Source organism: Mesorhizobium sp. M0030, assembly GCF_040323695.1.
GTDB lineage: Bacteria > Pseudomonadota > Alphaproteobacteria > Rhizobiales > Rhizobiaceae > Mesorhizobium.
This window is the reverse complement of sequence record NZ_JAMYVE010000015.1, coordinates 57,672-114,330: the sequence shown is the minus strand read 5'-3', so window position 1 is coordinate 114,330 and position 56,659 is coordinate 57,672. Positions and strand designations below refer to the sequence as shown.

53 protein-coding genes, 2 tRNA genes and 2 pseudogenes (1 of these 57 running past the window's edge) are annotated in these 56,659 nt (G+C 61.9%); 37 read left to right on the top strand and 20 right to left on the bottom strand.

Annotation, left to right across the window (positions count from 1 at the left end; translation table 11 throughout):
• On the bottom strand, positions 1–2,662 hold the 5' portion of the coding sequence (locus NKJ80_RS26275; protein ID WP_352498585.1) for an HNH endonuclease. It extends 2,144 nt beyond the left edge of the window; 2,662 of the gene's 4,806 nt are visible here — the first part of the coding sequence; it begins with the start codon at positions 2,660–2,662; its stop codon lies beyond the left edge, outside the window.
• Positions 2,663–3,142: 480 nt separating this feature from the next.
• Between NKJ80_RS26275 and NKJ80_RS26270 the strand changes: the two genes are divergently transcribed.
• Together NKJ80_RS26270 and NKJ80_RS26265 are read left to right on the top strand one after the other, a co-directional pair.
• Positions 3,143–3,328: a hypothetical protein gene (locus tag NKJ80_RS26270; protein ID WP_198022478.1), complete on the top strand. Its 186-nt coding sequence runs from the start codon at positions 3,143–3,145 to the stop codon at positions 3,326–3,328.
• Positions 3,310–3,540: a hypothetical protein gene (locus tag NKJ80_RS26265; protein WP_023669253.1), complete on the top strand. Its 231-nt coding sequence runs from the start codon at positions 3,310–3,312 to the stop codon at positions 3,538–3,540. The genes NKJ80_RS26270 and NKJ80_RS26265 overlap by 19 nt, the downstream gene beginning before the upstream one ends.
• 2 nt (positions 3,541–3,542) lie before the next feature.
• On the opposite strand, the gene NKJ80_RS26260 is transcribed toward NKJ80_RS26265, so the two are convergent.
• Positions 3,543–4,496 carry a hypothetical protein gene (locus tag NKJ80_RS26260; protein ID WP_023669254.1) on the bottom strand — a complete coding sequence of 318 codons (954 nt, stop codon included), beginning with the start codon at positions 4,494–4,496 and terminating at the stop codon, positions 3,543–3,545.
• Positions 4,497–5,724: 1,228 nt separating this feature from the next.
• Here NKJ80_RS26260 and NKJ80_RS26255 point away from each other — a divergent pair.
• From NKJ80_RS26255 to NKJ80_RS26200, 12 genes are all read left to right on the top strand, one after another.
• A complete protein-coding gene (locus NKJ80_RS26255; protein WP_023669257.1) occupies positions 5,725–7,755 on the top strand; it encodes a conjugal transfer protein TraG in 2,031 nt (676 codons plus the stop codon).
• Positions 7,756–7,872: 117 nt separating this feature from the next.
• A complete protein-coding gene (locus NKJ80_RS26250) occupies positions 7,873–8,286 on the top strand; it encodes a CopG family transcriptional regulator (RefSeq protein WP_023669258.1) in 414 nt (137 codons plus the stop codon).
• On the top strand, positions 8,283–9,251 hold the full coding sequence (trbB, locus tag NKJ80_RS26245) for a P-type conjugative transfer ATPase TrbB (RefSeq protein WP_023669259.1): 969 nt from the start codon (positions 8,283–8,285) through the stop codon (positions 9,249–9,251). The genes NKJ80_RS26250 and trbB overlap by 4 nt, the downstream gene beginning before the upstream one ends.
• An 11-nt stretch (positions 9,252–9,262) precedes the next feature.
• Positions 9,263–9,571: a TrbC/VirB2 family type IV secretion system protein gene (locus tag NKJ80_RS26240; RefSeq protein WP_023669260.1), complete on the top strand. Its 309-nt coding sequence runs from the start codon at positions 9,263–9,265 to the stop codon at positions 9,569–9,571.
• Positions 9,571–9,843 (top strand): VirB3 family type IV secretion system protein, encoded by a 273-nt coding sequence (locus tag NKJ80_RS26235; RefSeq protein WP_023669261.1) that lies wholly within the window; start codon positions 9,571–9,573, stop codon positions 9,841–9,843. The genes NKJ80_RS26240 and NKJ80_RS26235 overlap by 1 nt, the downstream gene beginning before the upstream one ends.
• Positions 9,837–12,287: a conjugal transfer protein TrbE gene (gene trbE / locus NKJ80_RS26230; RefSeq protein ID WP_352498584.1), complete on the top strand. Its 2,451-nt coding sequence runs from the start codon at positions 9,837–9,839 to the stop codon at positions 12,285–12,287. The genes NKJ80_RS26235 and trbE overlap by 7 nt, the downstream gene beginning before the upstream one ends.
• On the top strand, positions 12,284–13,009 hold the full coding sequence (gene trbJ, locus NKJ80_RS26225) for a P-type conjugative transfer protein TrbJ (protein WP_023669263.1): 726 nt from the start codon (positions 12,284–12,286) through the stop codon (positions 13,007–13,009). Before trbE ends, trbJ begins: the two co-directional genes overlap by 4 nt.
• 36 nt (positions 13,010–13,045) lie before the next feature.
• A complete protein-coding gene (gene trbL, locus NKJ80_RS26220; RefSeq protein ID WP_023669264.1) occupies positions 13,046–14,368 on the top strand; it encodes a P-type conjugative transfer protein TrbL in 1,323 nt (440 codons plus the stop codon).
• The gene (trbF, locus tag NKJ80_RS26215; protein ID WP_023669265.1) at positions 14,369–15,100 is read left to right on the top strand and encodes a conjugal transfer protein TrbF; all 732 of its coding nucleotides are present in this window, start codon (positions 14,369–14,371) and stop codon (positions 15,098–15,100) included.
• On the top strand, positions 15,090–16,118 hold the full coding sequence (gene trbG, locus NKJ80_RS26210) for a P-type conjugative transfer protein TrbG (RefSeq protein WP_023669266.1): 1,029 nt from the start codon (positions 15,090–15,092) through the stop codon (positions 16,116–16,118). The genes trbF and trbG overlap by 11 nt, the downstream gene beginning before the upstream one ends.
• 10 nt (positions 16,119–16,128) lie before the next feature.
• Complete coding sequence (locus tag NKJ80_RS26205) at positions 16,129–17,346, top strand: TraB/TrbI/VirB10 family type IV secretion system protein (protein ID WP_023669267.1); 1,218 nt, start codon at positions 16,129–16,131, stop codon at positions 17,344–17,346.
• A 13-nt stretch (positions 17,347–17,359) separates the two neighbouring features.
• Entirely contained in the window at positions 17,360–17,638 is a 279-nt protein-coding gene (locus tag NKJ80_RS26200) for a DUF2274 domain-containing protein (protein WP_023669268.1), read from the top strand.
• Here NKJ80_RS26200 and NKJ80_RS26195 read toward each other — a convergent pair.
• The 3 genes from NKJ80_RS26195 to NKJ80_RS26185 form a co-directional block, all read right to left on the bottom strand.
• A complete protein-coding gene (locus NKJ80_RS26195; protein WP_352498603.1) occupies positions 17,612–17,947 on the bottom strand; it encodes a MucR family transcriptional regulator in 336 nt (111 codons plus the stop codon). The genes NKJ80_RS26200 and NKJ80_RS26195 overlap by 27 nt on opposite strands.
• 811 nt (positions 17,948–18,758) lie before the next feature.
• Positions 18,759–19,622 (bottom strand): ImmA/IrrE family metallo-endopeptidase, encoded by an 864-nt coding sequence (locus NKJ80_RS26190; protein WP_031214820.1) that lies wholly within the window; start codon positions 19,620–19,622, stop codon positions 18,759–18,761.
• Positions 19,615–19,995 (bottom strand): helix-turn-helix domain-containing protein, encoded by a 381-nt coding sequence (locus NKJ80_RS26185; protein WP_023669270.1) that lies wholly within the window; start codon positions 19,993–19,995, stop codon positions 19,615–19,617. The genes NKJ80_RS26190 and NKJ80_RS26185 overlap by 8 nt, the downstream gene beginning before the upstream one ends.
• Before the next feature lie 127 nt (positions 19,996–20,122).
• Between NKJ80_RS26185 and NKJ80_RS26180 the strand changes: the two genes are divergently transcribed.
• From NKJ80_RS26180 to NKJ80_RS26140, 9 genes and pseudogenes are all read left to right on the top strand, one after another.
• Positions 20,123–20,632 carry a multiubiquitin domain-containing protein gene (locus NKJ80_RS26180; protein WP_023746229.1) on the top strand — a complete coding sequence of 170 codons (510 nt, stop codon included), beginning with the start codon at positions 20,123–20,125 and terminating at the stop codon, positions 20,630–20,632.
• A complete protein-coding gene (locus tag NKJ80_RS26175; protein ID WP_352498583.1) occupies positions 20,607–21,794 on the top strand; it encodes a ThiF family adenylyltransferase in 1,188 nt (395 codons plus the stop codon). Before NKJ80_RS26180 ends, NKJ80_RS26175 begins: the two co-directional genes overlap by 26 nt.
• Positions 21,791–22,222: a ubiquitination-like system serine protease family protein gene (locus NKJ80_RS26170; protein WP_023669273.1), complete on the top strand. Its 432-nt coding sequence runs from the start codon at positions 21,791–21,793 to the stop codon at positions 22,220–22,222. Before NKJ80_RS26175 ends, NKJ80_RS26170 begins: the two co-directional genes overlap by 4 nt.
• Positions 22,223–22,509: 287 nt before the next feature.
• Positions 22,510–23,196, top strand: a complete 687-nt coding sequence (locus tag NKJ80_RS26165; RefSeq protein ID WP_198022479.1) for a phosphoribosyltransferase — start codon at positions 22,510–22,512, stop codon at positions 23,194–23,196.
• An 85-nt stretch (positions 23,197–23,281) separates the two neighbouring features.
• A complete protein-coding gene (locus NKJ80_RS26160) occupies positions 23,282–24,166 on the top strand; it encodes a DNA-processing protein DprA (protein ID WP_198022480.1) in 885 nt (294 codons plus the stop codon).
• Between the two features lies 1 nt (position 24,167).
• Positions 24,168–24,677 (top strand): HAD family hydrolase, encoded by a 510-nt coding sequence (locus tag NKJ80_RS26155; protein ID WP_023669276.1) that lies wholly within the window; start codon positions 24,168–24,170, stop codon positions 24,675–24,677.
• A gap of 30 nt (positions 24,678–24,707) precedes the next feature.
• Positions 24,708–25,011: pseudogene (locus NKJ80_RS31510) on the top strand (transposase); the annotation flags it as partial.
• Between the two features lie 351 nt (positions 25,012–25,362).
• Entirely contained in the window at positions 25,363–25,659 is a 297-nt protein-coding gene (locus NKJ80_RS26145) for a helix-turn-helix domain-containing protein (RefSeq protein ID WP_023669277.1), read from the top strand.
• Positions 25,660–25,671: 12 nt separating this feature from the next.
• Positions 25,672–26,991 (top strand): type II toxin-antitoxin system HipA family toxin, encoded by a 1,320-nt coding sequence (locus tag NKJ80_RS26140; RefSeq protein ID WP_023669278.1) that lies wholly within the window; start codon positions 25,672–25,674, stop codon positions 26,989–26,991.
• Positions 26,992–27,262: 271 nt separating this feature from the next.
• Here NKJ80_RS26140 and NKJ80_RS26135 read toward each other — a convergent pair whose 3' ends face one another.
• From NKJ80_RS26135 to NKJ80_RS26085, 11 genes are all read right to left on the bottom strand, one after another.
• Positions 27,263–28,573 (bottom strand): tyrosine-type recombinase/integrase, encoded by a 1,311-nt coding sequence (locus NKJ80_RS26135; RefSeq protein WP_023746231.1) that lies wholly within the window; start codon positions 28,571–28,573, stop codon positions 27,263–27,265.
• Between the two features lie 212 nt (positions 28,574–28,785).
• Positions 28,786–28,861 (bottom strand) — tRNA-Phe (locus NKJ80_RS26130).
• A 214-nt stretch (positions 28,862–29,075) separates the two neighbouring features.
• Positions 29,076–29,267: a DNA gyrase inhibitor YacG gene (yacG, locus tag NKJ80_RS26125; RefSeq protein ID WP_023669280.1), complete on the bottom strand. Its 192-nt coding sequence runs from the start codon at positions 29,265–29,267 to the stop codon at positions 29,076–29,078.
• Positions 29,264–29,890 carry a Maf-like protein gene (locus NKJ80_RS26120; protein ID WP_023681911.1) on the bottom strand — a complete coding sequence of 209 codons (627 nt, stop codon included), beginning with the start codon at positions 29,888–29,890 and terminating at the stop codon, positions 29,264–29,266. The genes yacG and NKJ80_RS26120 overlap by 4 nt, the downstream gene beginning before the upstream one ends.
• A 19-nt stretch (positions 29,891–29,909) precedes the next feature.
• Entirely contained in the window at positions 29,910–30,128 is a 219-nt protein-coding gene (gene infA / locus NKJ80_RS26115) for a translation initiation factor IF-1 (protein ID WP_006200926.1), read from the bottom strand.
• 185 nt (positions 30,129–30,313) lie between these two features.
• A complete protein-coding gene (locus NKJ80_RS26110) occupies positions 30,314–30,778 on the bottom strand; it encodes an arsenate-mycothiol transferase ArsC (protein WP_081725519.1) in 465 nt (154 codons plus the stop codon).
• A complete protein-coding gene (locus NKJ80_RS26105) occupies positions 30,766–31,251 on the bottom strand; it encodes a UPF0262 family protein (RefSeq protein ID WP_023669283.1) in 486 nt (161 codons plus the stop codon). Before NKJ80_RS26105 ends, NKJ80_RS26110 begins: the two co-directional genes overlap by 13 nt.
• Positions 31,252–31,257: 6 nt before the next feature.
• Positions 31,258–32,550 carry a histidinol dehydrogenase gene (hisD, locus tag NKJ80_RS26100; RefSeq protein ID WP_352498582.1) on the bottom strand — a complete coding sequence of 431 codons (1,293 nt, stop codon included), beginning with the start codon at positions 32,548–32,550 and terminating at the stop codon, positions 31,258–31,260.
• Positions 32,551–32,684: 134 nt separating this feature from the next.
• A complete protein-coding gene (locus NKJ80_RS26095) occupies positions 32,685–33,119 on the bottom strand; it encodes a DUF2948 family protein (RefSeq protein WP_023669285.1) in 435 nt (144 codons plus the stop codon).
• 166 nt (positions 33,120–33,285) lie between these two features.
• Positions 33,286–34,578, bottom strand: coding sequence for a UDP-N-acetylglucosamine 1-carboxyvinyltransferase (murA, locus tag NKJ80_RS26090; RefSeq protein WP_352498581.1), 1,293 nt, complete (start codon positions 34,576–34,578; stop codon positions 33,286–33,288).
• A 142-nt stretch (positions 34,579–34,720) separates the two neighbouring features.
• The gene (locus NKJ80_RS26085; RefSeq protein WP_023669287.1) at positions 34,721–34,915 is read right to left on the bottom strand and encodes a hypothetical protein; all 195 of its coding nucleotides are present in this window, start codon (positions 34,913–34,915) and stop codon (positions 34,721–34,723) included.
• Positions 34,916–35,065: 150 nt separating this feature from the next.
• Here NKJ80_RS26085 and NKJ80_RS26080 point away from each other — a divergent pair.
• The 8 genes from NKJ80_RS26080 to NKJ80_RS26045 all read left to right on the top strand — a co-directional run bounded on the left by NKJ80_RS26080 (position 35,066) and on the right by NKJ80_RS26045 (position 44,303).
• Positions 35,066–35,140: transfer RNA gene (locus NKJ80_RS26080), tRNA-Thr, on the top strand.
• Between the two features lie 399 nt (positions 35,141–35,539).
• Positions 35,540–39,373 carry a caspase family protein gene (locus NKJ80_RS26075; protein WP_352498580.1) on the top strand — a complete coding sequence of 1,278 codons (3,834 nt, stop codon included), beginning with the start codon at positions 35,540–35,542 and terminating at the stop codon, positions 39,371–39,373.
• Between the two features lie 182 nt (positions 39,374–39,555).
• Positions 39,556–40,950, top strand: a complete 1,395-nt coding sequence (locus tag NKJ80_RS26070; RefSeq protein WP_023747216.1) for a multicopper oxidase family protein — start codon at positions 39,556–39,558, stop codon at positions 40,948–40,950.
• A gap of 153 nt (positions 40,951–41,103) precedes the next feature.
• Positions 41,104–42,417, top strand: a complete 1,314-nt coding sequence (locus NKJ80_RS26065; RefSeq protein WP_352498579.1) for an NAD(P)H-dependent oxidoreductase — start codon at positions 41,104–41,106, stop codon at positions 42,415–42,417.
• A gap of 80 nt (positions 42,418–42,497) precedes the next feature.
• Entirely contained in the window at positions 42,498–42,743 is a 246-nt protein-coding gene (locus tag NKJ80_RS26060; RefSeq protein WP_352498578.1) for a type II toxin-antitoxin system VapB family antitoxin, read from the top strand.
• On the top strand, positions 42,743–42,922 hold the full coding sequence (locus tag NKJ80_RS26055; protein ID WP_245261319.1) for a type II toxin-antitoxin system VapC family toxin: 180 nt from the start codon (positions 42,743–42,745) through the stop codon (positions 42,920–42,922). The genes NKJ80_RS26060 and NKJ80_RS26055 overlap by 1 nt, the downstream gene beginning before the upstream one ends.
• A 29-nt stretch (positions 42,923–42,951) precedes the next feature.
• Positions 42,952–43,134, top strand: a complete 183-nt coding sequence (locus NKJ80_RS26050) for a type II toxin-antitoxin system VapC family toxin (protein WP_280792065.1) — start codon at positions 42,952–42,954, stop codon at positions 43,132–43,134.
• Positions 43,135–43,403: 269 nt separating this feature from the next.
• Positions 43,404–44,303 (top strand): MBL fold metallo-hydrolase, encoded by a 900-nt coding sequence (locus NKJ80_RS26045; protein WP_352498602.1) that lies wholly within the window; start codon positions 43,404–43,406, stop codon positions 44,301–44,303.
• A 22-nt stretch (positions 44,304–44,325) separates the two neighbouring features.
• Here NKJ80_RS26045 and proC read toward each other — a convergent pair whose 3' ends face one another.
• The 3 genes from proC to NKJ80_RS26030 all read right to left on the bottom strand — a co-directional run bounded on the left by proC (position 44,326) and on the right by NKJ80_RS26030 (position 47,511).
• Positions 44,326–45,141, bottom strand: a complete 816-nt coding sequence (proC, locus tag NKJ80_RS26040) for a pyrroline-5-carboxylate reductase (protein ID WP_023832763.1) — start codon at positions 45,139–45,141, stop codon at positions 44,326–44,328.
• Positions 45,142–45,224: 83 nt separating this feature from the next.
• On the bottom strand, positions 45,225–46,544 hold the full coding sequence (locus tag NKJ80_RS26035) for an O-antigen ligase family protein (protein ID WP_023746238.1): 1,320 nt from the start codon (positions 46,542–46,544) through the stop codon (positions 45,225–45,227).
• Entirely contained in the window at positions 46,513–47,511 is a 999-nt protein-coding gene (locus NKJ80_RS26030) for a glycosyltransferase family 2 protein (protein WP_023692395.1), read from the bottom strand. Before NKJ80_RS26030 ends, NKJ80_RS26035 begins: the two co-directional genes overlap by 32 nt.
• A 171-nt stretch (positions 47,512–47,682) precedes the next feature.
• On the opposite strand from NKJ80_RS26030, the gene NKJ80_RS26025 reads away from it, so the two are divergent.
• From NKJ80_RS26025 to NKJ80_RS26015, 3 genes and pseudogenes are all read left to right on the top strand, one after another.
• The gene (locus NKJ80_RS26025; protein ID WP_352498577.1) at positions 47,683–48,855 is read left to right on the top strand and encodes a glycosyltransferase; all 1,173 of its coding nucleotides are present in this window, start codon (positions 47,683–47,685) and stop codon (positions 48,853–48,855) included.
• Positions 48,852–49,613 (top strand): annotated as a pseudogene (locus NKJ80_RS26020) (WecB/TagA/CpsF family glycosyltransferase); the annotation flags it as partial. The gene NKJ80_RS26025 and the pseudogene NKJ80_RS26020, both read left to right, overlap by 4 nt.
• Positions 49,614–49,637: 24 nt before the next feature.
• Positions 49,638–50,561: a DUF6492 family protein gene (locus tag NKJ80_RS26015; RefSeq protein WP_352498601.1), complete on the top strand. Its 924-nt coding sequence runs from the start codon at positions 49,638–49,640 to the stop codon at positions 50,559–50,561.
• Here NKJ80_RS26015 and NKJ80_RS26010 read toward each other — a convergent pair.
• Complete coding sequence (locus tag NKJ80_RS26010; protein ID WP_023681896.1) at positions 50,558–51,853, bottom strand: lipopolysaccharide biosynthesis protein; 1,296 nt, start codon at positions 51,851–51,853, stop codon at positions 50,558–50,560. The two genes, NKJ80_RS26015 and NKJ80_RS26010, sit on opposite strands and share 4 nt — an antisense overlap.
• Before the next feature lie 198 nt (positions 51,854–52,051).
• Between NKJ80_RS26010 and NKJ80_RS26005 the strand changes: the two genes are divergently transcribed.
• From NKJ80_RS26005 to NKJ80_RS25995, 3 genes are all read left to right on the top strand, one after another.
• Positions 52,052–54,340: a GumC family protein gene (locus NKJ80_RS26005; RefSeq protein ID WP_352498576.1), complete on the top strand. Its 2,289-nt coding sequence runs from the start codon at positions 52,052–52,054 to the stop codon at positions 54,338–54,340.
• A 355-nt stretch (positions 54,341–54,695) separates the two neighbouring features.
• Positions 54,696–55,595, top strand: coding sequence for a bifunctional methylenetetrahydrofolate dehydrogenase/methenyltetrahydrofolate cyclohydrolase FolD (gene folD / locus NKJ80_RS26000; protein WP_023681888.1), 900 nt, complete (start codon positions 54,696–54,698; stop codon positions 55,593–55,595).
• A 17-nt stretch (positions 55,596–55,612) separates the two neighbouring features.
• The gene (locus NKJ80_RS25995) at positions 55,613–56,605 is read left to right on the top strand and encodes a GlxA family transcriptional regulator (RefSeq protein ID WP_032905230.1); all 993 of its coding nucleotides are present in this window, start codon (positions 55,613–55,615) and stop codon (positions 56,603–56,605) included.
• The last annotated feature ends 54 nt before the right edge of the window (positions 56,606–56,659 follow it).

Genomic DNA, 56,659 nt, shown 5'->3' with positions numbered 1-56,659 from the left:
CTTCGAATTTGAAATCGAGCGTGTGCTGCAGCGGATAGGAGAGGCTGTGTTCCTCGCTGTCAAGATCGCGAAGCGCGACCATCGCTTCGGTCAGCCAAGGCCACAGGGCTCCAAGGAACAGCGCGGGATTTTCCTTTCCAAGTGCCTCCAGGGTGTCCCAGGCTTTCGCCTGCTCGACGACACTTTTGATCGGCTCTCTGGGAGACGAGGATATGCGCGAAGTCCAGGAGCCGTCGCCGTCCTCTTTGGGAGCGGACGCTATCCTTCTGGCCGACTCCTGTTTTGCCGACTGAAGCTCCTGGTCGAGCTTTGCGAGCAGAAGCTGAACCGCAACCTCCGGCTGGCTTACGCCGATTGTGGAGATAATAAATTCGAGGCTATGCGCGTGCATTGCGGTACGCGCAATCAGCGCCCTCGCCATCTCGACCATGCCCGGCGTCCACACCCGCGCCTGACCCAGGGCAGCCCAGGTGAAGCCATCCCAGCCCGGCAACGCCGACCAGTTCTCGGCGATCAGCCTCTCGACCTCGCGGGCAGCAAATACCCAAGCGCGATTGAGAACGCCCAGAGCCAGGGTGGCTTCCTTGTCGTCGTTCATCGCACGGACAATCTCAGTGTGTTTGTACCGCTCAAACCATCCGTGACTTCCTGCCATTGCCATGAAAGCCGTTGGTCGCCTGTCCGACGCAAGCGCTTCGTCGAACAGGCGTGCCTCCACGCCGTCCGGCGTCGGCTGCTGACCGAGGAATTCAACGAGAAGTGTCCGGAGATGAAGCCGCAAATCCTGGGTATGGAAGAGCGATTGCATCTCCACGCCGTAGGCAGTCGGATCAACCTCCCTAAGATAGGTCAGGGCGGACCACAATTTCGGCCGCACGAACAGCGAAGTCTGCCGGGCGATTGTGAACTCCGATAGCCGTCCTTGGCTGCGGGTGAAGGATCGTGCGAGGGCATGTTCGAACATGGTCTGGTGGGAAAAGCCTATCTTGCTTCCGGCCTGGCCCAGGTCTGAGAGCATTCCCGCCCTCACGAGATAGGTTATGTCCTCCGAGTCCTGGTCAAATCGCGCGGCGGGGAGCCACAGGATTTCCTTCTCCGCCATCTGGTCTGCGATGTCGGTGACGAGCTTCGCAAGCCGCGACCCGCTGGGCTGCCTCGTTATCGTCTCCGCCCACATCTGGTCCAGCATGAGCTGGTACTTGCGGAAGGGCTCGCTGCTCCTCTCCTCCAGCTTCAGGAACGTTTTCAGCGCCTGGGGCGACCGTAGAACTTCCTGCGCGTCGGCAGGCCAGCCTGCGGGTTCGAATCCATGGCGCTCCAGCACAGGAACGACCTCGGACCAGGGCGGCAGGTCCAAGTGAATTGTTTCGGCCGTGATGGTCTTGAGACGGACGTCGTGCTCGTACTCGAACTCGCGAGCCGACAGGACAACGTGCACGTTTGTCAGGCCGCTGACGCGCCGGACCAGGCCCAGCAGTACACTCAGCCGCCCAGTCTTTATGTCCGTGTAGCCTGCGAGCGCATCGAGCTGGTCGATCATAAGAACGACCGGTCGCAACTGACTTATCCGCCAGAGCATCGCGCTGGGACGAATGGTAAGTCCAAGCCACTCGGCGAGATCGTCTTCGGTTTCGATTGCCGAGTCGAGCAGGTCGGCCTTGATGGCCAGAACCCTGATGCCATCCTTTATGAGCGCGTTGGCTACTTCGGCGAGCAGCGCTGACTTGCCGGAACCCGGAAGCCCAAGGACGGCCTGCGTCGTGGTCTCCTGCCCCGCGATAGTCTCGAGAATCTGGTCCTTCTCCGGGCGGCTGAAGTGGGTACCGTCCGGAAGTGTCTGCGACCACTCGAGCAGGTCGCGCGGGACACGGCCTAGTTCGTCGTCCCTCATCTGCACTTGCCGGAAGGACTGCTCGTCTACAACACTTGTTAGAACAGCGTTGTGCTCCTGGAGCAGCAACGCCTTTGTTTCGGGTGTGTCGATCTTTGCCTTGTCGTCGCTAGTCGCGCGAATGAGCATCAGGAAAGAACCGCGCTCGGTCGAGACAAGTTCGATCCCGGCATTGCCGGTTATGTGCCTGAGAGATTCGATGATCGCGTCCACCTTCTGAACGTGGAAGTCGTCCGCATCGCCTTCGAAATTCAGAACAATGACGCGCGTCTGAACCTTCTTCACCTTTGGAAGGGCGAGTGCTTCACCCGGCTCAGCGGTCGATACCTCGCTCTCGCGTTTTCGAATGGCGCGCTCGGCATTTCTTCTCTCAACCTCCGGCTCCCAGTTCGCCTTGTTGTACCTCAGCATCTCCGGCGTGATCGAAAGCGTGAGCTGTGTGGGCGAACGATGCGCTTGGTCGTGGCAGGTCGGGCAGAGGACAATCAGATTGTCGTAGCTGTTGTCCTGTGAGGTCGAATATTCCTCGATGTGATGAACGATGAAGGACTGACCTTTGTCGCCCTTGCAGCAGTTGCAGAGGTAGTTGCTGTTTTCGAGAAGCGAGAGCAGTAACGCCTCATCAATTGGCTGACGTACTACGGCGGCCTTGAGTGCCTTGGCTTCCTCCCCCGTGAAGCCTTTGTCTTTGATGTCCTTCTGACTGGCTGTCCTGACTTTCGTGATCGTAAGCCCAGCCGTCACCGCGCGTTGTCCCAGCTCCTGTGACACGCCGTATTGCAGAAACTTGACTAGATTCGTCTCAAGCCTTGGGGCCACAAAACCTCTCAGCGGGGTGCGCCAGATACGCTCTGCAAGTGGGCAAAAAACAGGGATTGCAGCTTATGTAACAGACCTAGGTGCGGGAATACGGTGAGAGCCAATGTATCGGAGTTATCCCGCGAATTGTGTAGTGCCGGGGAGTGCAGATCGGCAACGCTGCACCGCCCAATCGTTGATAGGCGCTATGCAGCGGGGCTAATCTCATAAGCTACTTGCATTTCTGATCGATCTGAGACCCGCCGCGAGCAAAACTTGAATGTCTGCTATTCGTTAAATCGTCGCCCGAACCTACCGGTCTGCAAGCGGCCCAAAGGCTGCCGGACCGCAATGCGCCTTCACTTCGGCCATTCGATCTCATCCGCCTGCGTCTTGAAAGCTGACCTCAGCTTCTTAAATGGTTGGGACTGGTGACGATTGGTAAGTCACTCTATGACAGGTGTGCGTTGGATGCATTGCCGAAAGTTGATCTACGAATACCAGTACTTCGACTTGCAGAAGGACGGCGGCGACAACTGCGTGCAGCAGATCGACGGGCTCCGGCGGCTCGACCTGCCCGAATTGCGCGCCATCTTCCCGCGGTTGAGGAGGACACGGGCATGGGCGCGAAGAACCTGACGACGGCGGAGATGCAGGCGATCCTGACATCACTGCTCGTCCATGAGCAGAAACTGAAGGAAACGGCAGGGCGAGCTGGCAGGAGCCAGGCCGACCCGAATGCCGTCTACGACGTGGTCGACAATCAAGCGGACCAACTTGAGGTGGTCCGAGCGCTCTACGACCGGATCGACGCCGCCGATGACCTGATTATCGTTGAGGGCGACGACTAGCCTCAGAAGAGCATCAGATCGTTCGCGGGCTGCAGATCCGCGTCCTGTGTGACGGTCGACCTGAAGGCTTCCTCGATCCGCATACGCTTCTGGTCCGGCCAGCCAGCAACGTGCGACGGTCGCACGAAGAAGTTCTCGGTCGCGTCCAAAATCATGGTCGAGAGGGCGAGGAGCTGGTTCTCACCGCACGATTGAAGGATCGGCTGGATACGCTCCCTGCAGGAATCGGCGTGGGTTCTGGGGTAACTGAAGATGACTGTCGTCTCCTCTTGGCTGGACGGGATCACGTTTAGGACGAGGCGGGGAAGGTCACGTTCCAGACGCCGGTCGTCGACGGCGAAGAATGATGACGAGGCGAGCACGGGCTGCCGCTCTTTAATTGGGACCACCGAATGCAGGATGTCGCCAAACCGCCCGGACGCGAACACTCGGTCATAGTATTCGGTCCGGTAGCAGTGGGTCACGTAGGCTCTCATCAAAGCGCGGGTCGCCCAGAGTAGCGGCGGCGAGTCCTCATCCGGCGAGACGCGTCCGTCCTCGACTGCGGTGCGCAGGGCATTCTGCAGATTATCGGCGCCTGCCATGGTGGCGTGGACTTCGCGCGTCACCGAGCGCCAGGCAATCAGGAACATCTGCGCTGGATTGTTGAAGTCCAGCGGTTGGGTGTCGATGCTGCGGAACACGGTGGCGTCGTGTTCGGCGCAAAGTCCCGTGAAGGTGGACGCCTGCCGCAATCCTCTACTCTCGAACCGGGACCGAAGCTGACCTTCGACTATCTTCGACCGCAATTCCATGACTTTCCGCTTCTCCGCGATGAGCGCAAGCGCCGTCGCCCGCTGCACGGAGTGCGCGTTGATCGCCTTGTTTGGGCACTTCATGGTTGGCCAGAGACATCTGCTGTAGCCGCGTTTGGCTCTGGCGTAGAACTGTTCGGTGAGCGCGTCGCCCTTGACCATCGATCTGTCCGCCGCTGTGGGGCGCGGCTTCTACAGCCTTCTACCTTCACTGTAAAGCCGTGCAGGCGCCGGCGTTGTGCGGCTGCATGCATCTACGCTGGCTCATCCGCAGCGCCCTGATTTTGCGCCTGAAAGAACGCGTGCCTGAGGTGCAGGAGTGCGTCTGCGTCCTGCTGATCCGCTCCGGCAAGGACGAGATCTGATCCGCCCCTTTCTCGTACCCCGCTCCGACTCCGATGACGTGTCGACTGACCGCTCGAATGGACTGCGAAATCGTGACTACCGCCTGTTCGTGATCATCGCCGCAGACGCGGTCGACGACCTGGAAGACGCGCTCGGGCGCCTTCCAGGAGTGCACCGCGTCCTATGACGACGAGGTGAGCGCCTACCTGCGGCAGCAAAGACAGGTCTTAAAGGGGAGCCGGCCACCTACGACGCGGGATCCGCACCGGCGATCCGGATCTCGTCGTCCTGGGTAAGGCGAACGATAGGCGGGCTGCTCCTGCTGGCACTCTTCGTCGGCTTCGCCATTGTCATGCCGAGAACAGGACCGCCCCCATCCGCTTGCTGGAACCGTCGTTCTGGACCAACCCAGTCACGTCCACTTCACAGCACAGAGCTACACGAACGAGACCGAGTCCTTGACCAGCGCTTGGTCAACGGAGCCGCTGTCTGACGCTAACCCCCGCCAAGTCGACGTCGAACGAGGATGCGAGTTCAGACCCCCGACGGCGCTCGGATGTGGCGGACGGTCGTCATCAGCCGCGGAACTCCGGTCGAGTACGCTCCGCTCACGAAGAGCATGTCGAAAAAGCTCCTGTTCAACATCTGATCTAGGTGGGGGGCTCATTCAAATGCAGGCGGTGACTGTGGAAACGAGTGCGAGTCTTCAGGTAACACCGGAAACCTGCTCAACGGCTGAATGGGGCGCGCGAAGCGGTCGTTCACGCAACGCCCTAGGAGCGACTGGAAAGGGTCACTTGCAGAAGTCTTGTCAGCCCACTGCAACGTCCGCTTTGCATTTTTGAGCATCGTAAGTTGTCAGTCCGCTTCCGGCCCAAAACAAGTCATTCGCTCGTCGCCTTCGCGATGACACTTCTTGGCGCCCAATCTTCCAAGCCTGCAACGTTCACTGCATCGCACGGGCGCGTATATTGGGTATCTTCGATTTTCTGAAACGTCACGTCATGCTGCTTCCATCTACTACCAAACAGTGGAGGCTGTGCCCGTGACACCGACGAAGCTCCTTGTCGGCCAGATCGTAGTTGTGTTCGCCATCGTCATCGTTGGCGTATGGGCGGCAACGCAATGGTGCGCCCACATGCTGGACTATCAGCCGCAGCTTGGCGCGCCATGGTTTGCCGCGGCGGCCCGGCCGATCTACAAGCCGTGGAAACTGTTCGAATGGTGGTTTCACTTCGACGCCTATGCGCCTGAGGTCTTCGACAAGGCCGGCATGCTTGCCGGAGCCAGCGGATTCTTGGGGTGTGCGGCCGCAATAGCTGGCTCCCTCTGGCGCGCGCGGCAGAGGGGGTTGGTCACCACCTACGGTTCCTCACGATGGGCCGCGGCTCGGGAAATCGAGAAGGCAGGCCTGTTTGAGCCGGCCGGCGTTTTCCTTGGCAAACTGAAGGATCACTATCTGCGACATGACGGGCCGGAACATGTCATGGCCTTTGCGCCGACACGTTCGGGCAAGGGCGTGGGATTGGTCGTTCCAACGCTTCTTTCCTGGACCGGCTCGGCCGTCATTCACGACATCAAAGGCGAGAACTGGCAGCTGACTTCCGGCTGGCGGTCGAAGTTCTCTTTCTGCCTCCTGTTCAATCCGACCGACTCGAGATCGGCGCGCTATAACCCGCTGCTGGAAGTGCGCAGGGGTTCAGATGAGGTCCGCGACGTTCAGAACATCGCGGACATTCTCGTCGATCCGGAAGGCGCGCTGGAGCGGCGGAATCATTGGGAGAAGACTAGTCATTCACTCTTGGTCGGGGCCATCTTGCACGTGCTCTACGCGGAAGAAGAAAAGACGCTCGCGCGCGTCGCCACTTTCCTGTCGGATCCGCAACGCTCGTTTGCCGCGACACTGCTGCGGATGATGACCACCAACCACCTCGGCACGGCGGACACACCTCGGGTCCATCCCGTCGTGGCCTCGGCGGCTCGCGAGGTGCTGAACAAGTCAGAGAACGAGCGTTCTGGCGTTCTCTCGACCGCAATGTCGTTTCTCGGGCTCTATCGTGATCCGACGGTTGCCTCGGCAACATCGGCCTGCGACTGGCGCATTGCCGACCTCATGGATGCGGAACGACCGATGTCGCTCTATCTAGTGGTGCCGCCATCGGATATTTCGCGCACCAAGCCACTGGTGCGACTGGTGCTCAATCAGATCGGCAGGCGACTGACGGAGCGGCTGGAAGGTGACCCGAAGAAAAGCCGCAAGTACCAACTGCTCATGATGCTGGACGAATTTCCGGCTCTTGGTCGCCTCGACTTCTTCGAGACCGCGCTCGCCTTCATGGCGGGTTACGGCATCCGCGCCTATCTGATCGCGCAATCCTTGAACCAGATCTCCAAAGCCTATGGCGAGAACAACGCCATTCTCGACAATTGCCATGTGCGCATTGCCTTTTCCTCCAACGACGAGCGCACGGCCAAACGCATATCGGATGCGCTCGGTACGGCGACGGAACTCAGGTCCATGCGCAACTACGCCGGCCACCGGCTGGCGCCCTGGCTTTCGCACGTCATGGTCAGTCGCCAGGAGACCGCTCGCCCGCTGCTGACGCCTGGCGAAGTGATGCAGTTGCCGCAAGCTGACGAATTAATCCTTGTTTCCGGGTTGCCGCCGATCCGCGCCCAGAAGTTGCGCTATTACCAGGATCCGAATTTCACCGAACGGGTGCTGCCGGCGCCGGTGTTGCGCGACGGTCTGTACGCGGACTGTCCTGCGTCGCGCCCCGACGATTGGAGCGGACAAGTCCGCAGTGTTGACCGCCGTCTCGCTGCCGATGACGAACACGCCGGCGCGGCAATCGAAGAAGGGAGCGGCGTGCAACAGCAGCGTCATCCCGGCCTGCCTGAAGACCACGTCGTCGTCTCTCGGGAGCCTGATCAGGATGACCTCTTCAATCTGTCGGACGATGACGCCGAGGCACTCGCAGACAAGCGCGTCATGGACCGGGTTTCTACCGCGGCGAGCGCCTACGGCCTCAACGAGGGAAGGGGCGACGACAAGGACATCATCCCCGGCTTCTGAACGCTTTCCGCAACTGAGGCGTATCTCGGCGTAGATAACGCCCATAAGCGATTTTGCGGATCTCGGCGATGTTCGTTCGCACCGGCGCATCAGCGCCGGCCAGTCGGAACGAGACGTATGAAGCCCCGTCGCATTCGCCACCAGTTTCTGCTCGAACCCGAATTGAGCGAGAAGCTGGAAACCCTCAGCCGCAACCCGTCGACCACGAAATCGGCAATCGTCGCGAAAGCGGTCGAGGCCTTCATCGAACGGCGTGGTGAAAACGAGCTCGACCAGCGCTACGGCAAGCGGCTGGACCGTCTTTCCCGCGATCTCGACCATGTCAGGCGCGACGCCGAAATAACTCTGGAGAGCCTCGCGCTCTTAATCCGCTTTTCAATCACGCTTCATGCGCACACGCCAATTCCGGATCGGGCGACACAGGCGATCGCCCAAGAGCGCTTTGACAAATTCGTCGAGCAGGTCGGTCGCCAGATAGCCTCCGGGAAGCGCTCGCTTGGTTACGGCAATGGCAACGGAGGCGAAGGATGAACTCTCATCCCGCAGCGGACCACCGCCGCCGAGCCATGCTGCGCACAGCCATGGGCGCCGCGATCACCGAGGCCCTTGCCGATCCGACCGTCATCGAGGTGATGGTCAACCCCGACGGCGCGCTGAGGCTCGACCGGTTGGGAGAAGGCCGGGTCGATACAGGCGTGCATATGCATCCTGCCGAGGCGGAACGCATCATCCGGCTCGTCGCCTCCCATGTACGCGCCGAGGCGCATGCAGATAGTCCGATTGTCAGTGCCGAATTGCCATCAGGCGAGCGCTTCGAGGGTCTGCTACCGCCGGTCGTGCTGGCGCCATGCTTCGCCATCCGCAAACCGGCGGCAAAACTCTACACGCTGGCCAACTACGTCGCCGATCGCGTCATGCTCCCGCTGCAGGCTGATGCCCTGAGGAAGGCAGTGCGCGAGCGGCGCAACATCCTGGTCGCCGGCGGCACATCGTCGGGCAAAACGACACTTACCAATGCTCTACTGGCAGAAGTCGCCGAATGCGATGAGCGGGTGATCCTGATTGAGGACACCCGCGAGCTGCAATGCGCGGCCAAGGACTGCGTTGCCATGAGGACGAGGCGGGGCTCCATCACACTCGCCGATCTCGTACGCTCGACCTTACGGCTGAGGCCCGACCGCATCATCGTCGGCGAAGTCAGAGGCGCGGAAGCGCTCGATATGCTGAAGGCATGGAACACCGGACATCCCGGCGGCATTGCCACGGTTCACGCCAATTCGGCACGCTCCGCACTCTATCGTATTGAGCAGCTCGCCCAGGAAGCGGTTGTCACCGTTCCCCGCCGGCTGATCGCCGATGCCGTCGACTTGGTCATCTTTATTGCCGGAAGAGGACCCGCGCGCCGGGTTGACGCGATCGCCGAGGTCACGGGTCTCGACGGCAGCGGCGATTACGCCGTCACCCCGCTCACACTTCCGCAACTCCAGCAGCTCTGAAAGGTCACCTCATGCGCAAGAAGCTTCGCTTTCTTTCGTTCGCCGCCGTCGCGCTTCTTCTCACGGCCCAGGCCCACGCTGCCGGCTCCGGCATGCCGTGGGAACAGCCGCTGCAGCAGATTCTGGAATCGGTGCAGGGGCCGGTCGCCAAGATCCTCGCGGTGATCATCATCATCACCACCGGTCTGACCCTTGCCTTCGGCGACACGGCGGGCGGTTTCCGCCGGCTGATCCAGATCGTCTTCGGCCTGTCGATCGCCTTCGCGGCCTCGAGCTTCTTTCTTTCCTTCTTCTCCTTTGGCGGCGGGGCAGTCGTCTGATGAGCACCGGAGAGCAGCATATCGAAGGCTTCGAGGTTCTGATCAATCGGGCGCTCACCGAGCCGATCCTGCTCGGCGGCGCGCCGCGGGCGGTGGCGATCCTCAATGGCACGGTGGCCGCGGCCATCGGCCTAGGCCTGCAGCAGTGGATTGGCGGTCTAGTGCTCTGGATCGCCGGCCACACGCTCGCGGTCTTTGCCGCACGGCGTGATCCGGATTTTGCCAGCGTGCTTGTCCGTCATCTTCGTCAAAAGGGCTGGCTTGCATGCTGAAGCTTTCCGAATACCGCGGCAAAGCCGACCGGCTTGCCGACCATCTGCCCTGGGCAGCACTCGTCGCGCCCGGCATCGTGCTCAATAAGGATGGCAGCTTCCAACGGACATTGCGGTTTCGTGGCCCCGACCTTGAAAGCGCGACGGAGGCCGAACTCATCGGCATATGCGCGCGGGCAAACAATGCGCTGAGAAGGCTCGGCTCTGGCTGGGCATTATTCTTCGAGGCCGAGCGCATCGAAGCGCTGGGCTATGCGAGCTCGGCCCTTCCCGATGCTGCCTCATGGCTGATCGATGAGGAACGGCGCGCGGCCTTCGAGGGCAAGGTCGCGCATTTCGAGAGCATCTATCATCTGACCTTGGTCTTCATGCCTGGGCCCGATGGCCAAGCGCGCGCGGAAAGTGCTCTCGTCGACTCGCATGACTTGGGAGGGGAAAGAGACTGGCGCCAGGAGCTTGCCCGGTTCCGAGACGAGACTGACCGCGTTCTCGATCTTCTTTCGGGCTTCGTGCCCGAGGTGCGCGCGCTCGACGATGCCGAGACCCTGACGTACCTGCACGGCACGATCTCGACACGCCGTCATCCGGTCGCCGTGCCGGAAACGCCAATGTATCTCGACGGCGTCCTGGTTGACGCGCCGCTGACCGGCGGCCTAGAGCCGATGCTGGGCGAGCAGCATCTGCGCACGCTCACAGTTCTCGGCTTTCCGAACGTCACCCGGCCAGGAATCCTTGACGCGCTCAATAACCAGGATTTCGCCTATCGCTGGGTGACGCGCTTCATTCCACTCGACAAGGCGGAAGCCACGAAGACGCTGACTCGGCTCCGGCGGCAGTGGTTTGCCAAGCGCAAATCGATCGCGGCTATTCTGCGCGAGGTGGTGACCAACGAACCGGTGCCTCTCGTCGACAGCGACGCCGACAACAAGGCGCTCGATGCCGATGCAGCACTGCAGGCATTGGGCGGCGATCATGTCGGCTTCGGCTATCTCACCACAACGGTGACGGTGTGGGATCAGAACCGTAAAGCCGCCGCGGAAAAGCTTCGCGCCGTCGAGCGGATCGTCAACGGGCTCGGCTTCACCACCATTCGCGAAAGCATCAATGCCGTCGAAGCGTGGCTTGGTTCATTGCCGGGTCATGTCTACGCCAACGTTCGCCAGCCGCTCGTTCACACGCTTAACCTTGCCCATCTCGTGCCGCTGTCGTCCGTGTGGGCAGGTCCAGCGGAGAACGAGCACCTTGCCGAGGTCACCGGCGATTACGCTCCGCCGCTTCTTTTCGCCGAAACCAGCGGCTCGACGCCGTTTCGGCTTTCGACCCATATCGGCGATGTCGGCCACATGCTGATTGTCGGGCCGACCGGTGCCGGCAAGTCGGTTCTGCTTGCCCTGATCGCTTTGCAGTTCCGGCGCTACGCTGGCGCGCAAATCTATGTCTTCGACAAAGGCAATTCGGCCCGCGCCGCCGCGCTTGCCATGGGCGGCGACCACCATGCGTTGGGTGCGAATGGTGCGCTTGGTTTCCAGCCGCTGCGCCACATCGACGACCCGGCCACACAGAGCTGGGCGGCCGAATGGATCGCCGGCCTCATTGCCCACGAGAATGTCACCGTCACCCCGGAGGTGAAGGAGGCAATCTGGTCGGCGCTCACCAGCCTCGCCACCGCGCCGGCGCAGGAACGCACGCTGACTGGCCTGTCGGTCCTGCTTCAGTCCAATGCGCTCAAATCGGCATTGATGCCCTACACGCTCGACGGACCATTCGGCCGGCTGCTCGATGCCGATGACGACCGGCTGGCCATCTCGGATGTGCAGTGTTTCGAAACCCAGGAGCTGATGCACAGCCAAGGCGCTGTGCTGCCTGTGCTCACCTATCTGTTCCATCGTCTTGAGGACCGGTTTGACGGGCGGCCGACGCTGCTCATGCTCGACGAGGCCTGGGTCTATCTCGACAACCCGCTCTTTGCCGCCCGCATCCGCGAATGGCTTAAGGTGCTGCGTAAGAAAAACGTCTCCGTCATCTTCGCGACGCAGTCGCTTGCCGACATCGCCGGCTCTTCTATCGCACCCGCAATCATCGAGAGCTGCCCGCAGCGCATTTTTCTCCCCAATGATCGTGCGGTGGAGCCGCAGGCACGGGCAGCCTATGAGCGCTTCGGTCTTAATGAGCGACAGATCGAATTGGTCGCCCGCGCCACGCCGAAGCGCCACTGCTATCTGCAGTCGCGCCGCGGCAATCGCCTCTTCGAGCTCGGGCTAGGCCCGATCGCTCTTGCGCTTTGCGGCGCCTCCGACCCGGCCGCGCAGACCCTGATCGACAATATTCTTTCCGAAGAAGGGCAGGGCAGCTTTGCCGCCCGTTTCTTCAGTGCGCGCGGCCTGGATTGGGCTGCCGAGCTTCTCCAGCAATTTCCTCAACCTAACAAGGAGCAATCGTCATGATCGGACGCCGCCTTTTTACTAGCCTGGTCACCGTTTCCCTGATTGCCAAACCGATGGCTGACTACGTCCAGCCGGCCTATGCGCTCATCGTGTTTGACCCGTCCAACTATACGCAGAATGTGCTGTCGGCAGCACGCGCATTGGAGCAGATCAACAACCAAATCCAGTCGCTTCAGAACCAGGCGACCATGCTGCAGAACATGGCGCGCAACCTTCAGCGCCTGGATTTCTCTTCCGTGGGCCAGCTTACCGGCTCGCTCCAACGGATTGACGGTCTGATGACCCAGGCGAGCGGCCTGAGCTTCGATCTCGACAAGCTGCAGGACCAGTGGCGCCAGCAATATCCGGAAAGCTACGACGCCACCATCAAGGTCAGCGATGTGGCGAGCGCCGCGCGCGAGCGCTGGCAGAGCGCCATGCAGGCGTTCCGCCAGACCATGAGCGCGCAGTCGCAGATAGTCGAGAACGTGCAGGCCGATGGCGACCTGCTTACCGACCTCGTCAATCGCAGTCAGGGCGCGGCAGGTGCCCTCGAGGCAAGCCAGGCCACCAATCAGCTGATCGCGCTTTCGACCAAGCAGCAGATGCAGATCCAGACGCTGCTTGCGACCCAGTTCCGGGCCGAGGCCGAGGATGCGGCGCGCAAGGCGCAGTCTGAGGAAGCCGCTCGCGAGACGACGAAGCGTTTCCTGGGCACCGGCACGGCTTATCCCGGCAACTGAGCGGCAGTTCTTCAAGACAACGAGGAAGGCGGCGACATGAACGACCTCGGAGTCATCGATCGCTTCATGGAGACCTTTACCCGCTACATTGACAGTGGGTTCGGTCTGCTTTCGGGCGACGTCGCCTTTCTCACCACCATTCTGATCGGCATTGACATCACGCTCGCGGGCTTGGTCTGGGCGTTCGGCGGCGAGCCCAACATACTTGGCCGGCTTGTTCGCAAAGTGCTCTATGTCGGCGCCTTCGCCTTCGTCCTGAACAATTTCAAGAACCTCGCCGACATAATTTACCGCTCCTTTGCCGGTCTCGGCATCAACGCATCGCCCGGCAACCTGTCCGCCGACAGTCTCCTGCGGCCAGGCCGCATTGCCGCGGCCGGCTTCCAGGGCGCCTGGCCGCTCCTCAATCAAGCGAGCCAGCTAGTAGGCTTCCCCGAGATCTTCGGTAACGCGCTCACCATCTTCGTGCTGCTTCTGGCCTGGTTCCTGGTCCTCATCGCCTTCTTCATTCTTTCCATCCAGCTCTTCATCACCATCCTCGAGTTCAAGCTCACCACGCTGGCCGGCTTCGTCCTGGTGCCCTTCGCGCTCTGGAACCGCTCGGCGTTTCTGGCCGAGCGCGTGCTCGGCAATGTGATTTCGTCGGGCATCAAGGTGATGGTGCTTGCCGTCATCGTCGGCATCGGCTCCACGCTCTTTGGCGAGTTCGCTTCCGCCCTGCAGGGCCAGGAGCCGGACCTGGCGGCGGCCATGTCTCAGGTACTGGGTGCGCTGGCGCTGCTTGGGCTCGGCATTTTCGGCCCCGGGATTGCCTCGGGTCTTGTTTCCGGCGCGCCGCAGCTTGGCGCCGGCGCGGCACTTGGAACAACGGCGGCCGCAGCTGGATCAACGCTCGTTGCCGGAGGCGCTGCGTTTGCCGGCGCGCGCATGGCAACAGGCGGCGGCCTCGCCGCAGTCCGTGCCGGCACCGCCATGGGGTCCGCTGCCATCGTCGCTTGGCAGACGGGGCGCGCGACATCGCCCGAGTCCGGGCTGTCCGGGGTAGCTGCTGGGCTGCAGGGGGTTGCGAGTGCCGCTAGCGGCGCCGCGATGCGGGGAATGCGATCCGCAGCAGAACCATTCCGCCGTAGTGCCGACGCCGGTCGCAATGCCGGCTGGACCGCGACCGGCGGCATGCCGACCAGCTCGATGAGCGGAAGCTCTCCAGTTATAGCTCCCGCAGCCGCGCCTGCCTGGGCAAGGCGTCTGCGTTCCGAACAGACCGCACGCGCCCATCGCCATGCTGCCACGCAGGCGGTGCGCGATGGAGATCGGGGCGGAAGCGGCGCCAATCCCTCCCTCAATGACAAGGAAGACTAGATGCTCTTCAAGCGACCCGTTCACCGTTATGGAAAGACGCCCGAACCCGTAACACCCTACCAGAAGGCCAGCCAACTCTGGGATGAGCGCATCGGCGCGGCGCGCGTCCAGGCCAAGAACTGGCGCTTCATGGCCTTTGGCTGCCTGGCTCTGACGACGGGGCTTTCCGGTGGGCTTCTGTGGCAGTCGATGCAGGGCCGCGTCGTGCCTTATGTCGTCGAAGTCGACCGCTTTGGCGAGGCGCACGCGGTCGCGCCGGCAGTCCAAAACTACCATCCCGACGATGCCCAGATCGCCTGGCATCTCAGCCGCTTCATCCAGAATGTCCGTTCGGTTTCCACCGATGCGGTTCTGGTGCGGCAGAATTGGCTGTCGGCCTACGACTTTGCCACCGACCGAGCGGCGCTCTTCCTCAACGAATATGCCAAGGCGAACGACCCTTTCGGCCAAATCGGCACGCGCAGCGTGTCAGTGCAGGTGACCAGCGTGGTCAGGGCTTCCGACAGCTCGTTCCAGGTCAAATGGACCGAGCAGGTGTTCGAGCGCGGCAGCCTCGCCAGCACGACGCGCTGGATCGGGATCCTCACCATCCTCATCCGCGCGCCTAGGACAACCGAGCAGCTGCGCAAGAACCCGCTCGGCGTCTTCATCAACGCCATCGACTGGTCGCGCGAGCTCGACAGCGCCGCGCCAACCCCCGTTTCCCCTAAGGAGCCCGCCAATGACAAATAGAGCCCCATTGCTTCGTGCTGCCTTGATCCTGTCGGCGTCTGCTGCGGTTCTTTCGGCCTGTGCCTCGAAACCAGTGCCGCCGCCTCAGATTTCCTATGACCACGAGGACTTCAAACCAGCCGCGATCGAGAAGGCGCCGGAGAAGCCGGTCAAGGTCGTGGAAGTGCCGAAACCGTTACCGTTGCCTGGTCAGTTGATGCCCGCACCCGGCAAGCCCGCCCCAGATAAGCGCTCGCCGGAAGAACAGGTCGCCGATGCCAACAAGGCGGCGACGCAACAACCCACCAAGTTTGGCTATGTCAATGCGGTGCAGGTTTACCCCTTTGCCGACGGCGCGCTCTACCAGCTCTACGCCGCGCCGGAGCGCGTCACCGATATCTCATTGCAGCGGGGCGAGAAGCTGAACTCGGTCTCAGCCGGCGATACGGTCCGTTGGGTGATCGGTGACACCGTTAGTGGCTCAGGCGATGACCAGCGCACTCATGTGCTGGTGAAGCCATTCGCGCCGGGGCTTGCCACCAATCTGGTCATCACGACGGACAGGCGATCCTATCACCTGCAGCTTCAAAGCACTGAGAAAACTGCCATGGCGGCGCTCTCCTGGATTTACAGCGAAGACCAACTCGTGGCGCTTCGGCGGCGCAACGCTCAGGCAGAGGCTGAAATGCCCGCGGCCTCGAACGTAGCACTCGAAAACATCCGCTTCCGCTATTCGATCACCGGCGACACGCCGCCGTGGAGACCGACGCGCGCCTTCGATGATGGCAGCAAGGTCTACATAGAGTTCCCGAAGCGCATCGATCAGGGCGAGGCGCCACCGCTCTTCATCGTCGGAGCCGACGGCGATAACCAACTCGTGAACTACCGGATGCGCGGCAACTACTACGTCGTCGATCGCCTCTTTGCTGCCGCCGAGCTAAGGCTGGGCACCAAACAGCAGCAGGTGGTGCGCATCACGAGAACCGACGGTCGGCAACCGCCGCGGCGGGTTTCGCTGTTTTCGCGCTTTGGCAGGTAAGGGGAGGCTCATGACCGATACTTCCCACCCGAATGCTCCGCCGAAGCTCAATCCCGAACAGTTGCAGCTGCGAGCCTCACCCCGCCGAGCGGTGCGGTTCAGGCGCGGCATAATCGTCGCGATCGCAGCTGTTGGCTCCGGCACCATCTTTGGCGTCACGATGATGGCGCTGCAGGGGCCGGCACTGCGCCTGAAGCAGCAGGCTGAAGAGCTTTACAGCACGGACCGCAAGCCGACCGCCGAGGGACTTGAATCGCTGCCCAAGGACTATTCCGGGAGCAAGCCGAAGGCTCCGGTGCTTGGACCGCCGCTGCCCGGCGATCTCGGCCGCCCTATTCTCGAGCACCAGCGCCAGCTTGGCATCGCGCCCGGGCAAGACGTTTCCGCCGAGGCGCAGCGGCTTGCACAACAAGCGATTGAAGCGCGCGAGTCGCAAGTCCTGTTCCGCATCGAAACCCGACTCCAGCAAACGGAAGCTTTTGGCAATGGGCAGGGCGGACGTTCGCCTTTCGAGACGGCGTCTCCGCAGCCAGATACCGAAGGCCAGCGAGCTTCCGTCGCGCCGGCCGAGGGCGACCAGAACAATCAACAGCGCAAGCTCGATTTCATCGATCAACGGAACACCGGCGGGATCTACAACCCGCATGCACTGCAGACGCCGGCTTCGCCCTATCAGATCATGGCCGGTAGCGTGATCGCTGCAAGCCTGATCACCGGCATCAATTCCGATCTGCCCGGCCTTGTCGTCGCCCAGATCACCGAGAATGTGCACGACAGCGTCACCGGCAGCATCCTGCTCATCCCGCAGGGCTCACGGCTGATCGGCACCTACGACAGCGTTGTAGCCTTTGGGCAAAGGCGCGCTCTGTTGGTGTGGCAACGCATCGTGATGCCGGACGGCTCCTCTACCGAAATCGACAATCTGCCCGTGACCGACGCGGCCGGCTATGCCGGGCTCGAGGACAAGGTGGATTTCCATACTTGGCAGTTGATCAAGGGCGTCGCGGTAGCCACATTGCTGGGGGTTGGTACCGAGTTGAGCTTTGGGGAAAATGAAAGCGACTTGGTCAAGGCAATTCGTGAATCCACCCAGCAGAACGTCAGTCAAGCGGGCCAACGGATCACTGAAAAGAACCTGAACGTCCAACCCACGATCACCGTGCGCCCTGGTTGGCCGTTGCGCGTCATCGTGCACAAGGACCTCGTGTTGCGGCCATACACGGGGTGAACAGGAGGACTTCATGGCGAACCTGAAACTCGGAAAACTTCCGGATCGGACACCTTCGAAGATCACCATCACCGTTGGCGCCGCGTTGAGCCAAGCACTCAACGACTATGCCGCTCTTTACCGTCGGACCTATGGCGAGTCCGAAACCGTGGCTGACCTGATCCCCTTTATGCTGGTCGGGTTTCTGGAAGGTGACCGGGCATTTGCCAAGGCCAGAAAGGAAGGTTTGCCGGGCGCCGGCGCGTCGGAGAAACCGCGAAGGCAATCATCTTCCACACCGGACAACGCGTAACGCTTGGTGTCGCACCGCTAGGTTCTTGATGCTGACCGCGTTGCCACCGATCCCAGCAAGCGCTTCGCAAAATTTGATATCAGGCGTTCGCTTTACGCTTTGAGATAGGTTTCTTGGCCGGAGCAGCCTTCCCTCCCCCAAACCTAACGATTTTGCCAGCGCTGATCGGGCGGCCGAATAGTTCGGGGCGACCATGGGATAGTCCTTTGCCAGTCCCCACCTCGCCCGGTATTCATCGGGCGTCATCCGTGCCGGGTTGCCAGATGGCGCTTGAGTGACTTGTATTTCTGCTCCATCTTCAAGACTGATTATGTAGTCTGGGAGGACGGACCTTTTAGGATGACGGCTTCGGAGCCGTTTCTTCAGTTGGCGCCCTGTCCGATCTTAGTCAATGCCGAATTTAGACTAGCGATCAAATCGGGCAATCCAGAGACCGGAACCGCGTTCCTCTGGATAGGCCGAAAAGATATCCGCAGTAAGTGCGAATAGATTACTGCCGGCTTCTTCAGACATCATCACGCTCCTAGTCCTCTGATTGCAAATGAAGCGGCCGCCTGAATCTAGTCTCTGCTAGTCTCGGTTGAGCGTGAGATTCAATACCAATTCTTGGCGGAGAATTTGCGATAGAGTTGCGTCAGGAGGTCACGCTGGCAGTTCCAACTCTGGTTTTAACCCAAAACGTCAATGAACTTTGGAAATTGGTTTTTTCCAGTGAGCTTGACCTTTATGTCGAGCTTGCTCGCCACGGCATTACTCCCGGGCCAGCCGAGCGAATAACGATCGATGACTTCCTGGCTTGGCGCCCTCGCGGTCCCTCCATAAGCAAGCGCTCAAAGCGCTGGTGGCTTGGCTCTGGCACTAGTTCGCAAATGCCGCCAGCACCTCCAATGGTGGGGTCTTGCGAAGGATACGTCGATCTCTTCCGTTCGATGGGAAGCGCTTCCACCGCATCACGGGCTGCGGCCAGCTCCCGCACGGGTTGCGCCGAGAAATCGCCGGTATGGTCAGTCTTTTCCCGGCCCACAGCGGTCAGTGTAAGGTTCTGCAAACAGGGGTCAGATTTTTCTCGGCTCTACGGAAGGATGTTTCGCGCCGCGCGCCGGCCGGCCCAGCTCATTTCCTATTTCCTACGTTTCGACCTGCCAGGCCAAGGCAGCTCGCCGTCAAGCTCGCGGAGGCCGTAGGTCTCCTCCTCCCATCGCTTCCGTTCAGCCGCCGGGGGCGGGAGATCTTCATCATCGAACCAGAGCAGCGTCAGGGTCTGATCCCAGGCGGCGAGGTGGCGGACGTCTTCGTAGAGAGAACCTTCACGCTCCCAGCCCTCGAACCACTGATCCGGCTCGGCTTCCTCGGGGCCTGCCGCCGCTGCCCCCGCCCGCACCCGGGCGCTGTAGGAGTCGCTTGGCAAATCCATTCCGAGGCGCACCCAAGCCTTGGCGCCTCGCAGGGATGTGGAACGCGAGCAGTAACGAACCTTGCCGCCCTCGGAGAGCACGAAGGCGCACAGTTCGCGCGAGAAGGTGGCGAAACGTGAGCCCGTCGACATCAAGGAAGCGTCGAATTCGTCGGCCAGGTCGCTGACTGCGGCGAAATTCATGTCAGCCGCATCGACTCTCGGCTTGAACAGCTTGAATGGAAGCAATAGCTCGGCCGCGAACACGTCGCAGGCGATCTCGCCGGGCGGCCTACGCGTGAAACTCCAGCTCGGCGACCTATGATCCGCCGCTATGCCGAGGGCCTCGTGAGCCACTTCGTGACAGATGCTAAAGCGCTGCCGACGGCTGTTGTGGGCGCAGTTCACGCAAATGCGGTACTTGCCGTTCGACAACCGCACCGACCATGCGTCCTCATGTTCCTGAAGCACTTCCTGCTTCACGGTACCTCCGACTTGCGCCGCGTAGGCGTTTACTGAGACCGGAAGCGCCAATGGACCGCTCTTGGCGATGAAGTCGCGTGCCTTCATCGCGACGGAGAGTTCATCCATCTTCGTCCTCGCTCATGAACCGGCGGATGCGGGCAAGGGAGGTCGCGTAGTCGGGGCGGGCGCCACGGTTCACGACGGTGGTAAGCATATGGAACTCTTCGAATGAAACTCGATCATCGGCCCTCGCGAACTCGGCAAGATCGGGGTCGACATTGGGGTGACTTGATAGAAACCGCAGGATCTTGACTTCCCGCTCGGACGGCGCCAGACCGCTGAGCAGCTTGTTCACCACCTCGTCGGACGGCGCTTCCTTCGCACCCGTCTCGAGGCGGTAGATGTAGGCGTGATCGACTTCGCTCCGCTGAGCCAACTCTCGCAGGCTAAGATCGCCGCGAAGCCCCTTCAGCCAAATTCCTAACGCAGACTCCGGCATCCGCCCTCCTTGACATTCGCCACAATATCTCCCATTCTGTTGTCCAGACAGACAACGCGCTCTGGGTTGGTCTCGTGCCGAACAGGGCGTTTTTGAGAGCCTAAGTGTTGTCTGTCCGGACAGCAAGATGCCATCCGGCAGAGCGAAACGCAAGCACCGCGAAGCGGAGAAAGTAGTAAAAATGTCAGTCAATGTCGCTGCGCACCTGGTGCGTATCCATGTCGACCGGGAGATTTTCGAGTCGCCCGACCCCACAACGGGCAAAGCGCTCTACGCGCTGGCCGAGATCCCGAACCACCGTGAGTTGTTCCGGGAGGTGCCGGGTGATCACGAGGACAAACTCGTACCGCGCGACGACACTGTGATCGACCTGAAGAAGGATGATCACTTCTACAGCCAGAAGGCTGTGACAGTTGGCATCAATGGCGAGCCCTTCGAAACCACTGAAACTCGTCTCTCGTTCGAGGAACTGGTGAAGATCGCGTTCCCCGTCCTGCCGACGGGAACGTGCATCGAATTCACAGTGACCTACCGTGATGGCCCCCCGTCGAACCCCAAAGGCACGCTCACGGCTGGCCACTCCGTGAAGATCAAAAACAGGATGAAGTTCGATGTCACGGCGACCGATCGATCGTAGCCCGCCGCTGAAGCGGCTTCGAGACGAGGGCTACAGCGTCGACGTGGTCACGGGATATCTCGTGATCCGTGACGTACCCTATGTTGACAGCAACCGGCACGTAAAGCGCGGCGTGTTGTTCGCCCCATTGGAGGTGACCAACGACGTTGCGAAGCCGCCCAAGGATCACCAGACCAAGTGGTCCGGCGATCACCCTTGCAACGAGGACGGCAGCAAGATCCAGGGGCTTGGCGACAGCGACTTGGGTGACGGCCTGAAGATCGACGGGATGCCGGTGCGCTGGAACTTTTCCTGTAAGCCCAAGCCCGCCGACCGCTACGATGATTTCCATCAAAAGATGGCGCACTACGTGGCGAAAATCTCGGGCCCGGCACAGGTGATCGAGCCGGGTGTGACGGCGCAATCCTTCAAGCCTTACGCGCCCGACGAGGACGACAGCGTCTTTCTTTACGAGGACACGGCCAGTAGTCGCGCCGACATCGTGGCAATCGCGCTAAAGCTCAAGCCGCTGAAGGTTGGCATCGTCGGCCTGGGCGGCACGGGCTCCTACGTCCTGGATTATCTCGCCAAGACCCACGTCCGCGAAATCCACCTCTTCGACAACGACGGGTTCAACCAGCACAACGCCTTTCGGGCGCCGGGCGCGCCTTCAGGCGAAGAACTGGAGGAGGAGCTCTCCAAGGTCGAGTTTCACGCGCGTACCTACAGCAAAATGCGCCGCGGCATCGTCCCGCACAAGGTCAAGCTTACCCCTGAGAACCTTCACCTGCTGGAAGGCCTTGACTTCGTGTTCCTGTGCATGGAGGGGACCGGGAAGCGGCCGATCGTCCAAAAACTGGAGGCAATAAACATCCCGTTCGTAGATGTGGGCATGGGCCTGACGGTGCACAACGAGAGCCTGCGGGGCCAGATACGTACAACGACCAGCACGCCTACCAAGCGCGAGCACGTCCACAACGGGAAACGCATCGCGTTCATGACGACAGAAGAGGTCAACGAGTACGACAAAAACATTCAGGTGGTGGAACTCAACGCTCTGAATGCTGCCTTTGCAGTCATCAAGTTCAAGAAGCTTTTCGGTTTCTACGATGACGACACCCACGAACATTTCAGCATCTTCGTGCTCGCGGGCGCCGAGACGATCAACGAGGACAGCGAATGAAGAGACCCTACAAGATCCGACACGAGTTCGTGGAGTTCGTCCCGAGGGTCCGCGAGGCCGGTGTCCTCTATGTTTCGATCCCGTATGCAACCGCAGTCCATGATTGCTTCTGCGGTTGTGGCACCAAGGTGGTGACACCGATTAGCCCGGTAGGCTGGCAACTCACCTTTGACGGCGAGAGCGTCAGTCTCTCGCCGTCAGTCGGGAACTGGTCATTCGCCTGCCGGTCCCACTATTTCATCCGTATGGACACAGTGGTCTGGGCAGGCGACATGTCGGAGGACGAGATTGCGTGGGGCAGGATGCGCGACAAGGCGGCGCGCGAAGGTCACTTCGGTGGCCATGTCGAGCCGCTCGCTTCGCCGAAGGCCGAGGTCGCGAAAACCAAATCTAGAGGTTTCTGGTCGTGGCTGACCGGCGGTCGTTAACACGTGCCGCGCTTCGGGCCCGCGCAGATGCGAGTCTCATAGGCCTACGTCTGGGCCGGGACCTTGAGGCCGCTCTCATAGGTCGCGCTTTCCGTAGAGCATCCAACTCGGCTGACCTTTCAGAGTGGCACCTAGGCCCGAATCGCGTCAGGCGGAGGCCGTTTCCCAAGAGTGCACTGCGGTCTCCGGTGAAATTTCGAATTTTGGCAGAATAAAAAGGCCAGCAAGCGAGTTGATAGTCGGCCTCGTGCTGCTTACATCGTGCACTGCGAAGTAAGGGGGGTGGCGTGGTTTATTTCAACAAAATTGCCGGATGGATGGGTTTTCCTCACCTGAGTGTGTCTCTCGGGCTGACGTATTCGTTTACAATTGCCTATAAACTGAAAGACAGGACTGACGAGAAGTGGACCGCCTGGTTTATTCGATTCAAAGACAAGAATAATAAAGCCGAGTGGGGTGCGGCGACGGTTCTATACGATGCTGCTCCGACTCTCATCAAGCACTTAGGTATTGATCCCAAACGCGCCTCATTTATCCCCGCGCTTTCGTCCAAGGAAACGAAAGCCGACCCAAGCCGCTCAATACCGTGGATTACCAAGGAATGCGCAAAAACTGTGGGGGCGCAATATTCCGACAGCATCCTATCCAAGAATGTCCATCAGAAGATTCATACGATTTATTCCGCTGAGGGTCGCTCCGCTGAGCTGGATAAGGCTAAGTATCAGTCGGCAAAAATAGATGCGGACCATGTCTTCGTTTTCGATGACTTCATCACGCGAGGTGATACGCTGTCTCGCATCGCGCTAGCGGTGCTTGCCGCTAATCCGAAATGCAAGGTGTATGGGATTGCGCTCGCGAAAGCGGAGAGTGTTGCTTACTGCCCGAATCCCGAGAACGATCATGTTCCTGCTAGGTGGGATACGCTATGGGGGCAGGGCGAACGGGAGCACGACGCGAAGTTCAAGAAGGATTAGAGCAATGGCTTCATCGCCCGTGTCATCGACATCAGTAGCGCTAGTCGCTTTGATGAAGCTCAAAGGTCTCGGCCGGCGGGGGGCCTTGCGCATCGTTAATGGGCCTGTGCCTGACCGTGATGCGAAAGACGTTGTGGTGGACAGGGCGGCGCGGGCGAAGGTATCGGAAAGCGCACTGTTAGAGGCATGGGATCGAGCTCAGGACGAGTTGGAGAAAACGCTAAATAGCGATACGAAGTTTTTCTCATTCCATGACGAAGGGTACCCTCAGCGCCTTCGTAATATCCCAGATCCTCCTGCCGTCTTGTATGTAAGGGGAGCCGTGGCAGGACTCCACGCGACGAAGTGCCTTGCCGTCGTGGGGACGCGTGAGCCAACTCCTTATGGTGAAGCTGTTGCTAGGAAGTCGGCAGCGGCGGCAGCAAGCGAGGGCTTCACTATCGTGAGTGGCTTAGCACATGGCTGCGATACTCTTGGTCACGAAGGCTGCTTGGATGCCCACGGTGTGGGGGTCGCAGTGATGGCCCACGGCTTGGACAAAGTTTATCCCGCCGCCAATCGGGGACTGGCAACTCGCTTAATTGAAAACGGCGGCTGTTTGGTCAGCGAATATCCTCTTGGTGTCACTCCTATGCGGACAGCTTTTGCCGAGCGAGATCGCATCCAAAGTGGTCTCTCCGACGCAGTGCTAGTGGTGGAGACGGATGTGAAGGGTGGGACCATGCACACGGTGCGGTTCTGCCGAGAGCAGAAGCGTGCGCTGGCGTGCATTGATCATCCCGATAAGTGGAAGCACGAGGACAAGACGAAGGGCAATCAGATGATGATTGCTCAGCACTGGGCCCGCGCCATATCCGATGGGGTCGCCTTGACGCAGTTCTTGCTGCACGTCCAGCAGGTCGAACGCTCTCCAGCAAAAAGACCGGAGCGCGCATTGGACATCGATCCTCAAACTCGGTTGGGTTTCTGAGATGATTATTTTCGACTTCGATCAAACTCTCGTGGACACCTCCACAGTTGAGCACCTTCGCGCCGCTCGGGACTGGAAGGCGGTTATGGCCCAAGCCCCGAAGCTGGCCGTCTACGGCGGAATTACCGAGTTGCTCATCGAGCTACATGCGGCTGGTCACACATTGGCTATCGTTACAAAAAGCCCCGACATGGTGCCGAAGGCCTTCATAAAGGCACATGCCTGGCCGATAGATATTGTGGTCGGCTATCATCACGTGAAAAACCGAAAGCCGCACCCGGAGGGTCTTTTGCTTGCGATGTCAAAAGCGGGAGGAAAACCTCACAATACTTATCATGTCGGCGATCAGCCTCAGGATACCGAGGCTTCGCGTGGAGCCAACGTCGCCGCGTTGGGCTCGGCATGGGGCTGCCTCGACGTGGCAGGTTTGGAAGCCTCGAAACCAGACGCTATTTTCTCGTCTGTCGGCGAACTGCGCGACTACCTCAAAAAGAAGCTCGACCTGAAATAACCCGCTCAGTCGAAGGTGTCCCCGGAGTCGGTGACAGGGCTCTCCTGCATGACCGTGATCGACGATCCGTCGCTTCCACCGTTCGCGTGATGTCGCGCGGTCTACTTCGGGCAGACGTCGCGGCGCTGCCAATCCGGCTCCTCCATCGACGTTCAGGGGGGCATCTCGAAGGCCGGCGACGAGGACGTGCGGCGGGCGCTCTGCGAGACGGCGTTGGGCCAGAGACGCGCTTCAACCGCTCCGACAAGGTCAAAAGCTGGGGCCAGGGATCGCCGAACGCTCATTTCACTGCAAGGCCTGCGTCAAGTTGACCGTGATCATGCACGCAGTCTATGGACCGGCCGCGCGGTGCAAGGGAATTCGAAACGGGTGGTCGAGTACGGTCCGCGCCAATCTATCCTTCCTCTCACTGGAGCCTATGCTCCGGGCGATCATGGTAATCCGCTCACACCCGATCTTCCTATTTGGCAGTCGCAAAACTCGAAACGGTCACGCTAGAGACTTTGTACGACGGGCGCGAAAGCGGCTGGTCCTCTGACGAGTTTGCCTATCTCAATATAGGTTAATATATGAGGATCACCCATATAGGAACCTATATGGGGTAAGGTTTGATATAGTGGCATATATTGACACCCGTCATATAGGAGCCTATATCAGGCTAGCTCATACAGAGATCGTATACGCCATGAAGATCAGAACAGCTCGGGACATTGGTATCCTGATCAAGGAGGCCCGCACCCGTCGCGGTCTGTCCCAGGCTGCCTTGGCCAAGATAATCAACACCACGCAGACGTGGGTGTCGTGGATCGAGAACGGCAAGCCCAGCGCCGAGATCGGTAACGTGCTGCTGGCGCTGACTACGCTTGGTGTGGAGCTGGACTTTCAAATCCCGCCGGCGCCGACGTCAGCTGCTGATCATCATCATAATGCCGATGAACGGCATGTCGACGATGACGACGACGAGATTCCCTACAAGCTCTAGGTGACGATGATCATGGTGAACCCGATCGACACCCTCGACGTCCATATCGCTGGCAGACCGGTTGGGTGGCTCCACCACCTGCAGGGCGGCAAGCTTTCGTTCTCCTATCAAGAGGCATGGATGGAGGGCCGGGTGGCGATCCCGCTTTCCCTGTCCATGCCGACGATCACCAGGACCTACGAGGGCAAGGTCGTCGAGGCATTCCTCTGGGGTCTGCTGCCGGATAATGAGCAGACCCTCGCCAGATGGGCGCAGAGGTTCCAGGTCTCCGCCCGAAACCCGTTTGCCCTGCTCAAGAATGTCGGCCGCGACTGCGCCGGCGCCGTCCAGTTCCTTCCGCGTGGCCACCAGGTTTCCCGCGGCGAGAACGTGGAGTTGCTCACGGAGGCGCAGATTGGCGACCGCCTGCGCGACCTCCGCAAGGATGGTGCGGCGACCCGGCGAATCGGCGATCCTGGTCAGTTCAGTCTCGCTGGTGCGCAGGCAAAGACGGCGTTCCATTTCGACAAGGGCAGCAATCGCTGGGGGATCCCTCTAGGCGACACGCCCACGACACACATCTTCAAGCCGCCTTTGCCGCACTTGCACGGGCATACCGAGAACGAGCATTTCTGCCTGCAGCTTGCATGCAAGCTCGGCATGGACGCTGCACACAGCCAGGTTCTCGACTTCGCAGGCGAAAAGGCGATCGTTCTCGAGCGCTACGACCGCCGCAACATCGACGGCAAGACCATCCGCATCCATCAGGAGGACATGTGCCAGGCCCTATCGGTGATGCCGACGCTAAAGTACGAGAACCAGGGTGGGCCAGGTATCACGGCGATCTCCAAAAAGGTGCTGGCGGCCTCCATGGAACCCGTCCAAGACCGTCAGACCTTCATGGCCGCGAACGTCTTCAACTGGATCATCGCCGGCACGGACGCGCATGCAAAGAACTATTCGATGCTGCTGGGTGCCCAGGGCGAGGCCCGCCTAGCTCCGCTCTACGACATCTCCTCCATTCTGCCGCACCTCGGCGAGGGAGAGATCCAGGCTGAGATGCGCGACCTTAAACTGGCGATGAAGATCGACAGAGCCTACCCGATCGAGGAGATCATGCCGCGCCACTGGCGTCGCTGTGCGTCCTCAGCAAAGGTTGGCGGCGAGTACACAATGCGGACGATCCGCCATCAGCTCGCGGTGATACCGGACATGTCATCGGAATGCGCGCAAGAGCTTCGCCAGGAGGGGATCATCCATGAGATCGTTGGTCGCCTCGTCGACGCGATCACGACGCGCATCCAGGGCTTGTCCCGGATCTATGGAGAGGAAGCCGCCGCGGAGCCCGTGTAGGTTGTGGAGGTGAAAGTCGGGCGGGGATAGCGGATCCACGGACTAATGTCGGCGAAACGGACGGACCGCACACTGCCCATGGCATTCTCGCTCTGATAGGCCCGGGCCGGGTAGGTGCCCGGTTTCGGAACCGGCCATCGGCATCTTGAATGACGGGAATGGGGTCGGTTGCAGAACGGCAGCTTCCCGCCGAATGTGGTCAACTTTCTCTCCAGGAAATCTGACAATGCGGGCCTACGATTTGGCGTCGAGTTGTGGCTTTTTTTAACGGTCAGTATGATTTCCGGCGGTTGGAGATCTGTTTCGGCGTTTGATCAACGGCCGCTGTTGGGTTCAAAGTGGATGGTCGCGTTGGTGTGTGGACAGCAGGCTTGCGGCGTCCCTCGATTGAGATCACCCGCAGGTTTTTGCTCTTGAGTTCATCCAGGTAATCGGCCCACCACTGCATCATCTTGACGCGCTCCTCCCAGTGCTCTGCCCGGGCGTAGGCGCGCCGAACGTCGTTGTTCTCAATGTGGGCCAGCTGCCGCTCTATGGCGTCCGGATGCCACTTGCCGCATTCGTTCAGCAGAGTTGATGCGGTTGCTCGAAAACCATGCGCGGTAGCTTCATCCTTGCTGTAACCCATACGACGCAGTGAGGCGTTAAGCGTATTGTCGGAAATCGGACGCGAAGCCGACCGAACACTAGGAAACAGCAGCGATCCATCACCAGAGATTTCTCTCAGTGAAGTCAGGACGCTGATCGCTTGCTTTGATAGGGGTACGCGGTGCGGCCGTCGCATTTTCATGCGTGCTTCAGGGATCGTCCACACCGAGCTTTCAAAATCGAACTCTTCCCATTCAGCGGCGCGAAGCTCGCCGGGGCGGGGAAACAGCAGCGCTATCAGCTTTAGACCGGCTCGGGTTGTAGGCTGTCCATCAAATGCATCGATCCCCCTCAGCAAACCGCCCAAGGCCTTCGGATCGGTAATCGCGGCGCGAGACGTTACCTTCGGACTGATGAGTGCGCCTCTGAGGGCGAAGGTCGGATCTGTCTCGGCGCGTGCGGTCGCGATTGCGTATCGAAACACGCTGCCGACGGTGGAGCGCAGTCGCCTGGCCGACTCGTATCGACCGCGAACCTCGACTCGACGGAGGGCGGTAAGGATGATAGCCGGATCGATCTTCCGAATGCACTTATCGCCGATTATCGGATAGGCAAAGTCGAGCAGCCATTTCACCTTGCTGATCGTCCGGACGGCACGTCCCTCCTTCTTCAGCTTGTCAACATATTCGTCCGCGATTGAGCGAAAGGAGTCCTTTGCCGAATCGGCCTTCCGCAAGCTGCGTTCCTTTCCAGGGTCGACGCCAGCTAGCAGGAGCCTTTTAGCATCATCGCGCGCCTCCCGTGCCTCAGCGAGAGAGATAAGCGGATAGCTCCCCAGCGCGAGCAGTTTCTGCTTGCCGTCAAAGCGGTAGGCGAGCCGCCAGAGGCGAGAGCCCGTGGGCTGTACCCATAGCTGCAGCCCGCCCCCGTCAGACAATTTCACGAGTTTGGAAGCAGGGCGGGCGTTTCGACATTTCACGTCGGATAGGGCCATTCGTCAGGTCTCCCTTGGCTGTTTCGATACCATCAGGATGTCGAATACCAACGGAAATACCATCCCCCCGCCTCGTTGGACCAAATGCGCCCGAAGCGCTCTCTGTCCCGCTTAATTGCGCAATGCGACGGAAAAAGATCAACAATCCCAGTGGCTTGCAGAAGCGGCAGCGTAGAAGGTTCGGCTTAACGGAGTGTCGGGAGAAGAGGGGATGGTGCCCAGAGGCGGATTCGAACCACCGACACGCGGATTTTCAGTCCGCTGCTCTACCAACTGAGCTATCTGGGCCTCGCCGGCAAACGAGACATCGCCTGACCGGATTTCAGGAAAGCGCCGTGGGGCACCCCTTGAAAGCGCGTGGGTTATAGCACGGGAATCCGGCCTGTCCAGCGCCTAAGCGCTGATTTTCCGGGGCAATTGTCGCAGACAATACCGACGCCGGCAAAGCAGCAATTGCGTAAGGTCGGCGAAGTGGAATTGCGCGGCCGGCACCTCCCAAACCCTACTTCGGCTCGTCGCTCTCGTCCTCGTCATCCCGCGCGGTGATGACATAGGCGCCCTTCAGCCAGCGGTTGAGGTCGATGTCCTTGCAGCGCTTCGAGCAGAACGGATAGGTCTCGCGCGCCGACGGCTTGCCGCATTCGGGGCAGGGGCGCTTCGGGCGCAGTGGTGTGACCTTATCGTCCAGGCTCATGGCCGCGCGGTATGCCAGCTGGTGTGGACCTTGAAGCCTTCGCCCGAAAGCAGCGCCACCGTCTCGTAGAGCGGCAGGCCGACAATGTTGGTGTAGGAGCCGACCAGCTTGACGACGAACGAACCGGCGAGACCCTGGACGGCATAGCCGCCGGCCTTGCCGCGCCATTCGCCGGAGGCGACATAGGCGTCGATCTCCTCGCGTGGAAGCCGCTTGAAGCGTACCCTGGATTCAACCAGCCTTTGGCGCAGCTTGCCGCCCGGCGTAATCAGGCAGATGCCGGAATAGACCCGGTGCGAACGGCCCGAAAGCAGTCCAAGGCAATTGGCGGCGTCGTCCAGCGTCTCGGCCTTGGGCAGGATGCGGCGTCCGACCGCGACCACCGTATCGGCGGCCAGCACGAAACTTGGCGCATAGTCTTCCTCGCTTTTCAGCGAGGCCAGCGCCTTCTCGGCCTTTTCCTTCGACAGCCGCTTGGCCAGCGAGCGCGGATGTTCGGCGCGCAGCGGCGTTTCGTCGACATCGGCTGGCAGCACGCGGTCCGGCTCGATGCCGGCCTGTTGCAACAGTTCGATCCGGCGCGGCGAACCAGAGGCAAGCACGAGCTTCTGCAGGATGCTCATCGCGGTTCGCGCCGGACTGTTACTTGAAACGGTAGGTGATGCGGCCCTTGGTCAGGTCATAGGGCGTCATCTCGACCAGGACCTTGTCGCCGGTCAGCACACGGATGCGGTTCTTGCGCATGCGGCCAGCCGTATGGGCGATGATCTCGTGTTCGTTTTCGAGCTTCACCCGGAACATCGCGTTGGGCAACAATTCCGTCACGACACCCGGAAACTCGAGGACTTCTTCCTTCGGCATTCGATACCTTTGCTTGGATTGCAGTTCCTGCGCCCTGGAGCGCCCAGGCCGGAATTTCGGCGGAACCTATATGATAATCGTGCGCTTGTGAACACGCTTAGATCGCGTCATATGCGACGCGCTCCAAGCTTTCGTTTTATGCATGTCGTTGTCTCAAAACCGGGACCGCTTTTGAGCGACATGCATCAATCCGCCGCGTTTTTTACCTCCGGAAGCAGAAAACGTCGGCTGATGCGCGCTTTCAGCCGTTCTCTCACGTCGCGATAGCTGGCCATGATCTGCTCGCGCCTGCCGCCGACATCGGTCGGATCCGGCATCGGCCAGTATTCGACGTCGACGGCAAGCGAGCGGGTGAGTTCGAGCGCGGCGTGGTGGGCTTCCGGCGCCAGGGTGACGATCAGGTCGAAATAATCGTCCTCGAGATCGTCCATCGAGCGCGGCTGGCGCTCGCCCAGCGTCAGGCCCTCTTCGGCCAGCACCGCGTCGACGAACGGATCGCGCTCGCCCCTGTGCACGCCGGCAGAGGCGACGAAAGTGGCCGGCGGCAGCATGCGCCGCGCCAGCTGCTCGGCCATCGGCGAGCGCACGGCGTTCATGCCGCACAAGAACAGGATCGAGCGGGGCGCCCCAGTCAGGTCTAACCCCGCCAGTGCAGCACGCAGACCAGCGTGAACAGCCGCCGCGCCGTGTCGAAGTCGATGTCGATCTTGCCGGCCAGCCGGTCCATCAACGTCTGCGAGCCTTCATTGTGCAGGCCGCGCCGGCCCATGTCGATCGCCTCGATATGGCTCGGCGTCGAGGATCGGATGGCGTCGTAGTAGCTTTCGCAGATCAGGTAATAGTCCTTGACGATGCGCCTGAGCGGCGTCAGCGACAGGATATGGGTGACGACATCAGCACCATCCTCTCGGGCGACCGCAAACACCAGCCGGGATTCGGCCAGCGACAGCTTCAGCCGATAAGGCCCGGCGCCGTCATCATTGACCGGCTGAAAGCTGTTCTCCTCGATCAGGTCGAAGATCGCCACCGCGCGCTCATGTTCGACATCGGGCGTCGAACGGCCGATCGACTCGTCGAGCTCGACATCGATCAGCCTTGCGCGGGTTTGATCGCCGTCCGCCATCGCCGCCTACATGTTCAGCCGGATGGCGACGGAGCGGCCATGCGCGTCGAGGCCTTCCGCCTTGGCCAGCGCAATCGCCGCCGGCGCAAGTGCTCTCAGCTGCTCCGGCCCGAGCTTCAGGATCGAGGTGCGCTTGACGAAATCGAGCACCGACAGGCCCGAAGAGAAGCGCGCCGAACGCGCCGTCGGCAGCACGTGGTTGGAGCCGCCGACATAGTCGCCGATGACTTCGGGCGTATGGCGTCCCAGAAACACAGCACCCGCATTGCGCATCCTGGCCAGGAAGCCCTCGGCATCGTCGATGGCGAGTTCCACATGTTCGGCGGCGATGCGGTCGACCAGCGGCAGCGCGGCTTCGATGGTCTCCACCAGGATCACCGCGCCGAAATCGCGCCAGCTGGCAGCCGCCGTCTCGGCGCGCGGCATGCTCTGCAGCTGGCGCTCGACCGCCTGTTCGACTGCTTTTCCGAACGCAGGATCGTTGGTGATCAGGATCGATTGCGCCGACACGTCGTGCTCGGCCTGCGCCAGAAGATCGGCGGCGATCCAGTCGGGATCGTTGCTGCCGTCGGCCACCACCAGCACTTCAGACGGTCCGGCAATCATGTCGATGCCGACCGTGCCGAACACCTGGCGCTTGGCGGCGGCGACATAGGCATTGCCGGGCCCGACGATCTTGGCGACCGGCCGGATCGTTTCGGTGCCATAGGCAAGGGCGGCAATCGCCTGCGCGCCGCCGACGCGGTAAATCTCTGAAACGCCTGATATATCGGCGGCCACCAGCACCAGCGGATTGATGATGCCGCCCGGCGCCGGCACGACGATGACGATGCGCTCGACGCCCGCCACCCTGGCCGGCACGGCGTTCATCAGCACCGAGCTTGGATAGCTTGCCGTGCCGCCCGGCACATAGAGCCCGACCGCCTCGATCGCCGTCCAGCGCGAACCCAACTCGACCCCGGCGGCATCGGTATAGCGATCGTCCTTGGGCATTTGTCGCTCGTGATGGGATCGGATGCGGTCACGGGCAAATTTCAGCGCCTCGACCGTCTGCGGATCGGCGTCTTTGTAGGCCTGCGCGATGTCGTCCTTCGACACGGCGATGCCGAGGCTATTGAGGTCGGCCTTGTCGAATTTCAGCGTGTAGTCGACCAGGGCAGCGTCGCCCTCGGCACGAACCCGCGCAATGATGGCGCGCACGGCAGTGTCGACGTCCTCCGATACCTCCCGCTTGGTGGTCAGGAAGGCGGCGAAACGCTGCGCGAAACCGGCATCGGACTGGATAAGCGTAATGGCCATCGGCTGCGTCTAGATCGTGATGAGACTTGGTTGAAATCTCATCACGATCTAACCCTTTGTTGGAGCAAGATCTCTGGACAGACGATTCCCGTTTTGTCCAACAAAAACCGGCACCCACTTTTTGGGATCATGCTCTAGACCCTGTGCACCGGACGCGAGGTGGCTTCCCAGGCGCCGCCTATGTCGGCAAGCCGCGCCTCGATGCATTCGACGTCGAGCATGATCGCGCCGCCGCCGGAAAAGACCAATTCGACGATGCCGGCCGGCTTGCTGATTTCGATAAAGCTGATTGCCAGGAGCGACAGCACCTCGGCCGGCCGATCGCGGGCAATGCCGCTGGTCTTGGCGCCGAGCACGCGGTCGAAATGCAACACCGCCTGGCGCCGCTCATTGTGCGGGCTGAACAATCCGGATTTCGCCTCCCAGACGAAGCGGTTCATGGTCAATATGAAACGCTTGGCCGAAGGCAGGTATTCGAGATCCGAGACCTTCATCACGGCGTCCTGGACGTGAGCCGAGACGATGCTCAGATCCTGATCGTCGAGCGCAATGAGTTTGAGGGCTGCCATGCCGAATGCACACCTGAAAGTTGGTTCAGCCTTCTGTTAGGCGGTCTTTCCGGTCCGTGCAACCGCGACACAAATTCAACCCGAGGCTAGCGCCTCGGGTTTGAAGTGTTGGCGGTGAATGAAGGCAGCACCAGACGCCTGTCTGTCTGAAGCAACTGCCGTGCGGTCAAGCCGAAATCCGCTCGATCACCGCGCCGCAATTGGAGAGCTTTTCTTCCAGCCGCTCAAAACCGCGGTCGAGGTGGTAGACGCGGTTGACCGTCGTTTCGCCTTCGGCCGCCAGACCGGCGATGACCAGCGACACCGAGGCGCGCAGATCGGTCGCCATCACGGGCGCGCCCTTCAGCTTGGAGACGCCGTCGACGATCGCCGTTTGGCCGGACAGCGTGATGTGGGCGCCGAGCCGGGCCAGTTCCTGCACATGCATGAAGCGGTTTTCAAAGATGGTCTCGGTGATGCGCGACTTGCCCTTGGCCATGGTCATCAGGCCCATGAACTGCGCCTGCAGATCGGTCGGGAAGGCCGGAAAGGGCGCCGTCATGACGTCGACCGGCGAAATGCCGGCGCCGTTGCGCCGGACGCGAATGCCGGAATTGGTCGGCGTGATCTCGGTACCGGTCTGGGCAATCACATCCAACGCGGTCTGCAGCAGCTCGGGGCGGGCGCCTTCGAGCACGACATCACCGCCGGTCATGGCCACCGCCATGGCATAGGTGCCGGTCTCGATGCGGTCGGGGATGACGCGCACGCGCGCGCCAGACAGCGATTCGACGCCATCGATGGTGATGGTTGGAGTGCCGGCGCCGGAAATTTTTGCGCCCATGGCGTTGAGGCATTCGGCGAGGTTGACGATTTCGGGCTCGCAGGCGGCGTTTTCCAGCACCGTCTCGCCCTTGGCGAGCGCTGCCGCCATCATCAGCACATGGGTGGCGCCGACGGAGACCTTCGGGAACACATAGCGATTGCCGACGAGGCGGCCATTCCTGGTCTTTGCCAGCACATAGCCGGTGTCGACATCGATGTCGGCGCCCAGCGCCTGCAGACCTTCAAGGAACAGATCGACCGGCCGCGTGCCGATGGCGCAACCGCCGGGGAGCGACACTTTCGCCTCGCCCATGCGGGCCAGCAGCGGGCCGATCACCCAGAACGACGCCCGCATCTTCGACACCAGCTCGTAAGGCGCGGTCGTATCGACGATGTTTCGGGCCGAGAAGTTGATGGTGCGCGAATAGCCCTCATTCTGCTTCTCGCGGCGGCCGTTGACCGAATAGTCGACGCCGTGATTGCCAAGAATGCGGATCAGCTGCTCTACATCGGCCAGATGCGGCACGTTTTCCAGCGTCAGCGTGTCGTCGGTGAGCAGCGAGGCGATCATCAGCGGCAAAGCGGCGTTTTTCGCGCCCGAAATCGGAATGCTTCCGGCGAGCTTGTTGCCGCCGACAATTCTGATGCGATCCATGAGAGAATGTCCCCTCGGCCCGATAGGCCGGTTTTCGTCAGTTTGAGTATCGGCCCGTCTAGACCATTGGCCGGCTTGGTTCAAGAAATAGGATTTCTGAGCCCCTTTGGCCAAGGTGACCGGCCAGTGTGGCTGATATCGGTCAGTCCTTGTGCATTTTTTCAGCAGCCGGCAGTCCTTCGGGCCGCTGGTCAGGATCACCGGTGCGCCGCGAGCGCGCTTGCGTCTTGCGCTTCATGAGATTGGCGCGCAGCTGCTCGGCCAGACGGTCCTTGCGGTCAGTCCCGTCCTTTTTTTCCGGATCAGCCTTTTTCGGTGGAATTGTCTTCTCGTCCATCGTTCCGTCCCGCCCGCAACTGGCAGGGCCTGCCGTTCAAGGGATAGTTAGCATTGTGGCGCCGCCATGTCAGCGAAACTTGTCTGGCAAAGCCTTTCACAGACGCCTTGCGCTTGCCGGTTCTATATGGCAGAAGCCCCGCCATCAGCGGCTGCGGTAGCTCAGTGGTAGAGCACTCCCTTGGTAAGGGAGAGGTCGAGAGTTCAATCCTCTCTCGCAGCACCAGTTCATTCCTTTGATTTAAAAAGATGCAGTCGCGAAGTCCGGGTCTCGTTGCGGACCAAAAAAGCCGGCTGACGCAAAAGTGCCAATCCCGCGCATCCAACCGTGGCGCCTCGCCCGGAAACATTGAGAGAAAGAGGCTCTACGGGGCCGGACGACTGCTCAACAAGTCCGGACCTGTCAACTCACGAACAGGCCGGTCTGGCCGTATCCGGCATGCTGAACACTACCGCTCGCACGCTGAAAGCCAGCCTCCTCGTACGCATATCCACGACAAGAACACAGCTCGCCCAAGGACTTGCCATCGGCCGGCCATCATGATGCCATCTCGCCTGCGGAAGATAGCGTCGGGTTTTGGGGTAGAGAATGCTCTTTGGGCGAACGGCAGGTGCGACAGGGCGCATGTGCGCGGCAATTGCCGCAGCACTGGTGTGCCTATGCGCGTTTGGCCCCGCTTTGGCTGAAGAGCCGAAGGCGCTGAAAGGCGTCGCGCTCATCATCGGTCAGTCCGACTACCAGCATGTCGGCAAACTGCCCAATCCGGAAAACGACGCCCGCGCCATCGAGGAGATGTTCGACAGGCTCGGCTTCGAGACCAATGTCGCCACCAACCGCGACGCGCGCAAATTGCGGCGCGATCTCGAAGGCTTCGTCGACGATGCCGAGGGCGCCGATGTCGCCATCATCTACTATTCCGGCCACGGCATCGAAGCCGGCGGCGAGAATTATCTGGTCCCTGTCGATGCCGATATCTCGGCGCTCGACAATGCCGGCGAAAAGCTGGTGCCGCTGTCGTCCATCGTCGCCGAACTGAAGGCCAAGGTGCCGGTCACCATCGTTCTGCTGGACGCCTGCCGCAACGATCCGTTCCCGCCGGGCACGCTCCTGAAGCTGGCGCCGGGCGACCAAGGCAAGCCGATCGGCGCCGGCGGTCTCGGGGAAACGCGCGGCGTGGTTTCCCTGAAGGGCGGCGCCGACGCCAAGGGCTCGGTCGACGGCAGCCTCGGCCAGGTCATCGCCTTTGCCGCCGAGCCCGGCAAGGTTGCGCTGGACGGTCCGGCCGATGGCAACAGCCCCTATGCGGCAGCGATCCTGCGCCACATCGACACGATGGGCGGCGAGGAATTCGGCACCGTTCTGCGCATGATCGGCGAGGAGGTCTATCTCAAGACCAACGGCCAGCAGCGGCCCTGGGTCAATGAGAGCCTGCGCCGGCTGCTCTATTTCGGTACCCCCGCCGAGGCACCGAAAGGCGATGAGGGCGAAATCCTCAGGGAGCGGCGCCAGCTCCTGCTGACCATCTCGACGCTACCCGATCCGGAGCGCCGCCAGATCGAAACCATATCGCGTGACGGCAAGGTGCCGATGGATGGGCTTTACGCCATGCTGAAGGCGCTCGGGGTCGACATACCCAAGGATCCGGCTGAGCTCGACAAGCTGCTGCGTGGCCAGACCGAACGGCTGAAACACGTGTTGGCCGAACGCGAGACTTTGAAAAACCCGGACCCCGAAATTGCCAGGCTATCGAAACTCGCCGAACAGGCGGTTCAGGAAGGCGCGCTCGAAGCGGCGCAGAAATTCAACGAGCAGGCCAAGGCCCGCATCGGCGAACTTTCGTCTACGGTCGACCAGGCCGAGGCCGAGCTGAAGGCAAAGCGGCTCGAATTCGCAAAGGTTTTCGCCAGCAGCGCCAGAACCTACGAGATTTCCTTCAACTTCAAGGAGGCGGCTCAGGACTACGCCAAGGCCTATGAGCAGGCCGCGAAATGGAGCGACGAAGATGCGTTCTACTACAAGGCGGCAGAGGCCAACGCTCTGTCGGAACAAGGGGACTTCTCCGGCGACAATGCGTATCTCGCCCAGGCCCTGACAGCCTATGAACAGGCATTGACCTATGTCACCCGCGAAAAGTTGCCGCTGCTTTGGGCGGCCACCCAGAACAATATGGGCGCCACGCTTGCTACTTTGGGCGAACGGGAAGCCGGCCGCGACAACCTCGACAAGGCAGCTGCCGCCTATGAGCAGGCGCTGACCGTCTATACGCATGACGCCTACCCTGACGACTGGGCATCGACCTATGGCAATCTGGGCACGGTCTACTGGCGGCTCGGCCAGCGCGAGAACGGGACGGCACTGCTTGAGCGGGCAGTCGCGGCCTTCCGCTCGGCGCTCGAGGTACAGTCGTCGAAAAAACTGCCGCTTGAATGGGCGGCGACGCAGAACAATCTCGGCATCGTGCTGTCCGAGATCGGCGAACGCCAGACCACATCGGACAGTTTTCGCGCAGCGATATCGGCGCATCGCGCCGCGCTGACAGAATATCGCCGGGATCGCGTACCGCTCGACTGGGCATTGAGCCAGATCAATCTGGGTGTCGTTCTGGCGAGCCTCGGCGCGCGCGAAAAGGATGTACCGACGCTTGAGCAATCGGTCGCGGCCTTCCAGGCGGCGGCTGAGGAGATGACCAGGGAACGCGCGCCGGCGCAATGGGCGACGATCCAGAACAATTTGAGCACCGCATTCGAGTCGATCGGCGAGATCAACGGCGATATCGCCGCGTTGCAGCGCGCGCGGGAGGCGGCGGAGGCAGCGCTTTCGGTTCGGACGCGCGAGCACGCCGCGGCGAGCTGGGCGAACGGCCAGCTGACGCTGGGCAACGCCTTGCAGCGCCTCGGCGCCAAGCAGAAGAACAAGGAACTGCTGCTGCAGGCAGCCACCGCGTACCAGGCCGCTCTGTCCGAATATCCGCGTGAGAAACTGCCGCTTGACTGGGCTTCGCTGCAGCAGAATCTGGGATCGGTCAACGACACGCTCGGCGATCTCGATACGGGAACCGATTACTACATTCAGGCGGTGACCGCGTATCATCAGGCATGGGAGGTCTATACCGCAACCGCCGCGCCGGGCGAGTTCGCTTCGATTGGTTACAGCCTTGCAGGCACGCTATCGAACTGGGGCGAACGCGCGGGGGACATCTCGACCCTGCGGCAGGCGATCGATGTCTACGGTCAGGTGCTCAGGGTTCGCACCCGCGACAAGGACCCAGCCAATTGGGCCAAGACGGAATTCCGCCTCGGCTGCGCGTTGATGATGTCAGGCAAGCTGGCCTCTGACGATCAACTGCTGCAGCAATCGGTCGACGCGCTGCGGGCGGCGCTCGACGGGCAGACGAAAGGCGGTGATGTCACGGAGATCGGCCAGACGCGGCGCGTGCTCGGCCAGACCCTGTCGATCCTGGGCGACGATACATCCAACCTGGACTTGCTGGCGCAAGCAGCCGACATGCTGGAAGCCGCGCTCCCCGCCTACTCCAAGGACGCCGACCCGGAGGAGTGGGCCAATATCAATTACGACCTCGGCTTTGCCGTCTACAGCCAGGGCCGGATTGGTGGCGACGCCACGTTCTACGCCAAGGCCGTGCAGAGCTTCGAGACGGCAGCGCGGATCTACGACGGTTTTCCCAACCGCATGCAATGGGCGCGCACCAAGGGCGATATCGGCAATGCCTTGCTGATGGCCGCGGACGGCAAGGACGTCGAGTTGCTCACCCGCGCGATTGCCGCCTATGACGCAGCGCTCAGCGTGGTAACGCGCGAGAATGCGCTGGCTGTCTGGGAGAACAATCAGAACAATCTCGCCGGCGGGCTGTCGAGTCTTGGTTACTGGGCGAACGATGTCGGCAAGCTGAAACGAGCCGCTCAGATCTACCGCGACCTCGCCACGGTGCGAACGATCGCCCGCGATCCCGATCTCTGGATCACCAACCAGACCAGTCTCGCGCAGACGCTGAGCATGATCGCGGCCCGCGAGCCTTCGGCTGAATTGTACGAGGAGGCGATTGTCGTCAACCGGGCGCTTGCCGAGCAGCTCGGTCGCGACCGCGATCCCGAACGTTGGGCCAATGCGCGCAACGAGATGGGCTATGCCTTGACCATGGCCGGCCGCGCCGAAAACAATGTCGCGCATTTCGAGGAGGCGGTGTTGGTCCTGCGCGAGGCGATCGTGGTGCAAAAGAAGATCAATTCGGTGCCGGCTGTCGCCTTCACGCAGGACAGCCTGTGCGACGTGCTGGTCGATCTGGGCGCCGCCCACAAGGACAAGGCGATGGCACAGGAAGCGATCGCCGCATGCCAGGACGCGCTCGTCATCTTCCGTGACAAGAAGATGGACGATCTCGCCGCCGGTTCCGAAAAGAACCTCGCCGAGGCACAGGCGTTGCTGGCCGAGTTGCATTAATCCGAGCCCGCGCTCCCGGATGCGGGCGAATGGTGGGCACGCCAGCGTTCACGCTGTTGCGCAAGCAGATGTCACCGGCTCGCCATGGCATGACAGAGATGCGATGTGGCAGTATCGGCTTGTGCGCCGGTCGCCACCCGTCATTCAGGACGACAGGTAATCATATTCCGTTGGAGCGCCAGATGACCCTATTCACCCGCCGCGGGCTTCTGAAAACGGCTGCGGTTGCCGGCGGTGGCGGCGTCGGGCTGGCAGCAATGACCAGGCTCAGCGGTTGGGCAGCTGTCACACCTGAGCCGGTGGTGCTCAAGACGGCAAAGATCCAGGCCAGGTTCATGGATGCGGGCGAGACCCGGGATGTCCTGACGTATGGTGAATCAGGCATGCCGCCTGTACTGCGGATGAAAAAAGGCGAGCCCTTTGCCGCGCGTCTCGTCAACGCCATCGACGACCCGACGACCATCCATTGGCACGGCATTCGCGTTCCAAACAAGATGGACGGCGTCCCTTTCCTGGTTCAGCCTTACGTCTATACCGGCGATCATTTCGACTACGCCTTCACCCCGCCCGACGCCGGCACGTTCTGGTATCACCCGCATTGCAACACGCTGGAGCAGATGGGCCATGGCCTCACCGGCGTGATCGTGGTCGAGAACCCCAACGATCCAAAATTCGACGCCGAAGCCGTCGTCAACCTGCGCGACTGGCGCCTCGGCGACGACGCGCAGTTCATCCAGCAATTTCGGCCGCGCGATGCCGCAAAAACCGGAACCTATGGCACGGTGCGCACCGCCAACTGGCTCGACCAGCCGCAATTCGACGCGCCGGCCGGCGGGTTGGTGCGGCTGCGGGTCGCCATCACCGATGTCACCCGCATCTACGCCTTTCGCGTCGAGCGTGGGGAGGCCGCGGTCATCGCGCTGGACGGCAATCCGGTGCCGCAGCGTTTTGCGCCCGATGCTTTGCTGCTCGGACCGGGGCAGCGCATGGAGCTCGCCATTCGCATGCCTGACCAGGAGGGCGCGATCGTCAGCCTGGGCGACATCAGAGGCACCAAACCCAAGGTCCTCGCCACCTTGCGCGCCACCGGCAGCTCGCTCAAGCGCGATTTGCGCGACCTCGCACCGCTGGAAGCCAACCCGGTGCCGGAGGTGGATCTCGCCAGCGCGAAACACATCGCGCTCTCGCTCAGCGCCACGGCGGAAAACGTGCCGAGCGACAGCATATGCGGCACGCTAGGCTACTCCTTCTGGGCCATCAACAAGGTACCGTGGCCGGGCGACACGCCGGACCCGACCGCGCCTTTGGCCGAGCTGAAGCTCGGCAAAAGCTATGTCATCGACATGGAGAATTTGACGCCGCAATCGCATCCGATGCATCTGCACGGCATGAGCTTCAAGGTGCTGTCGTCGTCGACACGCCAGGTTCAGCCGGTCATCTCCGACACCTATCTCATGCAGCCCAACGAGAAGGTTCAGCTCGGTTTCGTCGCGGACAATCCCGGCGACTGGCTGCTGCACTGCCACATCATCGAACATCAGAAAACCGGCATGACGAGCTATATCAGGGTGGTTTGACGCCGAGGCGGGTCAATCAGCCTCTACCGGGGTTGGCCTCACCTGCCGGGCCTGTTGCCGGAGAAATTGCCGCCGTCCGCTGGTTTCGTTGGCAAAGCGGGGCCGTTCCCTGCTATTCCCGCCTGCAAATCAAGAAGCCGTGGACACGCTTGCATGACCAATGTCGCCCTGACTGGACTGGCCCGCGATCTCGCCAGGCGCGCCGCCGAGGGACGCCCGGTGCGCATCGGCGTCATCGGCTCCGGCGAAATGGGGACCGACCTGGTCACGCAAGGCATGCTGATGCCCGGCATCTCGGTCGCGGCCATCTCGACGCGGCGTCCGCACACGGCGCGTGACGCCATCCGCATCGCCTATGGCGACGAGGCGATGGCGGTCGAGGCGGACAGGGGCTCGAAAGTCACCGCGGCGATCGAGGCGGGCAAAATCGCCATTACCACGAACGAGATGCTGGTCACCAATCCGCTGATCGACGTCGTCATCGACGCCACCGGCAAGCCTGGTGTCGCCGCCGATTTCGACTTGAAGGCGATGGAGCACGGCAAGCACCTGGTGATGATGAATGTCGAGGCCGACGTCACGATCGGCTGCTACCTCAAGCAGCAGGCAGACCGGCTCGGCGTCGTCTATTCGGTCGGCGCCGGCGACGAGCCGTCGAGCTGCATGGAGCTGATCGAATTTGCGTCGGCGCTCGGCTACACCATCGTCTCGGCTGGCAAGGGCAAGAACAACCCGCTCAACCACGATGCCGTTCCGGACGACTATCGCGAGGAAGCTATCCGCCGCAACATGAACCCGCGCATGCTGGTCGAGTTCGTCGACGGTTCCAAAACCATGGTCGAGATGTGCGCCATCGCCAACGCCACCGGGCTGGTCCCAGACGTTCCCGGCATGCACGGCCCAAAGGCCGACCGCGATCAGCTGGACAAGGTGCTCATCCCGAAGGCGGATGGCGGCATCCTGTCGAAGAAGGGCGTTGTCGACTACACCATCGGCAAGGGCGTGGCGCCCGGCGTGTTCGTCATCGTCGAGGCGACGCATCCGCGCATCGTCGAGCGCATGGACGACCTGCACATAGGCCACGGCCCCTACTACAGCTTCTTCCGGCCGTATCATCTGACCTCGCTGGAAGTGCCGCTGACGGCGGCCCGTATCATGCTCTACGGCCGCCCCGACATGGTGCCGCTGCCGAAGCCGGTGGCCGAGGTCTGCGCGGTGGCCAAGCGCGATCTCGCCACGGGCGAGACCTTCGATGCCATCGGCGAGACTTGCTACCGCTCCTGGACCATGACCGTCGAAGAGGCGCGCGCCAATCTGGCAGTGCCGGTCGGCCTGCTCGAAGGCGGCAAGGTGCTGAAGCCGGTCAGGAAGGGCGAGCTCATCACCACCGACAACGCCACACCCGACCGCACGACCGGGCTGTTCGCTTTGCGCAAGCTGCAGGATGAGATGCTGTACGGGAGCTGAGATTGGATGACAGGCCAGTCGGGCTGGCCTTGTCATGACAACTCCCTATGTTGTAGTGGCACCGAACGGAGGCTTCCAGGATGAATCTCCAGATCAGAGACCCGCGCGCCCGTGACCTCGCCCGGCAGCTTGCCGAAAAGCGAAAGATTTCAATGACCGAGGCGGTGATCGAGGCGCTTGAATCCGAGCTTCAGCGCGAACGTGAAAGAGTTCCGCTGGCTGAGCGGCGGCTGGCCGCCATATCGAACGATCTGAAGGCCAAGGCGGGAAGCGGCGGCAGGGATTTGACTAAGGATGAGATCGACGAGATGTGGGGACATTCCTGATGTTCATCGACACCTCGGTGGTGATCGCTGTCCTCGCCGGAGAGGAAGACGCCGCCGATTGGAGCCGCCGGATCGGGCAGGCCTCGATACGGATAACATCTCCGCTGGTCGTGCTCGAAGCGGCGATGCGGCTTTCGTCGAAGTTGGTGGTGGAGCCGCTCTCGCCGAAAGGGCAATAGGAGACTTCCTGCGCGAAGCCGCGATCGAGGTGGTTCCGATCGAAAGAGGTGATGCCAAGCTCGCGATCCAGGCTTTTTCGAACTATGGCAAAGGTCGCGGCCACCCGGCTCAGCTCAATCTCGCTGACTGCCTGTCATATGCCTCGGCAAAAAGCCGTGGGATGCCCTTGCTCTACAAAGGGAAAGACTTTTCCCACACCGATCTGGCCTGATCCTACTGCCCCAGTTCCACGATTCGGCCAGCAGCTTCGTCAGCCGCTCCCGCCCAGCAGGCCAAATGCTGCCGCGCTCGCGCCATGGGCTGTTGACCTGCTCGCGCAACACGCCTGATCATTGCGCTCGTGCTGACGACGCAGACCATCGGCTGCCATTGTATGATCCATTCATACAGTCTGTCTCTTTGATCCGGGTTTTTCAAACGATGCCGAGATGCCAATCTCGATCAGCTGAACCCCCATTGAGGATTGAAATCGTGCAAACCATTTGGACAAGACGCGAGGCGATGAAAACCCTTCTGGCAACGGGCATGGTTGCCATGCTTCAGCCTCTGGCTTTTGCAGCCAGGGCCGCCGCCAAGCTGGAATGGACCCATTTTCAGGCTGACGAGAATGGTTTCCGCCGCACGCCGGTGCTGCTGACCGGGGAAAAAGAAGCCATCCTCCTCGACGGCGGATTTACCCTGTCCGATGGCCGTGCGGTCGCGGATGCGATCAAGGCGACGGGCAAGACCCTGACGACGATCTATGTCAGTTGCAGCGACCCTGACTATTATTTTGGCCTCCGTCCCGTCGCGGATGCTTTCCCCGGCGCCAAGATCATCGCGGCCGGCGCAACGGTTGCGGCCATCAAAGCCAATGTGCAAGCCAAGCTGGATGTCTGGAGCCCGCAGCTCAAGGACAATGGACCGAAGGTCCTGGCGGATGTCGTCATTCCCGAGGCTTCCGATATCACCTCACTTGAAATCGAAGGAAACAAGATCGAGATCGTCACCGTCGCCGATCTGAAAGACCGGCGGTATCTCTGGGTGCCCAGCCTTGAAGCGGTGTTCGGCGGCGTGCTGATCTCGTCCGGCGTACATGTCTGGGTTGCCGACGAGCCAACCGTAGACGACCGCAAGAAATGGATTGCCGCGCTCAACGAAATCGCGTCCCGCAAACCAAACATCGTGGTGCCGTCCCATCAGGTAGCCGGTGCACCGGACGGTCTGGCGGCCGTGGAATTCACCCGCGCCTACCTCGAAGCTTTCAATAAGGAAGCCGAAAAAGCGAAATCCAGCGTCGAGCTGATTGCAGCGATGAAGCGGCGCTATCCCGATCTTCTTGACGTCTCGTCCCTGGAACTGGGCGCAAAGGTCGCCAAGGGTGAGATGAAGTGGGGCTGATACGGCCCCGCGAGCGCCTCGGCTACTTCCCCAATTCCACCGACCGCAGCCGCGCGGCTTCCACCGCCTCGGTCAGCAGCTTCGTCAGCCGGTCTTCGCCCATCAGCACGGCAAGGGCGGCTGCCGTGGTTCCGTTGGGGCTGGTCACCTGCTGGCGCAGGACGCCGGGCTTCTCGCCGCTTTCGGCAGCGAGTGCAGCAGCGCCATAGACGGTCTGCATGGCCAGCAGCCTGGCGGTCTCGACCGGCAGCCCGGCCTTCTCGGCTGCAACCGTAAGCGCCTCGATGAAATGGAAGATGTAGGCCGGACCGGACCCCGAAACCGCCGTCACCGCGTCCATCAGGCCTTCGTCGTCGATCGTCGTCACCACACCGCTCGCCGACAGCAGCTCGGCAACGAAACGCCTGATGTCGTCGGTCACCAGCGGGTTGGAATAGACCACCATCATGCCCTTGCCGATCGCGGCCGGCGTGTTGGGCATGCAGCGGATAACAGGCGCGAGATGGCCGAGTATGTGCTCGAAGGTGGCGACCGGCGTGCCCGCGGCGATGCTGACGAAGGTGGTCCTGCCGTCGCCGAAGCGCTTGTAGGCGGCGGCGACGTCGCGGATCACCTGCGGCTTGACGGCGATGACGACGAGGTCGGGCTCTGCGTCGGCGGGGATCCCGTTCGCGTCCGCGGCGACACTGCAACCGAGGTGCTCGGCGCGCTTGCGCAATTCGGCATTGGGCTCGACCACGAACACGGCTTGCGGGGCAAGCTTGCCGGATTTCAGCCAGCCCGCAAGCATGGCGTAACCCATATTGCCGCAACCGGCGAGAACAAGCCTGATCGTCATTGAGAGCCCTCCGAGACAAGGGTTCTCCTTAGACGCTAGCGGGCAGACGGGAAAGCCCCTCAAGGGGTGCTCAGGCCAGCCGGTCAAGGTCGCCGGCGCACCGCGATCGGCCGCAGCGACACTTGCCGCAAGCCAAGCACGCCGAGCACGAAGAACAGCCACACCGGGTCGCCGCGATGGAAGAAGAAGCTTTCCAGGAACGCGTTCAGCGCCGTGAACAGCACCACCATCATGAAGAAGTCACCGAGATAGATGTTCTCCTTGCGCGGCGGGATGCGCATGTAGTCGCGCAGCGGCGCGATCACGAAAGTGTAGACGGCAACGCACAGCGCCGGGATGCCCATCAGCACCGCAATGTCGAGATAGCCGTCATGGCCATGCACGATGGTCCGGATGTCCCAGGCCCGGTCGAAGGGCTGGTCCTGACTGAGCAGCAGCGGCGTGCCCCAGAAACTTTCATAGCCGTAGCCGGTCCAGGGCTTCTTCGCCAGCATCTCGCCGGAGAACTCCCACAGCGTCGTGCGTCCGGTATAGGTGAGGTCGGGGAAATAGGTGGCCGCCAGCTCTTTCACCGGGGGGATGAAGACGATGCCTAAGGTACCGATGGCCGTCGCAATGATCGCCAGTGCAAACAGGATCGGCGTGCCGAACCGCATGCCGATCAGGCCCGGCAGCACGACGATCAGGATCGAGAACGGCACCAGGCCGGCCGTCGTCTTGGAGCCGGTGTGCAGCATGAAGATCATCGCCGCGCCGAAGATCGCCACGCCCCAGAACTTCTGGCCGCGCCGGAAGAGATAGAGGCCGGCGAAGCTGAAGCAGGCCATGATTGGTCCGGCAATGTTCTTGTGGGCGAACACACCACGCCACAGGCCGGCATGTTCGGGCTCCTGCGAATCGGCCGTATGCAGGGCCTCATGCGGAAAGACGATGAGGCCGATATAGGACAGGCCGATAACGACGATCGCGCAGAATATGATGACTTTCGAAAAACTGTCGGCGTCGCGCGGCAGCACCAGGACCGTCGCTATCGTCAGAACGCCAAGCAGCGTGAAGAAGGCCGCGCGCATGGCCGAGGACGGGTCGGTCGCGTTGATGACCGAAAGCATGAAAAAGCCGAGCATCAGGATCCAGGACGGGCTGAGCAGCGAGCGCACCATCTTGGGGTCGGCGAACGTCAGCAGTGAGAAGGTCGAAATGGCGCCGAGCGAACTGAAGCCGAGCTGGTTGACGATGTCGCCGCCGTCGCCGGTCAGTTCCGCGCCTGCCGGCTGAAACGGCCGGAACGACACGATGACGACGGCAAACAACAGCGCGGCAATCGCCGTCGCCACGCCGTCGCGGGTGACGATGCCGCCCAGCAGCAGCTCGTCAGTTCTTCTCAGGCTGCCTGTATTGCTCATTGGCGTATCCGAATTCGGCAAGCACGCGGCCGAGCGAGACATAGACGGGGTAAAGCGCCGTCGACAGCGATCCTGTCCGCGCCAATTTGATTGCGCCGCGCACGGGCGAGGCTATCAGCAGCGCCAGGCTTTTTGCAAACACCTTGGCGCCGGCGAATGGCGTGCCGGCGCGCTTCTTCTTTTCGACCAGCGTCGAGATTACACCGTTGCGTAAGGATCGGGCGCGGATCCAGTCAGCCTCGACGCGCCGGGCCGGAACGCCTTCGCGCACCTTTGCCTCGGCGCACCAGCCAAGCACGAAACCTTTCTGCGCCGAGCGGCTGAGGAAGTCGGAATCGCCGCCGCCCATGAAGTTGAACCGCAGGTCGAGGAAGGGTGGCCCCATGATGGTGAGCACATTGCGCCCGACCAGAAGGTTGCCCGAGGAATAGAGTGCGGCCACGCGCCCGGTCTGGCGATAGGGCGGCGCAAACACCGGGTGCTCGGCCCATTTGGCGTGAGCAGGATCGGTAAACACCGGCACTTGCGGGCCACCGACAATGTCGGCGCCAAGCGTCTCCGCCGTCCTGCACATGCGCTCCAGCCAGTCCGCGTCGGCGATCTCGTCATCGTCGATGACCAGCAGGTGGCGGAAATCCGGAAAATGCAGGATCGCCGTCTGCCAGCCAGCATTGTAGGCACTGCAATTGCCCCGCTCATGCGCGATGATGACCATGCCCTTCATATCGTCGCGTTCGAACAGCGGCACGGCCGCCTGGGCGCCCTCACGCGCCTCGGCCTCGTTTTCGATGACGATGACGGCGAAGCGCCGGCTGGTTTGCTGTGCCTTGAGCGACGCCAGCGTTTCGAGCAGCAGTTGCGGCCGCTTGAAGGTCGGCAGCGTGACGACGGCTTCCATCGTCTCTGCGGCGAGCCCCGGAGAGCGTCCCGCAATCGAAACCGAACCGTCCGATGGCAAAGGGATCATCCGCTCCAGCCGCATGTTTTGAATCTGGCTTTCGATAACACCGCGACGATAACGTTTCGTTAATACCTTTCGCAGCGGCGCCTGCCGGTCCGCGCCTTTCAGCCGTTGCGTTGCGTGATTTAATCAAGGGTTCACCCAGCTTTGCTAGTGGCTGACGCCTGGATAGGTGAGATGCATCTGCTGTTCGCCACATCGATCGTGCCCGACGGCGCTCTCGCTTCGGGCTATGAGATCGCCAATGCTGCGATCATCGCCGCCTTGCGGCGCGCCGGCGTGCGCGTCACCGTCATCGGCTTCATCTGGCCGGGCAAGGCGCCCAGCGACCCCGAAAACACCATCGTGCTCGGCGCCGTCGACGTGCGCACGGAAAGCGCCTCGGCGCGGCAGAAGCTCGCCTGGCTTGGCAAGGCGGTGCTGTCAGGGCTCACCTTCGCTTCCGTGAAGCTGCGCGCGGTTTCCGACAGCGAAGTCCGTGCCGCGATCGAGCGCGCCGGTCCCTTCGACGGCTATGTCCTGAATTCGGTGCAGTTCGCCGGCGCCTTTGAAAAACTGTTCGCCGACCGTCCCTCGATTTTCGTCGCCCACAATGTCGAACATGGTTCGGCCAAAGAGAATGCGGCAGCAGCAAACAGTCGCTTCCAGCGCCTGCTGTTTGCCCGCGAGGCCAGGCTGCTCAAGACCATGGAGGAGCGGCTCTGCCGCCGGGCTCGCTTCGTCTTCACGCTGGCCGAGGAAGACCGCGCCGCACTCGGCGTTGCCAGCGACGACCGCTCGGCGGTGCTGCCGCTGGTGACCACTGCCACGGCGCCAAAGCCGGTCAAGCCGCGCCGCATCGATTGCGACGCGGCGCTGATCGGCACTTGGACCTGGCAGCCGAACCGCATCGGCCTCGACTGGTTCCTGGAAAAAGTCGTGCCGCATCTTCGCCGGAGTTTTCGCATCAGGGTCGCCGGCAACATGCCGTCGGATATCACCTCTGCCCATCCCGGTGTCGAATTTGTCGGCCGCGTGCCCGACGCCCAGGATTTCGTGCGCGGCGCCGCCGTCATTCCACTGATCAGCACCGCAGGCAGCGGCGTTCAGCTCAAGACCATCGAAACCTTCGAACTCGGCCTGCCGTCGGTCGCCACCAGCCGTTCGCTGCGCGGCATCGATCATCGCCCGGCAAATTGTTTCATCACCGACGATCCGGCCGCCTTCGCCGGCGCGCTGGAGGCAGCTGCGGCCGATGTCAGGGATGTCGATGGCACCGCCTTCCATCGCCGGCAGATTAAGGCACTGGATGCCGCCATCAGGCTCGGCCTGGAAAAGCTTGGGCCGGTGGGGAAGGAGGTGTTTGCATGAACATGCACACCGCCCGCGCCGCCTTCGGGCTCGATACGCTGAAGACGATCCTTGGCATTTCGGTCCTTGCCATCGGCTGGGATGACGCGATCGCGCTGCTCACTCGTCTGATCGCCGAGCGGCGCTTCACCAAGGTCAGTTTTCTCAACGCTCACAACGCCAACATCGCCTCTACCGATCCGGTCTTTGCCGAGGCGCTCGACGATTTCCTCATCCTGCCTGACGGCGTTGGCGTCGATCTGGCGGCAAAGCTGCTCTACGGTGCGCCGTTCCCGGACAATCTCAACGGCACTGATCTCATTCCGGCCTTTCTGCAGGCATCGGCGAGGCCGCTGACCGTCGGGTTGCTTGGTGCCACCCGCGCCAACGCCGAGGCGGCGTCGGTCAGGCTGGCCGCGCTGGCGGTGCAGCACGAATTCGTCGTCATCCATGACGGCTATTTCTCCCCCGCCGAAGAGCAGGCGATCGTCGATCGCATCGAGGCATTGCGGCCCGACGTGCTGCTTGTGGCCATGGGCGTGCCGCGCCAGGAATTGTGGATCGCCCGTCATATCGATGCCCGCCACTGCACGCTGCCGATCGCCGTCGGCGCGCTGCTCGATTTTCTCTCCGGCACGGTGCCGCGGGCGCCTCTGTGGATGCGCCAGCTGAGGCTCGAATGGTTGTTCCGTCTGTGCATCGAGCCCGGCCGGCTGTGGCGCCGCTACGTCCTCGGCAATCCGGTGTTCCTGCTGCGTGTCGTCAGGCAGAAATTCTCGCATCGAGCCCGCCGGAGAGTTGCGGTGAACAGCCGCTTCGTGCCGAGCCCTGCAGCCGAGACCGGTGCCCTGCCGCAAACGCCGACGGCGGCGGTGGTGACCGCCAGCTATGCGCCGGATTTCGAACGCTGCCGCCTGTTGTGCGAGACTCTCGACCGCCATGTCTCCGGCGTGGCGCATCATTACATTCTGGTCGAGCACCGCGACGTGGCGCTGTTTCGCCAGTTGGAAAACGACCGCCGCAGCGTTGTCGACGAGCGCGACCTGCTGCCGCGCTGGCTGCGTGTGTTCGACGATCCGATGAGCCTCTTTCGCCGTCGCATCTGGCTCAGTTTCAAGACCCAGCCGCTGCGCGGCTGGCATGTGCAGCAGCTGCGCCGCATCGCCATCGCTGCGCATGCTGGAGAAGACGTGCTGGTCTTCTGCGATTCCGACGTCGCCTTCCTCAAGCCATTCGATCTGAGCGCCTTCTGGCGCGACGGCAAGGTGCGGCTGTTCCGGCGCGACGGCGTGCTGTCGAGCGACGGTCACGACGAGCATCGCATCTGGTCGCGCAATGCGGCCTCGGCGATTGGTATCGATGCATCCGAGGTTTCGAACCACGACTATATTTCGACGCTGATCGCCTGGCGCCGTCAGACCGTGACGGCGATGTGCGCCGAGATCGAGAAGGTGCACGCGCGCGGCTGGGTCGAGGTGATCGCTTCAGTGCGCCGGTTCTCCGAATGCATGATCTATGGCCGCTATGTCGACGATGTGCTGGGGGGCGCCGGCCATTTCCACGGCTCGGAGGAATTCTGCCGCGTGCATTGGACCGGGGAGGCGCTGTCGGATGACGAATTCCGCAGCTTCGTCGCCGCTATGGCACCGGGGCAGGTGGCGATCGGCATGCAATCCTTCATCGGCACCGATATCGGCCGCATCCGCCGCCTGATCGGATTGGCTTAGATTGCCTTGGCGGGCTTGCGCAGCGCCGAATAGGTCAGCAGCGCCGAGGCGAGATAGAGCAGCAGGAAGACGACATTGAGCGATACGACAAGCCTGGGCGTGTCGGCAATCGTGGTCAGCACATAGGTCAACAGCACCGCCTTCAGCCCCGCCAGCAGGCCGAGGTTGAGCGCCCTGAGCGCGGTCTGGCCGCGCGCGAACAGCAGCTCGGCCTGGTATTCGACCAGGTTGCGCAGTCCCGGCACGCCGATTGCCAATGCCACCAAGGGCGCCGCCTCGGCGACATTCCGGCCAAGTGCATTGGGGAAGAAATGCAGCACGATGCCGAGTGCGGCCAGCGCCAATGTCGATACCAGGAACACGCCGGCTTCGATACCGCTCTTGACCCGCAGTCGCGACAACAGCTCCGGCGACCGCATCATCTTCTGCACCAGCATCATCGAGAAGGTGCGGATCGGTATTGCCGTCAGGTCGACCAGCCGCATGATGATGGCATAGATGCCGGCCAGATGCGGCCCGCCGATCGCCAGGACGAGCAGCTTGTCGAATTCCGACTGCAGGTAGAACAGCACTTCGGCGCCGGCAACATAGATCGAATCGGCAAGCCGCCTGAGATAGAGCTCGGTGCGCAGCCTCAGCCGCTGGCGTGGATAATAGAAGCCGAAGGCCAGCAGCAGCGAGGCGGCGTTGGCGCCGATGTAGAACAATGACCAGATCCAGACGCTGTGCTGCCCCGACAGCATGAACAGCACGGCGCCCAGCGCACGGAACGCCGTGGTCACGATCGACAGCACCGCGGCGCGGCCGAATTTGCCGAGCCCGTTGTTGACGATCAGCACCACCTCGACCGGCCGCCACAAAAGCGCTTCGGCAAAGACGATTGCGGCAAAGACGGCCAGAGGCACGGTGCTGGCGAAGAAGATCAGGTAGACGCCCCAGGAGGCCGCCGCCAGCAGTGGTAAGGACACGGCGCCAAGCAAAAGGAAGCCGGCGGTGAAGGTGCCGATCAGATTGGGGCGGATGGTGGCTGTGCGGTAAAGCGCCGAGATGAAGCCGAAAGCGAGGATGCGCGACAGCATGACGCCGGCCGCCGAGGCGGTGGCGAACATGCCGAACTCGGCAATCGACAGCGTGTTGGCAAGTGCGATGAAATAGGCAAGCGAGAACACCAGCCGCCCGCCGGCGCCGCTGATGGCTGAAAGATAGTCGCGAACCAGCCCCCGTCTTTCGGCAAGGAAGGTGCCGATGCGGGCGAGTGTCCGCCTTTGCGGTATGTCGCTGGCCTGCGTCATATCGAGGAAAGCCGTAAGCCGGAAAGCTTAACGTGCGGTTCTGACCCCATTTTACAGATCCCGGCAATGCGTGGCGAAGCGAGAAACTTTCACTTGCAGACTTCGGAAATTAACCTTTTGTTTCCCATGCCTGTTTAGCGTGACTTAACGATTGGCCGACCGCCGCTCCCGCGCCGTCGAAGGTAAAGTTTCGAGACAATGGTCGACAGGGAAAACCGTGAAGACTGGAGGCGCGAGCGCTCCCTCCTGGCGCTCGGCAAAGCTGTGCGCGGCGATGAGGCGGCGGATGCGTCGGCGGTCTCGATCGGTGACCGGGTGGATCCGTCATGGCGCGAGGATGCCGCCACGCGTCACCGCATAGCCCGATCGCAACGCGAGGCGCGGTCGAATCCGGCGCCAACGTCACCGCCCGAGCCGCCGCAGTTCCAGGCCGACGGCGAACCCGTTTCGGCCGCCAGCGCGCGTGAGGAGCCTGTTTCCGGCCGGCGTCAGCAGCACGCCGCCTATGAGCCCCGCTCTTTCCACGAGCAGCGACCGGACCGCGACGACGATGACGGACAGGAATGGAAGCCGCTGATCGATCCGCTCCAGGTCGTCCGCGGCATTAGTCGTTCCAAGTTGCTGATCGTCTCGACGACGATATTGGGGACGGTGCTCGGCGTCGCCGTCGCCGTTTCGACACCGAAGAAATACGAAGCCACCACACAGATGGTCATCGAGCCAGGCGACCTGAAGCTTTCCGACAACGATCTCACCCAACCGGTCGGGCAGCCCGATGCGGCGCTGGCTGTTGTCGAAACCCGCATCAAGATGGTGACATCCGGCAGGGTCCTCGACAAGGTCGTGGCCGATCTCAATCTCGTCGACGATCCGGAATTCAACGGACAGGGCTCTGGCGGCCTTGGCGTCCTGTCGCTCATTCGCTCGATACTGTCGCGCCAGGATGGCCCTGGCGGCGGCGGTGAAGTGCGCCGCCAGGCGCTGGCGGTCGGCAATCTGGCCAAGAGCCTGTCGGTTGAGCGCAGCGGCAAGAGCTTTGTCGTTTCCATCAGCGCCACCACTCAAAGCGCCGACAAATCGGCAAAGATAGCCAATACGACCAGGGACGTTTTCCAGCAGGAGGCGGCCCAATACCAGTTCGGGATGGCCGGGCGCGCGACGGACCAGCTGACGGCCAAGCTCGATGACCTGCGCAAGAATGTCGAGACAGCGGAGCGCAAGGTCGAGGATTTCAGGGCCACGCATGATCTCGTCGACGCGCAGGGCCATCTGATCAGCGACGACCAGATGCTGAAGCTCAACGAGCAGCTCTCAGTCACCCGGGCCCGTACGCTGGAACTCAATGCCCGGGCCGCGTCGGCGCGTTCGCTGGACGTCAATTCGGTCATCAACGGCACCTTGCCGGAAGAAATCAATTCCAACACGATGAGCGAACTGCGCGCGCAATATGCAGCTTTGAAGCAGGAGGCCGACCGCGCCGCCGTGCGTCTGGGACCGCGTCATCCCGAATACCAGGCGCTCAACGCCCAGCTCGGCGGCTCGCGCGAGCGCATCGCAGGCGAACTGCGCCGCATCGCCTCGTCGCTGCAGGTCGACTTGAAGCGCTCGGTCCAGCTTGAGCAGGATCTCGCTTCCCGCCTGGCTCAGGCAAAGGTCCAGAGCGGCGACGTCAACAGCGATCTGGTCAGCCTGCGCGAACTGGAGCGTGATGCCACGGCCAAACGCTCCGTCTACGAACAGTACCTTCTGCGCGCCAAGGAGACCGGCGAACAGCAAAACATCAACACCACCAACATCAATCTGATGACCCCCGCGCAACCGCCGCTCGAACCCAACGGACCGTCGCGGGCTGTAATAGCGATGGCCTGCCTGCTGCTCGGGCTTGCTTCGGGCATCGGTGTCGGCGCCATGCGCGGCGCCTTTGCCAGCCTGCGCGGCGCTGCCAATTCGCGTTCGCGCGGCAGAATGGACGAGCGCCGCCCTCCGGTCGAGGACAAGGTCTATCGCGCGCCGCTGCCTGTGGCGCCGCCACCGGCAGCACCTCCGGTGTTGCCGACCGCGGCCGCTCCCGCCCGGAGCCCAGGTCTGTTCGACGGACTGTTCTCGGCGATGCGCAAAGCCGCGCCGGGTAGCGGGACGTCAGGCGAACCCGTCGAGACCTACCGCGCCCAACCAGCCGCCGAATATACAAGGCCGGTGCAGGAGCCTGTGGGCTATCGCCAGCCGGACTTCCGGAACGAGGTTCCGCACGCCAATTCCCCTGCGCAGCAGCTTGGCTACGCGCAGCCTCGTCAGCCGGCTGACTATGCCTATTCGCAGGCTCAGCCGATGCCCGCGGCGTCCGGGCCGTGGTCTTCTCCGCAGCCCGCTGGGGCGGCGCCGGAAGACCAGCAGGCGCAAATCGACGATATCCGCGCCAGCCTGCGCGAATTTCGCGAAGCGGTGCGCGAACTCACCGAAAGCCGTTCGCACCGCCGCTATTTCTGAGCAATTCCAGGAAAAGTGTGAAACGGTTTTCCCGGGAAAAGCGCGTAGCGCGCTTTCCCTTGGGAATTGCGTCAAAACAAGAAATAGAGCGGTTCAGCCTTTCCGTGAAAGGATGAGTCGCTCTGAGCCCGTCAGCACAGAATAAAAGCTGCCGGTTTCGAGTTTACGGCATGTGACGGCGCTTTGACGGGATTGCTTAGGCCAAATTTCGTGACAATGCCGCGCAGCATGGCGCCCGAAAAGCGCTGCCGTCGGGCTTTCCCCGAATGGGCGGAACGTTTGGAACAACGACATGCACGAAGCAACGTTCAAGGCGCGCGCCGCGCCTTGGCTGGAATGATGTCGAGGATGGTTCATGGCCGAAGTGATTGACGGAAAGATCGTCGCCGCAGACGTGGTTCAGAAGGTCAAGGCCTTGACCGAGGACCTGGTCGCCAAGGGAAAGGCCCAGCCCGGCTTAGCGGTGGTCATCGTCGGCGAGGATCCGGCAAGCCAGGTCTATGTCGCGTCGAAGTCGCGCACCGCCAAGGAATGCGGCTTTCATTCGCTGCAGCACACACTGCCGGCCGACACGTCCGAAGCGGCACTGCTGAAGATCATCGGCGAACTCAACGCCGATCCGGCCATCAACGGCATTCTGGTGCAGCTGCCGCTTCCCGCCCATATCGATGCCGGCAAGATCATCCAGGCCATCGCACCGCAAAAGGATGTCGACGGCTTTCATTTCATCAATGTCGGCAAGCTCGGCACCGGCGAACTCGAAACAGCCTTCGTGCCCTGCACGCCGGCCGGCTCCATGCTTTTGATCGAACGCGTGCGCGGCAAGGATCTTTCCGGCCTCAACGCGGTCGTCGTCGGCCGCTCCAACATCGTCGGCAAGCCGATGGCAAATCTGTTGCTTGCCGCCAACTGCACCGTCACCATCGCCCACAGCCGCACCAAGGATCTGCCGGCGCTGGCCCGCACAGCCGACATTCTGATTGCCGCCGTCGGCCGGCCCGAAATGATCAAGGGCGACTGGGTCAAGCCGGGCGCCACCGTGATCGATGTCGGGATCAACCGCATTGCCGCACCCGAGAAGGGCGAAGGCAAAACCCGCCTCGTGGGCGATGTAGCCTATGCCGAAGCGGCCAAGGCCGCCGGCGCCATCACCCCCGTGCCCGGCGGTGTCGGACCGATGACCATTGCCATGCTGATGGCCAATACGTTAGCCTCAGCCTACCTTGCGGCCGGCTTGAAGCGGCCTTCCTTCTGACCCAGAAAGCAGCTTCTTTGCCGAACCTTACTATACCCTCTGAACGGCCGGATGATCCCGTTCAAGGGGGCCGGCAATTCGCGTTCCTGCTGGTCGACAAGTTTTCGATGTTTTCGTTGGCAGCGGCGATCGATACCTTCCGCTCGGCCAACCGCCTGCTCGGCCGCGATTTCTATGGCTGGACGACGGTCTCGGCCGACGGCGATCCCGTCATGGCCTCCAATGGCCTGCCGCTCAAGATCGACTATGCCGTCGCCGATTTGCCGCCGGTCGATATCCTATTCGTGTCGGTGGGCCTGTCGGTCGAGTTCCCCGGCAAGAGCAAGGTGCTGGCGGCGCTGCGCAGCTGGGGCCGGCGCGGCAATGCGCTCGGCGCGCTGTCGGTGGGCTCTTATCTCCTCGCCGAAGCCGGTCAGCTCGAAGGCTATCGCTGCACCATCCATTGGGAAAACCGCGCCGGCTTCGTCGAGCGCTTTCCCGACATCAATTGCACCGGCAACGTCTTCGAGATCGACCGCAAGCGCTACACCTGCGCCGGCGGCACCACCTCGATCGACCTGATGCTGGAGATCGTGCGTGGCGACTTCGGCTCGAACCTCGCCAACGGCGTTGCCAACCAGTTCCAGCATGAGCGCATCCGCTCCGCCGGCGACCGCCAGCGCGTCGGGCCGGAGCGCGACCTGACCGGCAAGTCGGAGAAGCTAAGGCGCATCGTCGAACTGATGGCCGACCATCTCGACGAGCCGCTATCAGCCGTGCAGCTTGCTAAATCGGCGGGCCTGTCGGTGCGCCAGGTCGAGCGCTTGTTCCTGCGCCATTTGAGCGTCACGCCCGGTCGTTACTACATGCGGCTCAGGCTTGAGCGGGCGCGCGAACTGCTGCGCCAGACCAACATGCCGATCCTCGACGTGGCCATTGCCACCGGCTTTACCTCGCACTCCTATTTCGCGCAGAGCTATCGGCTGCAGTTCGGCCGTCCGCCTTCCGAAGAGCGGCGCACCACCTACTGATTTCGTGCTACCAGCTCTGCCGGTGCCGATCCTGTTACACTGCAACCGTTAGAA

Excerpts from the sequence above, each read along its gene's own strand:
- NKJ80_RS26270 (WP_198022478.1), top strand. The coding sequence starts at position 3,143 with ATGACAGGTGTGCGTTGGATGCATTGCCGAAAGTTGATCTACGAATAC.
- NKJ80_RS26265 (WP_023669253.1), top strand. The coding sequence starts at position 3,310 with ATGGGCGCGAAGAACCTGACGACGGCGGAGATGCAGGCGATCCTGACA.
- NKJ80_RS26260 (WP_023669254.1), bottom strand. The coding sequence starts at position 4,496 with ATGGTCAAGGGCGACGCGCTCACCGAACAGTTCTACGCCAGAGCCAAA.
- NKJ80_RS26250 (WP_023669258.1), top strand. The coding sequence starts at position 7,873 with ATGAAGCCCCGTCGCATTCGCCACCAGTTTCTGCTCGAACCCGAATTG.
- trbB (WP_023669259.1), top strand. The coding sequence starts at position 8,283 with ATGAACTCTCATCCCGCAGCGGACCACCGCCGCCGAGCCATGCTGCGC.
- NKJ80_RS26240 (WP_023669260.1), top strand. The coding sequence starts at position 9,263 with ATGCGCAAGAAGCTTCGCTTTCTTTCGTTCGCCGCCGTCGCGCTTCTT.
- NKJ80_RS26235 (WP_023669261.1), top strand. The coding sequence starts at position 9,571 with ATGAGCACCGGAGAGCAGCATATCGAAGGCTTCGAGGTTCTGATCAAT.
- trbE (WP_352498584.1), top strand. The coding sequence starts at position 9,837 with ATGCTGAAGCTTTCCGAATACCGCGGCAAAGCCGACCGGCTTGCCGAC.
- trbJ (WP_023669263.1), top strand. The coding sequence starts at position 12,284 with ATGATCGGACGCCGCCTTTTTACTAGCCTGGTCACCGTTTCCCTGATT.
- trbL (WP_023669264.1), top strand. The coding sequence starts at position 13,046 with ATGAACGACCTCGGAGTCATCGATCGCTTCATGGAGACCTTTACCCGC.
- trbF (WP_023669265.1), top strand. The coding sequence starts at position 14,369 with ATGCTCTTCAAGCGACCCGTTCACCGTTATGGAAAGACGCCCGAACCC.
- trbG (WP_023669266.1), top strand. The coding sequence starts at position 15,090 with ATGACAAATAGAGCCCCATTGCTTCGTGCTGCCTTGATCCTGTCGGCG.
- NKJ80_RS26205 (WP_023669267.1), top strand. The coding sequence starts at position 16,129 with ATGACCGATACTTCCCACCCGAATGCTCCGCCGAAGCTCAATCCCGAA.
- NKJ80_RS26200 (WP_023669268.1), top strand. The coding sequence starts at position 17,360 with ATGGCGAACCTGAAACTCGGAAAACTTCCGGATCGGACACCTTCGAAG.
- NKJ80_RS26190 (WP_031214820.1), bottom strand. The coding sequence starts at position 19,622 with ATGGATGAACTCTCCGTCGCGATGAAGGCACGCGACTTCATCGCCAAG.
- NKJ80_RS26185 (WP_023669270.1), bottom strand. The coding sequence starts at position 19,995 with ATGCCGGAGTCTGCGTTAGGAATTTGGCTGAAGGGGCTTCGCGGCGAT.
- NKJ80_RS26180 (WP_023746229.1), top strand. The coding sequence starts at position 20,123 with ATGCCATCCGGCAGAGCGAAACGCAAGCACCGCGAAGCGGAGAAAGTA.
- NKJ80_RS26175 (WP_352498583.1), top strand. The coding sequence starts at position 20,607 with ATGTCACGGCGACCGATCGATCGTAGCCCGCCGCTGAAGCGGCTTCGA.
- NKJ80_RS26170 (WP_023669273.1), top strand. The coding sequence starts at position 21,791 with ATGAAGAGACCCTACAAGATCCGACACGAGTTCGTGGAGTTCGTCCCG.
- NKJ80_RS26155 (WP_023669276.1), top strand. The coding sequence starts at position 24,168 with ATGATTATTTTCGACTTCGATCAAACTCTCGTGGACACCTCCACAGTT.
- NKJ80_RS26145 (WP_023669277.1), top strand. The coding sequence starts at position 25,363 with ATGAAGATCAGAACAGCTCGGGACATTGGTATCCTGATCAAGGAGGCC.
- NKJ80_RS26140 (WP_023669278.1), top strand. The coding sequence starts at position 25,672 with ATGGTGAACCCGATCGACACCCTCGACGTCCATATCGCTGGCAGACCG.
- NKJ80_RS26135 (WP_023746231.1), bottom strand. The coding sequence starts at position 28,573 with ATGGCCCTATCCGACGTGAAATGTCGAAACGCCCGCCCTGCTTCCAAA.
- yacG (WP_023669280.1), bottom strand. The coding sequence starts at position 29,267 with ATGAGCCTGGACGATAAGGTCACACCACTGCGCCCGAAGCGCCCCTGC.
- NKJ80_RS26120 (WP_023681911.1), bottom strand. The coding sequence starts at position 29,890 with ATGAGCATCCTGCAGAAGCTCGTGCTTGCCTCTGGTTCGCCGCGCCGG.
- infA (WP_006200926.1), bottom strand. The coding sequence starts at position 30,128 with ATGCCGAAGGAAGAAGTCCTCGAGTTTCCGGGTGTCGTGACGGAATTG.
- NKJ80_RS26105 (WP_023669283.1), bottom strand. The coding sequence starts at position 31,251 with ATGGCGGACGGCGATCAAACCCGCGCAAGGCTGATCGATGTCGAGCTC.
- hisD (WP_352498582.1), bottom strand. The coding sequence starts at position 32,550 with ATGGCCATTACGCTTATCCAGTCCGATGCCGGTTTCGCGCAGCGTTTC.
- NKJ80_RS26095 (WP_023669285.1), bottom strand. The coding sequence starts at position 33,119 with ATGGCAGCCCTCAAACTCATTGCGCTCGACGATCAGGATCTGAGCATC.
- murA (WP_352498581.1), bottom strand. The coding sequence starts at position 34,578 with ATGGATCGCATCAGAATTGTCGGCGGCAACAAGCTCGCCGGAAGCATT.
- NKJ80_RS26085 (WP_023669287.1), bottom strand. The coding sequence starts at position 34,915 with ATGGACGAGAAGACAATTCCACCGAAAAAGGCTGATCCGGAAAAAAAG.
- NKJ80_RS26075 (WP_352498580.1), top strand. The coding sequence starts at position 35,540 with ATGTGCGCGGCAATTGCCGCAGCACTGGTGTGCCTATGCGCGTTTGGC.
- NKJ80_RS26070 (WP_023747216.1), top strand. The coding sequence starts at position 39,556 with ATGACCCTATTCACCCGCCGCGGGCTTCTGAAAACGGCTGCGGTTGCC.
- NKJ80_RS26065 (WP_352498579.1), top strand. The coding sequence starts at position 41,104 with ATGACCAATGTCGCCCTGACTGGACTGGCCCGCGATCTCGCCAGGCGC.
- NKJ80_RS26060 (WP_352498578.1), top strand. The coding sequence starts at position 42,498 with ATGAATCTCCAGATCAGAGACCCGCGCGCCCGTGACCTCGCCCGGCAG.
- NKJ80_RS26055 (WP_245261319.1), top strand. The coding sequence starts at position 42,743 with ATGTTCATCGACACCTCGGTGGTGATCGCTGTCCTCGCCGGAGAGGAA.
- proC (WP_023832763.1), bottom strand. The coding sequence starts at position 45,141 with ATGACGATCAGGCTTGTTCTCGCCGGTTGCGGCAATATGGGTTACGCC.
- NKJ80_RS26035 (WP_023746238.1), bottom strand. The coding sequence starts at position 46,544 with ATGAGCAATACAGGCAGCCTGAGAAGAACTGACGAGCTGCTGCTGGGC.
- NKJ80_RS26030 (WP_023692395.1), bottom strand. The coding sequence starts at position 47,511 with ATGATCCCTTTGCCATCGGACGGTTCGGTTTCGATTGCGGGACGCTCT.
- NKJ80_RS26025 (WP_352498577.1), top strand. The coding sequence starts at position 47,683 with ATGCATCTGCTGTTCGCCACATCGATCGTGCCCGACGGCGCTCTCGCT.
- NKJ80_RS26010 (WP_023681896.1), bottom strand. The coding sequence starts at position 51,853 with ATGACGCAGGCCAGCGACATACCGCAAAGGCGGACACTCGCCCGCATC.
- NKJ80_RS26005 (WP_352498576.1), top strand. The coding sequence starts at position 52,052 with ATGGTCGACAGGGAAAACCGTGAAGACTGGAGGCGCGAGCGCTCCCTC.
- folD (WP_023681888.1), top strand. The coding sequence starts at position 54,696 with ATGGCCGAAGTGATTGACGGAAAGATCGTCGCCGCAGACGTGGTTCAG.